General features: G+C 68.8%; 53 protein-coding genes (2 of these 53 only partly in view). 28 read left to right on the plus strand and 25 right to left on the minus strand.

The features are described 5' to 3' along the window. The 4 genes from AB0L70_RS04915 to AB0L70_RS04930 form a co-directional block, all read right to left on the minus strand. A protein-coding gene (locus tag AB0L70_RS04915; RefSeq protein WP_363680090.1) for an LppX_LprAFG lipoprotein crosses the window boundary here: on the minus strand, positions 1–464 show its 5' portion. It extends 247 nt beyond the left edge of the window; only the first 464 of its 711 coding nucleotides appear in the window; its start codon is at positions 462–464; its stop codon lies beyond the left edge, outside the window. Between the two features lie 4 nt (positions 465–468). Beyond that, a complete protein-coding gene (locus AB0L70_RS04920) occupies positions 469–2,919 on the minus strand; it encodes a DNA topoisomerase IV subunit A (protein WP_363680092.1) in 2,451 nt (816 codons plus the stop codon). Between the two features lie 145 nt (positions 2,920–3,064). After that, a complete protein-coding gene (locus tag AB0L70_RS04925; protein WP_363680094.1) occupies positions 3,065–4,999 on the minus strand; it encodes an FtsX-like permease family protein in 1,935 nt (644 codons plus the stop codon). Next, positions 4,999–5,778: an ABC transporter ATP-binding protein gene (locus tag AB0L70_RS04930; protein ID WP_363680096.1), complete on the minus strand. Its 780-nt coding sequence runs from the start codon at positions 5,776–5,778 to the stop codon at positions 4,999–5,001. The genes AB0L70_RS04925 and AB0L70_RS04930 overlap by 1 nt, the downstream gene beginning before the upstream one ends. Before the next feature lie 110 nt (positions 5,779–5,888). Here AB0L70_RS04930 and AB0L70_RS04935 point away from each other — a divergent pair, with 110 nt between their 5' ends. The 4 genes from AB0L70_RS04935 to AB0L70_RS04950 are packed head-to-tail and all read left to right on the plus strand — an operon-like array spanning position 5,889 to position 8,682. Continuing rightward, positions 5,889–7,193, plus strand: a complete 1,305-nt coding sequence (locus AB0L70_RS04935; RefSeq protein WP_363680098.1) for a sensor domain-containing protein — start codon at positions 5,889–5,891, stop codon at positions 7,191–7,193. Beyond that, positions 7,175–7,828: a response regulator transcription factor gene (locus tag AB0L70_RS04940; RefSeq protein WP_363680100.1), complete on the plus strand. Its 654-nt coding sequence runs from the start codon at positions 7,175–7,177 to the stop codon at positions 7,826–7,828. The genes AB0L70_RS04935 and AB0L70_RS04940 overlap by 19 nt, the downstream gene beginning before the upstream one ends. Before the next feature lie 14 nt (positions 7,829–7,842). After that, a complete protein-coding gene (locus AB0L70_RS04945; protein ID WP_363680102.1) occupies positions 7,843–8,250 on the plus strand; it encodes a CoA-binding protein in 408 nt (135 codons plus the stop codon). Positions 8,251–8,259: 9 nt separating this feature from the next. Beyond that, positions 8,260–8,682 carry a TIGR03667 family PPOX class F420-dependent oxidoreductase gene (locus AB0L70_RS04950; RefSeq protein ID WP_363680104.1) on the plus strand — a complete coding sequence of 141 codons (423 nt, stop codon included), beginning with the start codon at positions 8,260–8,262 and terminating at the stop codon, positions 8,680–8,682. Positions 8,683–8,691: 9 nt separating this feature from the next. Here AB0L70_RS04950 and AB0L70_RS04955 read toward each other — a convergent pair whose 3' ends face one another. The 3 genes from AB0L70_RS04955 to AB0L70_RS04965 are packed head-to-tail and all read right to left on the minus strand — an operon-like array spanning position 8,692 to position 11,425. Then, positions 8,692–8,940 (minus strand): DUF2630 family protein, encoded by a 249-nt coding sequence (locus tag AB0L70_RS04955; RefSeq protein ID WP_363680106.1) that lies wholly within the window; start codon positions 8,938–8,940, stop codon positions 8,692–8,694. Next, positions 8,937–9,704: an ABC transporter permease gene (locus AB0L70_RS04960; protein ID WP_363680108.1), complete on the minus strand. Its 768-nt coding sequence runs from the start codon at positions 9,702–9,704 to the stop codon at positions 8,937–8,939. The genes AB0L70_RS04955 and AB0L70_RS04960 overlap by 4 nt, the downstream gene beginning before the upstream one ends. Beyond that, a complete protein-coding gene (locus tag AB0L70_RS04965) occupies positions 9,704–11,425 on the minus strand; it encodes an AMP-binding protein (RefSeq protein WP_363680110.1) in 1,722 nt (573 codons plus the stop codon). Before AB0L70_RS04965 ends, AB0L70_RS04960 begins: the two co-directional genes overlap by 1 nt. A gap of 83 nt (positions 11,426–11,508) precedes the next feature. On the opposite strand from AB0L70_RS04965, the gene AB0L70_RS04970 reads away from it, so the two are divergent. Next, a complete protein-coding gene (locus tag AB0L70_RS04970) occupies positions 11,509–11,928 on the plus strand; it encodes an MmpS family transport accessory protein (RefSeq protein WP_363680112.1) in 420 nt (139 codons plus the stop codon). Positions 11,929–11,931: 3 nt separating this feature from the next. Here the strand turns inward: AB0L70_RS04970 and AB0L70_RS04975 are convergent, their stop codons facing one another. Continuing rightward, the gene (locus tag AB0L70_RS04975; protein ID WP_363680114.1) at positions 11,932–12,987 is read right to left on the minus strand and encodes an SLC13 family permease; all 1,056 of its coding nucleotides are present in this window, start codon (positions 12,985–12,987) and stop codon (positions 11,932–11,934) included. A 35-nt stretch (positions 12,988–13,022) separates the two neighbouring features. On the opposite strand from AB0L70_RS04975, the gene AB0L70_RS04980 reads away from it, so the two are divergent. Further along, complete coding sequence (locus tag AB0L70_RS04980) at positions 13,023–15,740, plus strand: GNAT family N-acetyltransferase (protein ID WP_363680116.1); 2,718 nt, start codon at positions 13,023–13,025, stop codon at positions 15,738–15,740. On the opposite strand, the gene AB0L70_RS04985 is transcribed toward AB0L70_RS04980, so the two are convergent. Continuing rightward, entirely contained in the window at positions 15,733–16,239 is a 507-nt protein-coding gene (locus AB0L70_RS04985; RefSeq protein ID WP_363680118.1) for a DUF2087 domain-containing protein, read from the minus strand. The two genes, AB0L70_RS04980 and AB0L70_RS04985, sit on opposite strands and share 8 nt — an antisense overlap. A 51-nt stretch (positions 16,240–16,290) precedes the next feature. Between AB0L70_RS04985 and AB0L70_RS04990 the strand changes: the two genes are divergently transcribed. The 5 genes from AB0L70_RS04990 (at position 16,291) to AB0L70_RS05010 (ending at position 21,601) form a co-directional block, all read left to right on the plus strand. Beyond that, complete coding sequence (locus AB0L70_RS04990; protein ID WP_363680120.1) at positions 16,291–17,346, plus strand: P1 family peptidase; 1,056 nt, start codon at positions 16,291–16,293, stop codon at positions 17,344–17,346. Between the two features lie 108 nt (positions 17,347–17,454). Beyond that, positions 17,455–18,156: an ABC transporter ATP-binding protein gene (locus AB0L70_RS04995; RefSeq protein ID WP_363680122.1), complete on the plus strand. Its 702-nt coding sequence runs from the start codon at positions 17,455–17,457 to the stop codon at positions 18,154–18,156. Further along, a complete protein-coding gene (locus AB0L70_RS05000) occupies positions 18,153–19,802 on the plus strand; it encodes an FtsX-like permease family protein (protein ID WP_363680124.1) in 1,650 nt (549 codons plus the stop codon). The genes AB0L70_RS04995 and AB0L70_RS05000 overlap by 4 nt, the downstream gene beginning before the upstream one ends. Positions 19,803–19,860: 58 nt before the next feature. Further along, entirely contained in the window at positions 19,861–20,472 is a 612-nt protein-coding gene (locus AB0L70_RS05005; protein WP_363680126.1) for a DUF5998 family protein, read from the plus strand. Between the two features lie 4 nt (positions 20,473–20,476). Beyond that, positions 20,477–21,601, plus strand: a complete 1,125-nt coding sequence (locus tag AB0L70_RS05010; RefSeq protein WP_363680128.1) for a nucleotide pyrophosphatase/phosphodiesterase family protein — start codon at positions 20,477–20,479, stop codon at positions 21,599–21,601. Here AB0L70_RS05010 and AB0L70_RS05015 read toward each other — a convergent pair. After that, entirely contained in the window at positions 21,598–23,241 is a 1,644-nt protein-coding gene (locus AB0L70_RS05015) for a S8 family serine peptidase (RefSeq protein ID WP_363680130.1), read from the minus strand. The two genes, AB0L70_RS05010 and AB0L70_RS05015, sit on opposite strands and share 4 nt — an antisense overlap. A gap of 99 nt (positions 23,242–23,340) precedes the next feature. Here AB0L70_RS05015 and AB0L70_RS05020 point away from each other — a divergent pair, with 99 nt between their 5' ends. Together AB0L70_RS05020 and AB0L70_RS05025 are read left to right on the plus strand one after the other, a co-directional pair. Next, positions 23,341–23,994 (plus strand): thymidine kinase, encoded by a 654-nt coding sequence (locus AB0L70_RS05020; protein WP_363680132.1) that lies wholly within the window; start codon positions 23,341–23,343, stop codon positions 23,992–23,994. Continuing rightward, positions 23,991–24,818, plus strand: a complete 828-nt coding sequence (locus AB0L70_RS05025) for a sulfurtransferase (protein WP_363680134.1) — start codon at positions 23,991–23,993, stop codon at positions 24,816–24,818. Before AB0L70_RS05020 ends, AB0L70_RS05025 begins: the two co-directional genes overlap by 4 nt. Here the strand turns inward: AB0L70_RS05025 and AB0L70_RS05030 are convergent. Next, positions 24,815–25,759, minus strand: coding sequence for a zinc-binding alcohol dehydrogenase family protein (locus AB0L70_RS05030; RefSeq protein ID WP_363680136.1), 945 nt, complete (start codon positions 25,757–25,759; stop codon positions 24,815–24,817). The genes AB0L70_RS05025 and AB0L70_RS05030 overlap by 4 nt on opposite strands. Before the next feature lie 83 nt (positions 25,760–25,842). Here AB0L70_RS05030 and AB0L70_RS05035 point away from each other — a divergent pair, with 83 nt between their 5' ends. Continuing rightward, positions 25,843–26,241, plus strand: a complete 399-nt coding sequence (locus AB0L70_RS05035) for a MarR family transcriptional regulator (protein WP_363680138.1) — start codon at positions 25,843–25,845, stop codon at positions 26,239–26,241. Between the two features lie 80 nt (positions 26,242–26,321). Further along, positions 26,322–27,374, plus strand: a complete 1,053-nt coding sequence (locus AB0L70_RS05040; RefSeq protein ID WP_363680140.1) for a DUF4185 domain-containing protein — start codon at positions 26,322–26,324, stop codon at positions 27,372–27,374. Here the strand turns inward: AB0L70_RS05040 and AB0L70_RS05045 are convergent. The 4 genes from AB0L70_RS05045 to AB0L70_RS05060 form a co-directional block, all read right to left on the minus strand. Beyond that, complete coding sequence (locus AB0L70_RS05045) at positions 27,291–28,325, minus strand: RNA polymerase subunit sigma-70 (protein ID WP_363680142.1); 1,035 nt, start codon at positions 28,323–28,325, stop codon at positions 27,291–27,293. The two genes, AB0L70_RS05040 and AB0L70_RS05045, sit on opposite strands and share 84 nt — an antisense overlap. Before the next feature lie 22 nt (positions 28,326–28,347). Continuing rightward, positions 28,348–29,322 carry a zinc-binding dehydrogenase gene (locus AB0L70_RS05050; RefSeq protein WP_363680144.1) on the minus strand — a complete coding sequence of 325 codons (975 nt, stop codon included), beginning with the start codon at positions 29,320–29,322 and terminating at the stop codon, positions 28,348–28,350. Between the two features lie 72 nt (positions 29,323–29,394). Then, positions 29,395–29,871: a GNAT family N-acetyltransferase gene (locus AB0L70_RS05055; protein ID WP_363680146.1), complete on the minus strand. Its 477-nt coding sequence runs from the start codon at positions 29,869–29,871 to the stop codon at positions 29,395–29,397. A gap of 41 nt (positions 29,872–29,912) precedes the next feature. Continuing rightward, the gene (locus tag AB0L70_RS05060; protein WP_363680148.1) at positions 29,913–30,257 is read right to left on the minus strand and encodes a VOC family protein; all 345 of its coding nucleotides are present in this window, start codon (positions 30,255–30,257) and stop codon (positions 29,913–29,915) included. Positions 30,258–30,351: 94 nt separating this feature from the next. On the opposite strand from AB0L70_RS05060, the gene AB0L70_RS05065 reads away from it, so the two are divergent. Genes AB0L70_RS05065 through AB0L70_RS05095 form a run of 7 tightly spaced genes read left to right on the plus strand, consistent with a single transcriptional unit; the run spans position 30,352 to position 37,577 of the window. Then, positions 30,352–31,746 (plus strand): extracellular solute-binding protein, encoded by a 1,395-nt coding sequence (locus AB0L70_RS05065; protein WP_363680151.1) that lies wholly within the window; start codon positions 30,352–30,354, stop codon positions 31,744–31,746. A 4-nt stretch (positions 31,747–31,750) separates the two neighbouring features. Continuing rightward, entirely contained in the window at positions 31,751–32,692 is a 942-nt protein-coding gene (locus AB0L70_RS05070; protein ID WP_363680153.1) for a sugar ABC transporter permease, read from the plus strand. Continuing rightward, positions 32,689–33,570, plus strand: coding sequence for a carbohydrate ABC transporter permease (locus AB0L70_RS05075; protein ID WP_363680155.1), 882 nt, complete (start codon positions 32,689–32,691; stop codon positions 33,568–33,570). The genes AB0L70_RS05070 and AB0L70_RS05075 overlap by 4 nt, the downstream gene beginning before the upstream one ends. Further along, the gene (locus AB0L70_RS05080) at positions 33,567–34,442 is read left to right on the plus strand and encodes an NAD(P)-dependent oxidoreductase (protein ID WP_363680157.1); all 876 of its coding nucleotides are present in this window, start codon (positions 33,567–33,569) and stop codon (positions 34,440–34,442) included. The genes AB0L70_RS05075 and AB0L70_RS05080 overlap by 4 nt, the downstream gene beginning before the upstream one ends. A 4-nt stretch (positions 34,443–34,446) precedes the next feature. Then, the gene (locus AB0L70_RS05085; protein ID WP_363680159.1) at positions 34,447–35,700 is read left to right on the plus strand and encodes an enolase C-terminal domain-like protein; all 1,254 of its coding nucleotides are present in this window, start codon (positions 34,447–34,449) and stop codon (positions 35,698–35,700) included. A 57-nt stretch (positions 35,701–35,757) separates the two neighbouring features. Then, positions 35,758–37,023 carry an ROK family transcriptional regulator gene (locus AB0L70_RS05090; RefSeq protein ID WP_363680161.1) on the plus strand — a complete coding sequence of 422 codons (1,266 nt, stop codon included), beginning with the start codon at positions 35,758–35,760 and terminating at the stop codon, positions 37,021–37,023. Beyond that, the gene (locus AB0L70_RS05095) at positions 37,020–37,577 is read left to right on the plus strand and encodes a GNAT family protein (RefSeq protein ID WP_363680163.1); all 558 of its coding nucleotides are present in this window, start codon (positions 37,020–37,022) and stop codon (positions 37,575–37,577) included. Before AB0L70_RS05090 ends, AB0L70_RS05095 begins: the two co-directional genes overlap by 4 nt. A gap of 18 nt (positions 37,578–37,595) precedes the next feature. Here AB0L70_RS05095 and AB0L70_RS05100 read toward each other — a convergent pair whose 3' ends face one another. The 3 genes from AB0L70_RS05100 to AB0L70_RS05110 form a co-directional block, all read right to left on the minus strand. Then, positions 37,596–38,687: a Gfo/Idh/MocA family oxidoreductase gene (locus AB0L70_RS05100; RefSeq protein WP_363680165.1), complete on the minus strand. Its 1,092-nt coding sequence runs from the start codon at positions 38,685–38,687 to the stop codon at positions 37,596–37,598. A 34-nt stretch (positions 38,688–38,721) separates the two neighbouring features. Beyond that, positions 38,722–42,540, minus strand: a complete 3,819-nt coding sequence (locus AB0L70_RS05105) for a glycosyl hydrolase family 28-related protein (protein ID WP_363680167.1) — start codon at positions 42,538–42,540, stop codon at positions 38,722–38,724. Positions 42,541–42,619: 79 nt separating this feature from the next. Further along, positions 42,620–43,981 carry an MDR family MFS transporter gene (locus tag AB0L70_RS05110; RefSeq protein WP_363680169.1) on the minus strand — a complete coding sequence of 454 codons (1,362 nt, stop codon included), beginning with the start codon at positions 43,979–43,981 and terminating at the stop codon, positions 42,620–42,622. Between the two features lie 95 nt (positions 43,982–44,076). On the opposite strand from AB0L70_RS05110, the gene AB0L70_RS05115 reads away from it, so the two are divergent. Beyond that, positions 44,077–44,646, plus strand: a complete 570-nt coding sequence (locus tag AB0L70_RS05115; protein WP_363680171.1) for a TetR/AcrR family transcriptional regulator — start codon at positions 44,077–44,079, stop codon at positions 44,644–44,646. 85 nt (positions 44,647–44,731) lie between these two features. On the opposite strand, the gene AB0L70_RS05120 is transcribed toward AB0L70_RS05115, so the two are convergent. Then, a complete protein-coding gene (locus tag AB0L70_RS05120; RefSeq protein ID WP_363680173.1) occupies positions 44,732–45,547 on the minus strand; it encodes an NAD(P)H-binding protein in 816 nt (271 codons plus the stop codon). A gap of 52 nt (positions 45,548–45,599) precedes the next feature. Between AB0L70_RS05120 and AB0L70_RS05125 the strand changes: the two genes are divergently transcribed. Next, on the plus strand, positions 45,600–46,001 hold the full coding sequence (locus AB0L70_RS05125; RefSeq protein ID WP_363680175.1) for a helix-turn-helix domain-containing protein: 402 nt from the start codon (positions 45,600–45,602) through the stop codon (positions 45,999–46,001). On the opposite strand, the gene AB0L70_RS05130 is transcribed toward AB0L70_RS05125, so the two are convergent. The 4 genes from AB0L70_RS05130 to pepN form a co-directional block, all read right to left on the minus strand. Further along, positions 45,998–46,402: a hypothetical protein gene (locus AB0L70_RS05130; protein WP_363680177.1), complete on the minus strand. Its 405-nt coding sequence runs from the start codon at positions 46,400–46,402 to the stop codon at positions 45,998–46,000. The genes AB0L70_RS05125 and AB0L70_RS05130 overlap by 4 nt on opposite strands. 184 nt (positions 46,403–46,586) lie before the next feature. Further along, entirely contained in the window at positions 46,587–47,021 is a 435-nt protein-coding gene (locus AB0L70_RS05135; protein WP_363680179.1) for a YdeI/OmpD-associated family protein, read from the minus strand. A gap of 79 nt (positions 47,022–47,100) precedes the next feature. After that, the gene (gene sepH / locus AB0L70_RS05140; protein WP_363680181.1) at positions 47,101–48,429 is read right to left on the minus strand and encodes a septation protein SepH; all 1,329 of its coding nucleotides are present in this window, start codon (positions 48,427–48,429) and stop codon (positions 47,101–47,103) included. A 199-nt stretch (positions 48,430–48,628) separates the two neighbouring features. Then, positions 48,629–51,085 (minus strand): aminopeptidase N, encoded by a 2,457-nt coding sequence (pepN, locus tag AB0L70_RS05145; RefSeq protein WP_363680183.1) that lies wholly within the window; start codon positions 51,083–51,085, stop codon positions 48,629–48,631. Between the two features lie 76 nt (positions 51,086–51,161). Between pepN and AB0L70_RS05150 the strand changes: the two genes are divergently transcribed. The 3 genes from AB0L70_RS05150 (at position 51,162) to AB0L70_RS05160 (ending at position 53,603) form a co-directional block, all read left to right on the plus strand. Continuing rightward, positions 51,162–52,106, plus strand: coding sequence for an aldo/keto reductase (locus AB0L70_RS05150; RefSeq protein ID WP_363680185.1), 945 nt, complete (start codon positions 51,162–51,164; stop codon positions 52,104–52,106). Then, complete coding sequence (locus AB0L70_RS05155) at positions 52,103–52,864, plus strand: peroxide stress protein YaaA (protein ID WP_363680187.1); 762 nt, start codon at positions 52,103–52,105, stop codon at positions 52,862–52,864. Before AB0L70_RS05150 ends, AB0L70_RS05155 begins: the two co-directional genes overlap by 4 nt. A gap of 109 nt (positions 52,865–52,973) precedes the next feature. Then, positions 52,974–53,603 carry an HNH endonuclease family protein gene (locus AB0L70_RS05160; RefSeq protein ID WP_363680189.1) on the plus strand — a complete coding sequence of 210 codons (630 nt, stop codon included), beginning with the start codon at positions 52,974–52,976 and terminating at the stop codon, positions 53,601–53,603. A 1-nt stretch (position 53,604) separates the two neighbouring features. On the opposite strand, the gene AB0L70_RS05165 is transcribed toward AB0L70_RS05160, so the two are convergent. Beyond that, on the minus strand, positions 53,605–54,552 hold the full coding sequence (locus tag AB0L70_RS05165; RefSeq protein WP_363680191.1) for a helix-turn-helix transcriptional regulator: 948 nt from the start codon (positions 54,550–54,552) through the stop codon (positions 53,605–53,607). Between the two features lie 266 nt (positions 54,553–54,818). Between AB0L70_RS05165 and AB0L70_RS05170 the strand changes: the two genes are divergently transcribed. Continuing rightward, on the plus strand, positions 54,819–56,234 hold the full coding sequence (locus AB0L70_RS05170; RefSeq protein ID WP_363680193.1) for an APC family permease: 1,416 nt from the start codon (positions 54,819–54,821) through the stop codon (positions 56,232–56,234). Here the strand turns inward: AB0L70_RS05170 and AB0L70_RS05175 are convergent. Continuing rightward, on the minus strand, positions 56,176–56,671 hold the end of the coding sequence (locus AB0L70_RS05175) for a Cmx/CmrA family chloramphenicol efflux MFS transporter (protein ID WP_363680195.1). It continues 704 nt past the right edge of the window; 496 of the gene's 1,200 nt are visible here — the last part of the coding sequence; the start codon falls outside the window, past its right edge — the gene reads right to left on this strand; its stop codon occupies positions 56,176–56,178. The two genes, AB0L70_RS05170 and AB0L70_RS05175, sit on opposite strands and share 59 nt — an antisense overlap.

Consider the following 56,671-nt stretch of genomic DNA (forward strand, 5'->3'; position numbering starts at 1 on the left):
TTCACCTTCGGATCCTTCAGCGTCGGCAGGACCGCAGTGACGCCCTTCTCGGGGTCGAGCAGGACGGCCGGGTCGGGCGCGCCGAGACCAGCCAGCTGGGACGGCGACAGCTCGATGAAGGCCGGTGCAAAGGACAGCTTCGCGTAGACCTTGCTCCCGACCGCCACCACCTCGGCGTCGATCGGCGCACCGGCCGCGCGCACGGTCAGCTTGCCCTTGAACGCGGGCGCGTGCGTCGCGACGCCGTCGCCACTCGCGAGCGTCTGCGCGTTGTCCGGCAGATCCCGCCCGGCCAGCACGATGTGCACGCTGGCCGCTTCGTCGATCGCCTTCTTCGCGTCGGTGAGCAGCGCGACGGCGTTGTCACCGGTCTGACCGTCGCCGCCCCCGGAGTCCTTCTTCTTGTCGCTGCAACCCGCCAGCGCCACCACAAGGACCGCGCTGAGCGCGAGCAGTCTCTTCACGGGGTCAGCCTGCCAGATCGGGAGCGCAGGCAGCGATCGGCTGAGCCACCGGTACGCCGGAACCGTCACGCCGCGGGTCCAGCGGCGGCAGCTCGACCGGCGCGCCACTCGAAGCACTCGCCCGCACCGGCGCCGACCCGGCGAACCCGAGCAGCAGCCCGTCCTCACCCTTCAGCAACCGCTGGCAGCGCACACCGCCCGTGCCGCGGCCCTTGCCCGGGTACTCGCTGAACGGCGTCACCTTCACCGCCCCGACCTCGGTCCCCGGCAGTGCCGACGACGAGCCGGCGATCGTCACGACCGACGCGTCCCGGTTGGTGTCGACCGCACCGAAGAACACGACCTTCGCCTTAGCGGCCAACCGGACACCGGCCATACCGCCCGCGGTCCGGCCCTGCGGCCGCACCGCGGAGGCCGGGAAGTGCAGCAGTTGCGCGTCCGACGTGATGAAGCACAGCGCCTCTTCGCCGGTCGTGAGCTCCACCGCGCCGATCACCTCGTCGCCGTCCTTGAGCCCGATGATCTCCCACGAGTCGCGGTTGCTCAGGTGGTCCGGTACGACGCGCTTCACCACGCCACCCGTCGTACCTAGGGCAACGCCGACCGAGTCGGGATCCATCGTGGTCAGCGCGATCGCCTTCTCACCGGACTCCAGCGAGACGAACTCCGCGATCGGCGCGCCACCCTGGAGGTTCGGCGCGTTCGCGGTCGTCGGTACGGCGGGCAGGTCGAGCGAGTCGAGCCGGATCAGCCGCCCGGTGCTCGTGATCAGGCCGTACTGACCGCGGGCCGTGCTCTTCACCGCCGACACGATCGCGTCGTGCTTGGCCCGGGTGTCGCCGGTGCCGAACGGCTCCACACCGTTGGTCCGGGCGAGCAGGCCGGTCGAGCTCATCAGGATCCAGCACGGGTCGTCACTGACCTCGAGCGGCACGGCCGCGGTCTTGGTCGCGCCGGACGACTCCAGCAGCACCGTGCGCCGCGGGGTGCCGTAGGTCTTGGCCATCTCCGCCAGTTCGTCGGAGACGTTCTTCTTCAGCAGCGCCTCGTCCTCGAGGATCGCGGTCAGCCGCTCGATCTCGCGCTCGAGCTCACCCTTCTCGGTCTCCAGCTCGAGCTTGGAGAACTTGGTCAGCCGGCGCAGCGGCATGTCCAGGATGTAGTTCGTCTGCACCTCGGTGAGGTCGTAGATGTCCATCAGCCGGGTCCGCGCCGCGGCCGCGTCGTCACTGGACCGGATGATCTGGATGACCTCGTCGATGTCCAGGATCGCGACCAGCAGGCCGTCGACGATATGCAGCCGGTCCTGCGCCTTCTTCCGGCGGAACTCGCTGCGCCGGCGGACCACGTCGTACCGGTGGCCGAGGTAGACCTCGAGGAGTTCCTTCAGGCCGAGGGTGCGCGGCTGGCCGTCGACGAGGCAGACCGCGTTCACGTGGAAGGCGTCCTCGAGCGGGGTGAGCTTGTAGAGCTGCTCCAGCAGCGCCTCGGGGACGAAGCCGTTCTTGACCTCGATCACCAGCTGGGTGCCGTGCGTACGGTCCGTGAGGTCCTTGACGTCGGCGATGCCCTGCAGCTTCTTGGCCTGGACCAGGGTCTTGATCTTCTCGATCACCTTCTCCGGGCCGACCGTGTACGGCAGCTCGGTGACCACGATGCCCTTGCGGCGTGGGGTGACGTTCTCGATCCGGGCGGTGGCGCGCATCTTGAAGCTGCCGCGGCCGGTGGCGTACGCGTCCTTGATGCCGTCCAGCCCGACGATCTTGCCGCCGGTCGGCAGATCCGGACCGGGGATGAACCGCATCAGGTCGTCCAGGTCGGCACCCGGGGTCTTGATCAGGTGCCGCAGTGCCTGGATCACCTCGACCAGGTTGTGCGGTGCCATGTTGGTGGCCATACCGACCGCGATGCCGGCGGCACCGTTGACGAGCAGGTTCGGGAAGGCGGCCGGGAGGACCGACGGCTCCTGCTCCTGGCCGTCGTAGTTCGGCCGGAAGTCGACGACGTTCTCGTCCAGGCCGGCCGTCATCGCCACTGCCGAGGGGGCCATCCGGCACTCGGTGTACCGCATCGCGGCGGGACCGTCGTCGAGGGAGCCGAAGTTCCCGTGGCCGTCGATCAGCGGCAGCCGCATGGACCAGGGCTGCTCGATCCGGACCAGGGCGTCGTAGATCGCACCGTCGCCGTGCGGGTGGTACTTACCCATGACCTCACCGACGACGCGGGCGCTCTTCACGTGTCCGCGGTCGGGGCGGATGTTGTTCTCCGCCATCGAGAACAGGATCCGGCGCTGGACCGGTTTCAGCCCGTCCCGCGCGTCCGGCAGCGCCCGGGCGTAGATCACCGAGTACGCGTACTCCAGGTAGCTGGTACGCATCTCGTCGGAGACATCGACGTCGAGGATGCGCTCCTCGAAGTCCTCGGGTTCTGCGGTGGTGCTGGAACGGCGTGCCATGCGGGTCTACGAACTCCTCGATCAAACCGGTACGAGCGCCGCGACGGTCCGGCGCCGTGCCCATTGTCCCTGGTGAACGGCGGATTCTCCGGCCGCGACCCGCCCTCCCACTGCTCGATCCGTCCGATACCGGTCTACTCCACCTCTACTCGACCGCTGCGGACGGCTGCGACCGGCGCAGGATGTACGTCGTCGGGGCCAGAGCGGACCCTACCGCCAGGATCAGACAGACCGCTCCGATCCCCAGCAGGATGCTCCACGGGACGGTCACCGGTACGTCGGCCACCCCGGACGTCATCGCGTGCCGGATCAGGACCCCGACCGTCACGGTGATCGCCGTACCCAGGGTGAGCGCGACGGCGCCGACCAGCGAGGACTCCCACAGCACCATCCGGCGGATCTGCGCCGGGGTCGCCCCGAGCAGCCGCGAGGTCACGAACTCGTGCCGCCGCTGCAGGCTGCCCATCAGGAGCGTGTTGGCGATCGCGATCGCGCTGTACAGCGCAGCGGGTCCCAGCAGCAGGATCAGGCCTAGCTGGTTGCCTTTCCGTACGCCGTCCGCCTGCTCAGCCTCCCACACCGGCGCCAGGACCGCGTGGTCGATCTTGCTGACCAGACCGGCCGGGTCCACGCCGTCGGCCGGCAGGACGAACATCCGGTCCGGCTTGGCGGTCGGCGCGTGCTTGCGGGCCAGGTCGAGCGGGACCAGCAGCGACGGGTTGACGCCGAAGGCGTCCGGGACGATCGCGACGATCCGGAGCTTGGCAGCGGTCCGGTCGAGGAACGTCACCGGCAGCTCGTCGCCGACCTTGTAGTGCTCGAACCCCGCCATCTCTTTGCCAACGGCAACAGTGTTCCCGGTCAGCTGGGCGAGGTCGCCGGACAGCGGGGTGAGCGCCCGGGTCCGGACCGCGATCGCCGGGTCGATCCCCTCGACGTCTTCGAGTTCGGCATCGTCGCGGCTGATCCGGACTGTCTGCAGCGGGATGCCGGCGTCGACCGCGGCCACTCCTGGGGCAGTCACGGGATCTGAACCGGTGACGACGATCGGGGCGCGGACGGCATCGCGAATCGAGGCGCTCGCGCTGTCGGCAGCGAAGCTGAGGCTGAGCACCATCGACCCCGCGATCGCGCAGATCGACAGGATCGGTGCCGCGAGCGATGCGCTGCGCCGGGGTGCGGCGACCACGTTGCTGCGGGCGAGCCGCCCGGACACCTGGGTCCAGGCGACCAGCGGCAGTGCCCAGAGCCGGCCGATCAACGGCACCACAAGCGGCGCGAGCAGGGTCAGCCCGATCACCATCACCATCGGCGTGAACATGGCCAGCGGTACGACGCCTTCGCCGGTCGACGGCCGGATCAGCGACAGCATCGCGATCGACCCGGCCATGAACAGCACCCCGAACACGACCCGCACCGGCCCGATCCGCGGTGGCTCCAACGACGCTTCCCGCAGCGCGTCGACAGCGCCGATCCGGCCCGCTCGCCGCGCGGCCGATCGTGCTCCCAGCATCGCGACCACCAGCCCGGCCGCAATCGCGATCGACAACGGCACCCAGGGCGAGGCCGTCTCCAGCTTCACCGGCGCAAGTTCCGTGTACGACGCCTTCCGCAGCAGCAACGGGGTGGCGAGTTGAGCCAGGATCGCGCCGGTGATGGACGCGGCCAGCGCGACCACCAGGGCCTCGCCGAGGACCATCCGACGGATCTGGCGGGGTGTCGCGCCGATCAGCCGGAGCAGCCCGAGTTCGCGGCGGCGGGCCGCGACGGCGAAGGCGAAGGTACTGGCGATGACGAAGATCGTGATGAAGCCGCTGATCGTCCCGACCAGGCTGAGCACGGTTTGCAGCCCGGTCACGTCCGCGTCGGAGGTGTGCACGTTCACGCGCCGCGGATCGGCGCCGTCGCCGCCCAAGGTCATCACGCTGATGACCGACGCGGCCGGACCGTGGTACGCGACGGTTGCAGCAGTCGCGGTGGCGGCGAGTCCGAGCAGGAACACGCCCACCGCGAGCGCGACGAAGGAACCGGCGTACAAGGATCTGTGCCGGCTGACGGTCTGTCGGCTGAGGAAGAACATCATCCCTCCAGGTCGCTCATGGCGGCGGCGATCTGGGCCGGCGTACCGCGGTCGAGGTGACCCGCGATGAGGCCGTCGGACAGGAACAGCACGCGTTCGGCGTACCCGGCGGCGACCGGGTCGTGGGTCACCATCACCACGGTCTGCCCGGCCCGATCGGTTGCCTCCCGCAACAGCCCGAGGATCTGCCGGCTGGTCCCGCTGTCCAGCGCACCGGTCGGCTCGTCGGCGAAGAACACCGATGGACGGGTGATCAGAGCCCGTGCGATCGCGACCCGCTGCTGCTGGCCGCCGGACAGCTCGGCCGGCCGCCGTTTGGCCTTGCCCTCCAGGCCCACTTGGTCGAGCACCCGCTGTACGTCGCCCCGCCGCGGCCGGCGACCGGTCAGCCGCAGCGGCAGCGCCACGTTGTCGTACACGGTCAGCGAGGGCAGCAGGTTGTAGGCCTGGAAGACGAATCCCATCTCGGCCCGGCGCAGCTTGGTGAGTGCGACCTCGTTGAGGCCGCTGAGGCTGACCCCACCCAGTACGACGTTGCCGGTGGTCGGCTGGTCGAGTCCGGCCGCGCACTGCAGCAGCGTGGACTTGCCGGAGCCGGACGGTCCCATCACGGCCGTGAACGAACCGCGGGCGAAGTGGTAGGTCACACCACGCAGGGCGTCGACCGCTCCGGCCTTGGAGCGGTACGTCTTGGTGATCCCGTCCAGCAGCAGGGCGGGAGCTTGAGCTGGTGCGGCAGCCGGCTGGGTCGGCCCAAGATTTTGCGCAGTAGCGGTCATGGTTCCAAGCCAACCGGCGTACGGCGTTCTGCACCCTGGCTCAGGGAGGAGACCTGGAGTAGCGCGCACGCTACCGTCCCGCGGGCAGTCGCGGACCTAGGGTTGACCGGGTGGAGACAACCGCGACGACCTGCCCTGTGCCGTCCGGACCGAGGACGGTCTGGGCCGCACTGGCGTCGCCGCGGTACGTCATCTCGTCCTGGCCGTGGCGGAGCTACGCCTACCTGTTCACGTCGATCCCGGTCGGCGTTCTGACCATCGCCGTACTGATCGCGGCCGCGGCGGTCAGTGCCGTCCTCAGCCCGATCCTGATCGGCGTCCTGATGCTGATGGCCTTCCCGCTGATCGGGGCCTCGGTCGGCCGGATCGAGCGATGGCGGGCCGGGCTGGTGCTGGTCGACGGTATCCCCAGCCCGCACGCGAAGTTGCCGGCCACGCTGTCGGTGCGGGAGAAGCTGAAGTTCCGGCGCCGCGAGCAGGCCTCGGTTCGAGCCCTCGGGTACAGCTTCGTGCTCGGGGTCTTCGTCTGGCTGATCAGTGCCGCGTTCGCGGGGATCTGCGCCGCGACCCTCGGCATCACCCTGGCGGCCCCGGTGATCGCGGACACCGAGGAGATGGGCATGGGCCCATGGGTCCTGGACAGCGCGCGGGAAGGGCTCATCTTCCTGGTCGCCTTCGGGCCACCGTTCTTCGTGGTCAGCTCGTACCTGATCGGCGTGATCGCGGCCGCCGAGGCCTCGCTGGCGAAGGCGATGCTGGGTCCCCGGCAGGAGGAGCTGCAGCGCAACGTCGCCGAGTTGCGCCGCTCCCGGCTCGACCTGGTCGATGCGTTCGAGACCGAGCGGGCACGGATCGAGCGGCACCTGCACGACGGTGTCCAGCAGCGACTCGTCGGGCTGACCATGACGCTCGGTTTGGCCGAACTCGACCTGCCCGAGGGGGAGGGCCGGAGGCTGGTGGTGAAGGCCCACTCCGAGGCGGAGGCGGCGTTGGCCGATCTGCGGGCGGCGGTGCGCGGGATCCACCCGCGGGTCCTGGTCGACCATGGGCTCGAGGCCGCCGTACGGGAGGTCGCCGACCGGATGCCGTTGCCGGTGACTGTGCAGATGTCGTTGCCGGAGCGGTTGCCGGCGCCGATCGAGGCAGCGGCGTACTTCGTCGTCAGTGAGGCGCTCGCGAACGTCGCCAAGCACGCGCAGGCGTCCACGTGTGAGGTGACCGGGTGGATCGACCGCGAGCAGCTCGTCATCGGGATCACCGATGACGGCGTCGGTGGGGCGACGCTGGGCGCGGGGAGTGGACTCACCGGGCTGGTGACCCGATTGGACGCGTTGGGAGGCACACTCGTCATCGACAGCCCACCTGGTGGGCCGACTCGATTGAGGATGGAGTGCCCGTGCCGACTCGGCGACTGAGCATCGTGCTGGCCGAAGACTCGCTGCTGTTGCGGGAGGGCTTGGCGAGCATTCTGGACCGGGCCGGGCACGAAGTGCGCGACGCGGTTGGTGACGGGGACGCGCTGCTGGCCGTCGTACGCAAGGAGCCGCCGGATGTCGTCATCACCGACGTACGGATGCCGCCGGGGCACAGTGACGAGGGTCTGCGGGCTGCCGCTGCGATCCGGGCCGAGCTGCCGTCGATCGGGATCCTCGTGCTCTCGCAGTACGTCGCCGACGCCTATCTGTCCACGTTGCTCGAGACAACGACCGGCGGGATCGGGTACCTGCTGAAGGATCGGGTCGGGCACGTCGCGGAGTTCCTCGAGTCGTTGGACCGGGTCGCGGACGGCGGGACGGTGGTTGATCCCGAGGTGGTCCGGCAGTTGCTCGCGCGGCGGCGGAACGACGGGCCGCTCGCGGCTCTCACGCCGCGTGAGCTGGAGGTGCTCGCGCTGATGGCGGAGGGGCGGGTGAACGCGTCGATCGCAGAGCAGTTGGTGGTGAGTGAGGCCGCCGTACGCAAGCACGTCGGGAACATCTTCGCGAAGCTGCAGCTGGACGACGGGCTGGATCGGCGCGTGTCCGCAGTGCTCACGTATTTGCGTGGCTGAGAGAGGATCAAGGCATGGACGCTGACATCCGGAAGATCCTTGCGGACTGCGAGACCTGGGCAGTGGTCGGGCTGTCGAACAACACCAGCCGGGCCGCGTACGGCGTGGCCCGCTTCCTGCAGTCCCACGGCAAGCGGATCGTGCCGGTGCACCCCTCGGCAGAGACGGTCCACGGCGAGCAGGGGTACGCGACGCTCGCGGACATCCCGTTCCCGGTCGACTGCGTCGACGTGTTCGTCCGCTCCGAACTAGCCGGCGACATCGCGGACCAGGCGGTTGGAATCAACGCCAAGGCCGTGTGGTTCCAACTCGATGTAGTCGACCAAGACGCCTACACCCGCACGACGGCGGCAGGCCTCACCATGGTGATGGATCACTGCCCTGCGATCGAGTGGGGGCGTCTCGGACCGTCCTCGAACTGAAGGGCCCCGATGTTCACGATCGATACCTCCACCGATTTCGGCAAGCGGATCGCGCGACAGCTCGATGACGAGGCAGTGGTCTGGCTGACCACAGTCGCCGCGTCGGGTACGCCGGCTCCGACACCGGTCTGGTTCCTCTGGCACGACGACGAGGTCCTGATCAGCAGCCAGCCGGAGACGGCCAAGCTACGCAATATCGCCGGCCATCCGCAGGTGACGGTGAACTTCAATGCGACGCACACCGGGGGAGACGTCGGCGTCATCGCCGGTACGGCGGCCATCGACGACGCCCCGATCTCCGGGGCGGCGCTGGCGGCGTACAACGCCAAGTACGGCGACGCCATCGCCGGGCTCGGGATGACCACGGACCAGTTCCACGCTTCGTATTCGGTCCTGATCCGGATCACCCCGGAGAAACTGCGCGGTTTCTAGCCCCTGGAGCTAGCCGAGGTAGCCCTCGACGGTGTCGGCGGAACGGGCCGCGGCGTTGTCCGGGTTCTCGCCGTACTCACGCTTGGCGCGGCGCTGGCGGAGCAGGTCCCAGCACTGGTCCAGCTCGACCTCGAGCGCCTTCAGGCGGGCGTGCTCGTCGGTGTCGTTGATCTCGCCGGATGCGTGCTTGGTGCGGAGCTCGTGCTCCTCGGCGACCAACTCGTCGATCCGGCTGAGGAGGGTCTTGTCATCGGTCATGAGGAAACCGTACGCCCGTCGGGCAGCGGTGCTCGGGCCAGCAACTCGGTGATGGTGAGAATGGCGAGTGTCTCGGCGGCGACCAGGCCGATCAGGACGACCAGTTGGAGCGCGGCCGCGGCGGTCGGTGACGCCCCGCCGAGGACCATGCCGACGAACGCGCCGGGCAGCGTGACCAGTCCGACCGTGCGGGTCTGGTCGAGGGCCGGCAGCAGCGCGTCGCCGGCCACCGGTCCGACCGCCAGTTTGAACGCGTCGGGCTGCAGCAGCCCGATCGACAGGCCCGCCTCGAACTCGCCGAACCGGGTGCCGTACTCGCTGAGGGCCCGGCGGCCGGCCAGCGTCGTGGCGGTCATCGTGCCGCCGACGATGATGCCGCCCATCGGCAGGATGCTGCCCGGGTTCCGTGGGACCACCCCGGGCAGGATGAGCAACGCCAGGATGGTGAAGGCGCCGATCCCGATCGCGGCGGCGCAGTAGAGCCACTGCCGCGGGACGACGGCGGTCTGGCGGAGCCGGCGTGTGCTGGTGACCGTCGCGACGCCGAACATCAGCAGGACGAAGGCGATCGCCCCGATCGTGTGCTGCAGTGCGAAGCCGACCACCACGCCGACCGCTGCCAGCTGGACGACGGCCCGGAGAGCCGCGGTGACGATGCCCTTGTCGTGGTGCAGCCCGGCGTACCGCGAGCCCACGACGCCGACCGCGACCAGCAGCGGCAGTACGACGACAGCGGCGAGGCCGAGCCCGGTGTCGAGCGACATCACCCTTCCTTGAAGTCGGCCTCGTCGTAGGCGTGCTCCGACCGGGAGCCGCTGTCCACCTTCGTGGCCTCGTCCGCGCGCAGCTCGACCCGGCGGATCTTCCCGGAGATCGTCTTCGGCAGGTCGGCGAACTCGATCCGCCGGATCCGCTTGAACGGCGCCAGGTGCTCCCGGCAGAACTGCAGGATCTCCTGCGCCAGTTCACGCGACGGCTCGTGCCCGGCGGCCAGTACGACGTACGCCTTCGGCACCGCGAGCCGGACCGGATCGGGCGACGGTACGACGGCTGCCTCGGCGACCGCGGGATGCTCGATCAGCACCGACTCCAGCTCGAACGGCGAGATCCGGTAGTCACTCGCCTTGAACACGTCGTCGGACCGGCCGACGTAGGTGATGTAGCCATCCGCGTCCCGGCTGGCGACGTCGCCGGTGTGGTAGAAACCGCCGCGCATGACCTCCGCGGTCAGCTCCTCGGCGTCGCGGTAGCCGCGCATCAGCGGGACCGGCGCGGGCGCGAGCTCGATGCTGATCTCGCCGTCGTCGCCGATCTCGTCGGTGCTCGGGTCGATCAGCGCGATCGTGTACCCGGGCAGCGGCCGGCCCATCGATCCCAGCTTGACCGGCTGGCCCGGCGGGTTGCCGATCTGCGCGGTCGTCTCGGTCTGCCCGTACCCGTCCCGGATGGTGATGTCCCAGGCGTTCCGGACCTGCTCGATCACCTCGGGGTTGAGCGGCTCACCGGCCGAGATGCACTCCCGGATCCGCACCTTCACCGCGGACAGATCGGCCTGGATCAGCATCCGCCACACCGTCGGCGGCGCGCAGAACGTGGTCACGCCGTACGTCTGCAGGACCTGCAGCATCTTCTCGGCGTCGAAGCGCGCGTAGTTGTAGAGGAAGACGGTCGCGCCGGCGTTCCACGGTGCGAAGACGTTGCTCCACGAGTGCTTGGCCCAGCCGGGAGACGAGACGTTCAGGTGGACGTCGCCGGGCTGCAGGCCGATCCAATACATGGTCGACAGGTGGCCGACCGGGTAGCTGACCTGCGTGTGTTCGACCAGTTTGGGCTGGCTCGTCGTACCCGAGGTGAAGTAGAGCAGGAGCGAGTCGTCCGCGGCCGTGTCCACCTCCGGGACGGCGCCCTCGTAGATGGCCGAGTCTGCGTAGTTGAGCCATCCCTCGACGACCGTGCCGACCGCCACGCGGATGCAGTCGTCTGCGATCCCGGCGTACCGATCGGCTTCCGCGCTGGTGGTGACGACCGCGCGGACGTTGCCGCGGGCGATCCGGTCGGCCAGGTCGGCGTCGGTGAGCAGGGTGGTCGCGGGGATCATCACCGCGCCGGCCCGGATGCAACCGAGCATGGTCTCCCACAGCTCGATCTGGTTGCCCAGCACGATCAGCACCCGGTCGCCCGGTAGCAGCCCGGCCTCGGTGAGCCAGCCGGCGACCTGACGGGACCGCTCGCCCATTTCGGCGTACGTGCGTGAGTTGACCTCGCCGTCGGCCTCGACGATCGTCAGCGCGGCGACCTCCGGCTGTTCGACCGCCAGCGCGTCGAACCAGTCCCGGGCCCAGTTGAACCGCTCGAACGCGGGCCAGGTGAAGTCCCGGTACGCCGTCTCGTAGTCGTCGCGATACGCGATCAGGAAGTCCCGCGCCGCCCGGAACTCCCGCGTGACCTCGGACGTGCTCTGCTCGGTGCTGTCCGGTGAACTCATGACCGCACTATTGCCCAACCACTACCGATCGGTAAACCGTGCCACTCGCAACGGCTGACCTCGACGCACGGTAGATGTTTGGCATGACTGTCGTCCCACCACCGCAGCGCCCCCGGCGGCTGTCGCGGGTAGCCCTGATCGTGATCATCGGCTTCGGTGTCCTGTCGCTGCTCGTGGTCGTCGGGATCGTCGGCCTGCTGGTCTGGCTGAACCACCGCTTCGAGCGGAACGTCGCCTACGAGGTCAGCGGAACGGTGCAGTCCGTGACGATCAACTATCGCAGCGACGACCAGGACCAGACGGAACGGCGGGTCGAGAACGTCAGTCTGCCGTGGGCGGCCGGATTCCATACGAAGTTCATGACTGCCAACGCCAGGGTCATCGCCGCCGCGAATGCCGGCGATCAGGGCACCTTGACCTGCACGCTGAAGATCGACGGCCAGGTGGTGGCCACCCAGACCTCGAAGGACGGGGCGGTCGTCTGTGTAGAGCCCGACCGGTAGGACTCAGCCGAGGCTCAGGGCGAACACCGCTCCGGTGACGACGAGCGGCGTGAGGATCAGGCCGCGCCACAGGAACGACCACCAGGAGATGTCGACCCGGGCAGCGTCACAGCGGGACCGCCACAGCAGGGTCGCAAGCGATCCCCAGAGCGTCAGCAGGCAGCCGCAGTTCACGCCGATCAGCAGGGCCATCATCCGGTGCGCGTCGCTCGAGGCGACCGGCTCCATCGCCAGGTACGCCGGCAGATTGTCGACCAGGTTCGCTCCGACCGCCCCGGTCACGCTCAACCGCAGCTCCGAGGAGGTCCCGGCGACCCGGCGGAGCAAGTTCTCCAGTCCGTGGTCGGTGAGGAACCCGACGATGGCGAACAACACCGCCACCCCGATCACCAGCTTCGCCGGGATCAGGCCCCACCGGAGCGCACTCCGCCGCCGGACCGCGAACAGTACGACGAGCACGAGCGCGCCCACGCTGGCCGGCCACGCCACCTCGATCCCGGACACGAACGCAGGTCCGATCAGCAGGCAGACCGCAGTCGCACCCCAGAACAGCACCTTGTCGTCCACATGCGGTGTCTCGGGTACGACGTACGTCCGCCGCAGGTCCCGGTGGAACAGGACGGCCAGCACGATGACTGTGATCAGGACCGCGGCAATTGCCGGTCGCCAGCTCACCGCGAGGTAGCTCGCGTCCAACTGGCGGAACTGATGCAGCGCCAGCAGGTTCGTGAGGTTGGACACCGGGAGCAGCAAGGACGCCGTCCCGGCCAGCCAGACGGTCGTGAACGCGAAAAGTTTCGGGGGTACGTCGAGTTGCCGGGCCATCGCGAGTACGACCGGAGTCAGCAGCACGGCGCAGGTGTCCAGGGACAGCACGATCGTCAGCCCGGTCGCGAGCACGACGACGAGCAGCCAGAGCCGCCAGACCCGGCCACGGGCGAGATGTGCGGCCTCCCGGGCCGCCACCTCGAACACCTTGGCCTTGTCGGCCAGTTCGGCGATGACGGTCACCGCGATCAGGAACACCAGCACAGGCGCGATCCGCGCGACCAAATTCACGACCTCCGAGACGACTGTTTGAGTACGCTTGCCGGGTGACCGGAGGCCCCATGACACCGCCGGACCAGTATGACCCGCACCAGCCGGACGGTTACCCCGCTGAGTACGAGGCCGATGTCGTCCTGCGGGACGGCGCGACCGCGCACCTGCGCCCGATCACGCCCGCCGACGCGGACCTACTGGTCGCGTTCTACGCGCGGGTCTCCGAGCAGTCGAAGTACTACCGGTTCTTCGCCCCGTACCCACAACTGTCCGACCGGGACGTGGCGAGATTCACGCAGGTCGACTATCACGACCGGCTGGCGCTGATCGTCACCGTCGGTGACGAGATGATCGGCGTCGGGCGGTACGAGCGGACCGGCCGCCGGACGGCGGAGGTCGCGTTCCTGATCGAGGACGCCCACCAGGGCCGCGGCCTCGGGCAGCTGTTCCTGGAGCACCTGGCCCAGGCGGCCCGGGAGAACGGCATCGGCCGGTTCGTCGCCGAGGTGCTGCCGGACAACCGCAAGATGATCACGGTCTTCACCGAGGCCGGCTACAAGGTCGCCCGCGAGTTCGAGGACGGCGTGATCGTGGTCGAGTTCGACATCGCGCCGACCGACACGTCGTTCGGGGTGATGCAGGCCCGCGAGCAGCGGTCCGAGGCGCTGTCGATCGCGCGGCTGCTGACCCCGTCGAGCGTCGCGGTGATCGGGGCGAGCCGGCGCGAGGGCACGATCGGGAACGCACTGCTCCGCAACCTCCGCGACGGTGGCTTCCCGGGCCGCCTGTACGCCGTCAACTCCGACACGACGGCGGATCAGCTCGAGGGAGTTCCGGCGTACCCGACGATCCGTGAGGTGGACGACACGGTCGACCTGGCCGTGGTCGCCGTCCGCGCGGAGATGGTGGCGGACGTGGTCCTGGACTGCGCGGCCAAGGGGGTGCGTGGGCTGGTCGTGGTCTCGAGTGGGTTCGCCGAGATCGGGGACGAGGGGCGGAAGCGGCAGCGGTACCTGGTCGGGCTCGCGCGGTCCTACGGGATGCGGGTGATCGGCCCGAACGCGCTCGGGGTGATCAACACGGCCGCGGGTGTGTCGCTGAACGCGACGCTGTCCCCGCTGATGCCGAGCAAGGGCCGGGTCGCGTTCTTCTGCCAGTCGGGCGCACTCGGCGTGCCGATCCTGGCCGACATGGTCGGCCGTGGCCTGGGCCTGTCGAGCTTCGTGTCGGCCGGGAACCGGGCGGATGTGTCAGGCAACGACCTGATGCAGTTCTGGTACTCGGACGAGGCGACCGAGGTCGTGCTGCTGTACCTGGAGTCGTTGGGTAACCCGCGCAAGTTCAGCCGGGTCTCCCGGCGGCTGGCCCGCCGCAAGCCGGTGGTCGCGCTGAAGTCCGGCCGGACCACCCAAGGTGTGCCGGTCGGTCAGATGATCCGGCGCAGCCAGTTGCCGTCAGCAACCGTCGAGTCGCTGTTCCGGCAGAGCGGGCTGATCGGGGTGGACACGACCGGCGAGCTGTTCGACGTCGCTCAGCTGCTCGCGCACCAGCCACTGCCGAAGGGACGACGGGTCGCGGTCGTCAGCAACTCCGACGCGCTGACCCTGCTCGCGCTGGACACGATGGCCGGGTGCGGGCTGGACACTGCGGGGGAGCCGCGGAACCTCAGCGCCGACGCGACCGCGTCCGACTTCGGAGCGGCCCTGTCCGAGGTGTTCGCCGACGACCGCGTCCACTCGATCGTGGTGATCTACACGCCACCGGTGCAGTCGAACGGCGCCGAGGTGGCCCAGGTGCTGGCCGCGGCGGCCGCGGGTTCGGAGAAGCCGGTGGTCTCGACGTTCCTCGCCTCCCGGAGCGTGCCCGCGGAGCTGCAGGTGCCGGATGCCGATGGGGGAGCGGCGCGTGGATCGATCCCGTCGTTCCTGAACCCGCAGTACGCCGTCGGCGCGTTGGCAAAGGCGACGCAGTACGCCGAGTGGCGTCGGCGCTCGGACAGCCGGATCCCCGACCTGCCGGATATCGACACGGCCGGCGGCGAGGACTTCGTCGCGGAGTTCCTGCAGCGGCACCCGCAAGGCGCCGATCTGGATGACGCCGATCGGCTCCGCCTGCTGAGCTTCTACGGGATCCCGGTGCTGCCGGCGTTCCCCGTGCTGACCGCGGACGAGGCGGTCGCGCGGGCCGCGGACCTCGGCTTCGAGGTGATCCTGAAGGCGACCGCCGAGCAGTGGCGGATGCGGCCGGACCTGGCCGACATCTGGCGGCACATCCACGACGAGGAGGACATGCGCGCGGCCTGGGCGGAGATGACGCAGACCTTCGGGGTCGCGTCGGACCCGGCGCGGGCGCAGTTCGTCGTACAGAAGATGGCGCCGCCCGGGGTGCCGGTGGTGGTGTCGGCGTTGGAGGACGTGTCGTTCGGGCCGGTGGTGACCTTCGGGTTGTCCGGGGTCGCGACCGACCTGCTGGGCGACCGCTCGTACCGGATGCCGCCGTTGACCACGCGCGACGCCGCGGAGATGGTCCGCGAGGTCCGTGCGGCGCCGTTGCTGTACGGCTACCGCGGTTCGGATCCGGTGGACATCTCCGCGATCGAGGACCTGCTGCACCGCGTGTCCCGGCTGACGCTCGACCTGGAGGAGGTCGTGCGGCTGGACCTGCGCTCGGTCCTGGTCGCAGCGCAGGGCGCCACGGTCCTCGACACCAGCATCCGGATCGCCCCGAACGAGAAGCCCCGCCAGGACGCACCGGCCCGCCGCCTCACCTGACGTAGATGCTGTCCGTCCGGCTCAACAGGCCTGCCTCGACCAGCTGACGGCGGAGCGCCGCGTGGTCGTCGTGCCATCGGTTGAGGATCTCGTTGACCTCGGACTCCGGGTAGCTGCGACCGGGCTCGAAGCCGGTCACCAGGTATTCCAGGATGATCTGGAACTTGGCCGGAACGGTCGGGAAATGTGTCAGCCGGCCGTCGCGGATGAACGACCTGAGGACGTTGTCGCGAGCCGGATCAGGATCGAGCGGGACCCGCTCGGGACGGTGTTCACGGACTGCGTCCTTGAACGCTGCCTCGTCGGCGTGCAGTCCTTCGCGGCCGGCGTTGATCAGTCCACCCTTGGTCAGCCGTTGGAGGGCCTTCACCACCACGGGCGCGGGAAGTCCGGTGCTGCCGGCAACCTGCTCAGGAGTGGAGGCGCCGAGAACGACGGCGGAGTACGTCCGCAGCCTCGACGGTTCGGCCAGCAGACCACAGAGCTGATCGGCGTTCATGCCTTCCACGCTAATGTCGCAGGCAACCGGATTTTGCGAGGGAGACTGAGGATGCAGCCTGGTCCGCACAACGCGATCACCGACGTTCCCGGCGTACTGGTCGGGCAGGTCGAGCGCGTCGATGCGCCGTACCTGACCGGTACCACGGTCGTCCACATCCCCACCACCGCCGTGGCCGGTGTCGATGCTCGCGGTGGTGCGCCAGGCACCCGGGAGACCGATCTGCTCGCGCCGGTGAACTCGAATCCCGGCGTGAACGCGATCGTGCTGACCGGCGGCAGCGCGTACGGGCTGGACACGGCCGGCAGCGTGATGCACTGGCTCGAGGAACGCAGTGAGGGCGTGCGGGTCGGGCAGGGCGAGAAGGACGTGGTCCCGATCGTGCCGACCGCCGTACTGTTCGACCTCGGTCGCGGCGGTGATTTCAAGGCACGGCCGGAACCGTCCTGGGGTGCGGACGCGATCGCGGCCGCCTCCGACGGCCCAGTTGCCTTAGGCAACCATGGTGCCGGCGCGGGAGCTCGGGCGCGCTCGCTGAAGGGTGGGGTCGGCTCGGCCAGCGTCCGCCTCGACGACGGTACGACGGTTGGCGCGCTGGTGATCGTGAATGCGGCCGGCTCGGCGGTCGACGCGGACGGCAATCTGTACGGCGCTCGCTACGGCCTGGGGGAGGAGTTCGCGCACCTGCGTACACCCACGGAGGCGCCGCCGACGGCTGCACCTGGACGCAACCTGATCCCCGGTCCCTCGATGAACACTGTGATCGCTGTCGTGGCGACCGACGTACCGTTGGACAAGGCGGCGACGAAGCGGATGGCGATGATCGCGCATGACGGGCTGGCCCGGGCGATCGATCCGATCCACACCCTGGTCGACGGTGACAGCATCTTCGCGCTGTCCACCAAGGTCGCGAACGACGACCGGCCGCGGCTGAGCGTCACCGACCCGACCGCGCTCGCGCAGCTCGAAGGTGTCTACGCCGCAGGAGCCCGCTCACTGACTCGCGCGATCGTGTACGCGATGCTGGCGGCGGAGTCGGTCGAGACTCCGGCCGGCGCGATTCCGAGCTACCGCGACGCCTATCCGTCGGCCTTCCGGACCGACTGAGGTACGACCCCAGTCGTACGCGCGTCGTCCGAAGGGAGCCGGAAGACGACGGCAAGACCGGTCCGCGGTCCGACGATCTCGGCCGGGGATCACGGAAGGCTCTGCGGTATGAGCTTCCAGAGTCCCCAACCACAGGTCGTCCTGAGCGGTCACGGCCTGGTCAAGTACTACGGCGACGTCGTCGGCCTGGCCGGTGTGGATGTCGCAGTCCGGTCCGGTGAGGCGCTCGCGGTCATGGGCCCGAGCGGCAACGGCAAGACCACCCTGCTGCACGTCCTGGCCGGCATCCTCACGCCGGACCAGGGCGAGGTGTGGCTGGGCGGTGAACGCGTCGACCAGCTGAACGACGCCGCCCGGACGGTGCTGCGCCGGCGTCGGCTCGGCTTCGTCTTCCAGGACAACCAACTGCTCGCCGAGCTGCCCGCTGACGAGAACGTGGCACTGCCGCTGATGGTCGATGGGTTGAGCCGTCGCGATGCGATCGGCCGGGCCAGGGCGATGCTGGCGCAGGTCGGGCTGTCGGCCGAGGCCGGACGTCGTCCGGGTGAGCTGTCCGGTGGCCAGGCGCAGCGCGTCGCCATCGCGCGCGCTCTGGTCGGCGAGCCGCAGGCGGTCTTCGCTGATGAACCGACCGGCGCTCTCGACGCGACCACCGGCTCGCAGGTGATCGATCTGCTCGTCGGTGCGGCCACGCATCGCGGTGCAGCGGTGGTCGTCGTCACTCACGACAACGCCGTCGCGGCGCGTTGCCACCGGGTCCTGCAGATTGTCGACGGTCGCGTCAGCGAGTCGATGGGTGCCGGCCGATGAACCCGATGACAGACCTCGGCCTGCGGTTCGTCCGCCGCCCAGGTCCAGGCGGACGGGCTGCCAACCTTGCCGCCCTCGGCGCGACCGCAGTCGTCGCGCTGCTGGTCACCTTCCTGATCGCCGGCTCCCTCGGTCTGGCGCACCGCTCCGACCGGATCGGCTGGCGCAGCGCCGACCGTGCCGACCCGTCAACCGCCATCGGCGCGATCGACCAGTCCGACGACCAGAAGGTCGACGGTCACCCGATGATCAGCCTCGACCTCGCCACGCTCCATCCCAACGAACTCCCGCCCCCACCCGGCCTCGACCACACTCCCAAGCCGGGCGAGGTCTTCGTCTCGCCGGAACTCGCCAAGCACTGGTCCAGCCTCGGCAAGCAGTACGGCGTGGAGAAACCGACCGGTGTGATCAGCTCCAAGGGGTTGTCGTCGCCGGAGGAGTTCATCGTCATCCGTGGCGTCGACTCGATCAGCTCCGACAAGCATCCGCAGTACGTGAGCAGCTGGAACGAGGACGTATGGGACAGCCGGATGGTCGGCCTGCTCTTCGCAGTGGCCTTCGGCATCACGCTCGTACTGTTCCCGATCCTCAGTCTGGTTGGTCAGGCCGCGGGTGTCGCCGCGAAGCGTCGTGAGCACCGGCTGGCCGCACTCCGGCTTGCCGGGGCGACCAGGTTGCAGGTGCTCTGGCTGAGTGCCGTGGAACAGGCCGTGCTCGGTCTGGCCGGTGCGGTCATCGGTCTGGTCGGTTACACGGTGCTGAGTCCGCTGATCGCGCGCATCCCTTTGGGTGGCGGGCGCTGGTACGTCTCCGACATCACCGCGAGCTGGTGGAACGTTCTCGTCGTACTCGCGGCCGTGCCGGTGCTGTCGGTCATCAGCGCGCTGATCGGGCTCGGTCGGGTCAGCATCACGCCGCTGGGCGTCGTACGCGGTCAGACCCGGAAGGCGACCAGTGCGGTGCGGCTGGGGCTGTTGGTGATCGGTCCGCTCGTTCTGGCGTACTACGGGATGCAGGCGGCGCTCCTTCCGCTGCTGATCGGGGTGGGGTTCGCGGCGCTCGCCGTACGGGTGATCGGGCCGTGGGCGGTGCAGGTGATCGGCAAGACGATGGCGAACCTGGCCAACGGGCCGGTGGCGTTGCTGGCGGGACGGCGGCTGATCGACGACCCGAAGGGCGCGTTCCGTCCGGTGGCGGCACTGGTGCTGAGCGGGTTCGTCACCGGGTTCATCTCGGTGTTCATGCCGTCCGGTGAGGACGACCCGACGTTCCACGACCTGCGCATCGGTGTGGCGCTCCTGATGGCTCTGGTGTTCCTGACCGTGGCCGCGTCGACTGCCGCAGGTGCAGTCGGTACGGCGCTGGACCAGGCCGCTCCCGCCCGTGCGTTGCGGCGGTCCGGGGTGCCGTTGCGAGTGATCGAGCGGTCCGCTCGGCTCGCGGCCGTCGTACCCGTGCTGGGCGTCGGACTGCCCGTCGTCGGGTTCGGTGCGCTCTGCGGGCTCGCGCTGAGTGGCGGAAAGGTCATCACGGAAGGCAATTCCGGCGTACTGCTGCTGGTTGGCCAGGTCGTCGTCGGACTCGTGCTGGTCGCGGTGGCGGGGACCGCGGGTGCTCCGGTGCTGCGGAAGGCGAGTGCGAACTGATCGGGGGTTGTCCACAAGGCGGAATCGGCGCCGGTTCGGTCCGTGCAAGGATTAGGCCATGCGTGACCTGAATGCTCCGGAACTCGCGGATGCGTCCGCTGCCCTGCGCGAGGCGATCGACCGGTGCGGCTACTACCCCGACGTCGTGACGGATTCCCTGGCGGTGGCGATCGCGGGCGAACCGATTCGCGCGTTCATGCTGCAGCACGAGCCGACGTTCGACCGCGACGAAGTGCGGCGGCACATCACGATCCTGGCGCTGACCCCGAGCCGGCTGATCGTCGGGCACACCGACGAACACGCCGCCGACGAACTGATCCGCGCGCCGTACGCGTCGACCTCGACCGAGGCGATCCCGCTCGCCCGGATCAACGCGGTGGTGGTGAACCGGGTGGTTCCCAACCCGGCCGGCTATGCCTCCGGCAAGTCCGACCCGGCGGTGGCCGGTGGTGGCGAGGTCGTGCTGACGATCGGCTGGGGAATGGTGAACCGGATCGACCTCGAGCCGGCCGTCTGCGCCGATCCGAACTGCGAGGCCGACCACGGGTACACCGGTTCGGTCGCGGCCGACGACATCTCGCTGCGGATCAGCGCGGCCGCGGACGGACCGGCCGGGATCCAGCAGGTGCTCGAGTTCGCGAAGGCTCTCTCGTTCGCGACCAGTAGGTAACGCCATGATCGTCCCGGTCTCGCCGCAGTACGGCGGTGGATCGCTCGCCGACGTACTCCCGTCGGTTGCCGGCGCACTGTCCGTCCCCGGCGAGCAGAACGGCCTCGGCCTCCCTCCGGCTCCGCGGTACGCCGTACTCCTGCTGGACGGGCTCGGGTGGAACCTGCTGCAGCGGCACGCGGATGCGGCGCCGTACCTGTCGTCGCTGGTCCCAGCGGGGCGCAGTCTGACGGCCGGCGTACCGTCCACGACCGCGGTGAGCCTGACCAGTCTCGGGACCGGATTGCCGCCGGGCGCGCACGGCATCGTCGGATACACCTCGATCGTGCCGGAGACCGGTGCGTTGCTGAATGCGCTGCAGTGGGACGCGCCGGTCGACCCGCGTCGCTGGCAGCCGCACCCGACCGTCTTCGACCGGATCGCCGCCAGCGGGGTTGCCACCCGCAACGTGAGCAAGTCGCGGTTCGAGTCGTCGGGTCTGACCACGGCGGCGTTCCGGGGGAGCAAGCACCGCGGCGCGGACACCGTCGAGGACAGGCTGGATGCGACCCGGTTCGCGAGTCGTGAAGGCAGCTCGTCGCTCGTGTACGTGTACGACTCCCAGCTCGACTACACCGGTCATGTGCAGGGTTGTGAGTCGTGGCAGTGGCGCAAGGAGTTGGGGACGATCGATGCGTTCGCAGCGCAGGTACGGTCCGCTTTGCCGCGGGACGCCGTACTGGTTGTGGTTGCGGACCACGGGATGGTCGACGTCGCGGCGGAGAACCGGGTCGACCTGGACGCCGAGCCCGATCTCACCGCGGGACTACGACTCGTCGGCGGTGAGTCGCGGTTCCGGCACTTGTACTGCGTTGATGGGGCCGAGGCCGACGTACTGGCGACGTACCGGGAGCGGCTGGGGGACAAGGCCCTTGTGCTGAGCCGGGACGACGCGGTTGCGCGTGGATGGTTCGGTGCGGTCGAGGACCGGGTCGCACCGCGGATCGGTGACGTCGTGGTGGCTGCGCTGGGGCCGGTCGCGCTGGTCGCCAGTCGTCGGTCGCCGGACGAGGCCGGGCTGATCGGTCAGCACGGCTCACTCACCGACGACGAGATGGCGATCCCGTTGCTCGTCGACGCGGGGAGCTAGAAGCTCCAGACGTCCCAGAAGAAGGTGGTCTGGGCGGTCTTGGCTTCACCGTCGCGGGCGGTCACGGTCACCTTGTAGCGCCCGGAACCCGGGGTGAGGACACCGGTGATCCAGCCGCGCTCGGGGTTGATCTCGAGCCCGGGCGGCAGACCGGCCGCGGTGTAGCTGATGTCGCCGGTCCCGCCGGTTCCCTTCAGCAGCAACGGAATCGCCGGGGCACCGCCGAACCCGAGCTGCTCGCCCGGCTCGGTGATCGTGATCGCGCCTTGCGGCTGCGCGGACGCCGCACCGACGGCCTCGGCCGCATCGACCATGCCCTCGCCGTAGTACGCGTTCTTGGCGGCCGCCCCAGTGCACTGACCGGACGCGCCGGCCGGACAAGCCAGGTCGTTCGCCTGCTGTGCGAGGCGGGCTCTGACCTGCTCGGGGTTCAGCTTGGGGTCCACGCTCCGCAGCAGGGCTGCCACCCCGGCGACGTGGGGCGAGGCCATCGACGTACCTTCGAGCAGCTTGTAACCGCCGCCCGGGACGGTCGAGTAGACGTCCTCACCGGGGGCAGCCAGGCTGATCTTGCCGTCGCCGAAGTTCGAGAACCCGGACTTGGTGCTGGTCGTGCCGACCGAGGCGACCACGACCACGTTCGGCAGCTCGGTCGGCAGGCTGATGCAGTCGTTGGTGACGGTCCGCTGCGCCGGGGCCGAGTCGTTCGGGCTGTCGATGTCGTCGGTCTTCTCGGCCAGGTTGTAGTCCTCGTTGCCGGCCGCGGCGACGTTCACCACGCCCTTGGAGTCCGAGTAGCCGACGGCCCGGCGTACCGCCTCGGCGATCGCGTCCTGGTCCGGGTCCGACGGGCAGAGGAACAGCCACGGGTCGACGTAGTAGCTGTTGTTGGTGACCGAGACACCCTTGTCGGCGGCGAACATGAACGCGCAGACCGTGTTCTCCGGGAAGAACAGCTGGCTGCCGGGCTCGGCGACCCGGATCGAGGACACCTTCACGCCGGGGGCGACCCCGATCATGCCGATGCCGTTCTTGGCCGCGGCGATCGTGCCGGCCACGTGCGTACCGTGCTCGCCGACCGGGCGCCACGCGCCGGGGCGCGGGTCGACCTTGCCGTAGGCGCAGGAGGCGGACTTGGTGGTGTCGAAGTTCGCCTTGAGGTCCGGGTGCTGGTCGTCCACCCCGGTGTCGAGCACGCCGACCGTGACGTTCTTCGAACCCGGGTTCTTCTCCCAGACCCGGTCCGCGCCGATCAGGGTCATATCGCCGCGGTCCGTCTCGGGCGAGGTGGTGGCCGACTCCGGGACAGCCGCCGGCAGGGCCGGGTTGGCCGCGTCCGCGGGTAGGTCCGACGTTCGGGTGGCGCCGGCCTTCTGAACCCCGTCGACGCCGCGGAGCTTGGTGGCGAAATCGGCGGCGGTCGAATGCGCCACGATCACGCCGATCGCGTCGTACGTGGCGTAGACGGTGCCGCCGTTCGAGGTGATCGCGCCGGTGACCTTGGCGGTCTGGTGCGGTTCGGTGATGACGAAGTACGCACGGAGTCCGGCCTCCGCCCGTACCGGCGTCGCTGTAGCCGGCAGGGTGGACGTGGCGGCTGTCAGCACAGCCGCGAGAAGGAGAACCAGAGCTTTGCGCACGATCCATTCAAACCGGCTTGGGGCTCAGAACCAAAGCCCCACCCTCCAGACACACCCCGAAGTGCAACCCGGCCGACTGACTTGGCAGGATGTGCGCCCGTGGCTGAGCTGCTCTACTTCACCGGGACCATGGACTGCGGAAAGTCGACGCTGGCGCTGCAGATGGATCACAACCACAAGGCGCGCGGACGGCTCGGGCGGATCTTCACCAGCCACGACCGGGCGGGGGAGTCGGTGCTGTCGTCCCGGCTCGGCCTGGCCGCCGAGGCGGTCGAGGTGCGCCCCGACTTCGACTTCTGGGACTACGTCGTCGGTGAGCTGACGGCCGGTGGGCGGATCGACTATGTGGTCTGTGACGAGGCGCAGTTCTACAGCCCGTTGCAGGTCGAGCAGCTGGCGCGACTGGCCGACGAGCTGCAGATCGACGTGTTCTGCTTCGGCATCCTGACCGACTTCCGGGCGACCTTGTTCCCGGGGTCGGCGCGGCTGGTGGAGCTCGCGGACCGGATGGAGCTGCTCCAGGTCGAGGCGCTGTGCTGGTGTGGCGAACGGGCCACCCACAACGCCCGTACGATCGGTGGGGAGATGGTGACCGAGGGCGAGCAGCTGGTGGTGGGCGACATGGTGACGCTGGACCACGAGGTCTCGTACGAGGTGCTCTGCCGGCGCCATCACCGCCGCCGCCTCACCCAGGCCCGCGCCCGCGCCACCCTGTCACCCGAGGTACTGCCGTTCGGAGGAGCCGCATCATGAATCCCCTGATCACCGTCGACGAACTCCGCGCCCTCTCCGAGCCCCCGGTCCTCATCGACGTCACCTGGAACCTGGCCGGCCCACCCGGCCGCGAGGCGTACGCCGCCGGCCACCTCCCCGGCGCCCACTTCGTAGACCTGGACACCGAACTGGCCGGTCCGCCCGGCCCCGGCCGCCACCCCTTGCCCGACGCAACCGTAGTAACCGCCGCCCTCCACCGAGCCGGCGTAACCGCACCCGACACCCCAGTGGTCGTCTACGACGCCGCCAACTCCACGGCAGCCGCAAGAGCCTGGTGGACCTTCCGCTACTTCGGCCTAACCAACGTCCAAGTCCTCAACGGCGGCCAAGCCGCCTGGACAACCACCGGCGGCGAACTAACTACCTCTGTCCCCACCGCCAGCGACGTCTCCGGCGGGTTTACTGCGACCCCCGGCCACCTACCGCTCCTGGACGCAGACGGAGCGGCGGAGGTAGCAGCGACCGGCGTACTGCTCGACGCGCGAGCCCCGGAGAGATTTGCCGGCGACGTAGAACCGATGGACCCAGTGGCCGGCCACATCCCCGGCGCGACCAACGCCCCCACCACCGAAAACGTCACCCAAGACGGCCACTTCCTCCCCGCCGCCGACCTCCGCGAACGCTTCGAGAAACTCGGCGTCACCCCCGACACCCAGGTAGGCGTCTACTGCGGCTCCGGCGTAACCGCCGCCCACGAAGCCTTGGCCCTCGAGGTAGCCAACCTCCCAGCCACCGTCTACATCGGATCCTGGTCCGAGTGGATCACCGACCCGTCCCGCCCAGTAGCCACCGGCAACGACTAAACCGTCAGCACCACCCGCTCACCAGGAGCGGCCACCGCACTCCAAGCATCCTCGACCTCAGCCAACGGACGCGGCCGGGGATTCACAGTGAAGGTGCCCGAGCTGATGAGCCTGGCCAACTCCGGGAGCTCGGCAACGATGTCGGCGGGCGAGACTGAGCCTTGCCCACTGCCGACCAGGGTCAGCGCAGCCGCTCTGAGCAGATAGGACGGAAGCGTGAGCTCACGCGCGGCCACCGACCCGATCTGCACCCAGGTCAGCGGTTCGGCCCGATCCGTCCGAGCGGTGAGCAGCGCAGGCATGACCTGCTCGCTCGGCGACCCCCAGAGATAGTCGAGGACCACGTCGACATCAGCGGCCGCCTTGGCCAGTCCATCAGTATCCGAGAGCTCGACGACCTCATCCGCCCCCAAAGCGGCCAGTAGTTCAAGACGCTCTGGGTCGCGCCCAGTCCCGACGACTCGACCAGCTCCCAACTGTCGAGCGACCTGTACGGCGAGTTGCCCAGCGTTCCCCGTAGCACCAAGAATCAGCACCGACCCACCCGGCTGGAACCGCACCCGCTCCCGCAATGCGATCCACGACGACATCGCCGGATTCATCGCCGCCGCAACCGCCACCGGGTCCGTCCCGACGGGAAGCACCACCGACCGCCGCCGATCGACAACGGCGTACTCGGCCATCGTGCCCACCCCGTCGTCGGGGGCAACGAAGTACACCAGCTCGCCCTCGGCCGTCCGCCCGACACCATCGATCCCAGGAATCATCGGCAGCTCACCCTTGGACGTGTAGTGGCTCCCGTTGGCCGCCGATCGGACCCGGGGATGCAGCCCGGCCGCAACCACCTCGACGAGGACCTCGTGGCCCCCGGCAACAGTCGGGGTAGGGAACTGCTGATAGCGCGGCGGCTCGGCGAACGACCTCACAACGGCGGCATACATGACATCTCCCGGAAATAGTTTGTCTCACGTACTACCTCCCGAAGGTAGTTTGTCTCACGTACTACGTCAACTACACTGCAGCTGTGAACACGGTCGATGCCCTCGTGCAGCTGTCCTTCCAGATCCAGCGCGTGCTCGCGTCGGTCGGCGCCGAGTACGACCTGTCGATCATCCAGATCAGACTGCTCGGCATCCTTCGCGACCGGCAGCCGGGGATGCTCGAGCTCGGCAATCACCTCGGCCTCGACAAGTCGTCGATCACTGGTCTCGTCTCCCGCGCGGAGAAGCGTGGACTGGTCGAACGGACCCCGTCGCCGCACGACGGCCGCGGCGTACTCGTCGCCCTGACGCCGGCCGGCCGTCGCCTGGCCGAGCGCGGTGAAGCCGACATTGCCCGCCGGATCACCGAGCTGACCAAGCGCCTGAACGCGACCCAGCGTAAGCAGTTCACCCAGCTCGCGAGCGTCGTCGTACACGGCTGACGAAAGGGTTGACTTCGGTTCAGGCCTGCGGGATGGTGGCTGAGCAATCGATTTCCCATCCGCCCCCTGGGAGTTTCTCGATGAAGCGATCCACCTTCCTGCGCGCCGCAGTCGGCGCCGGCGTGCTGGCCGCCGTCCCCGGTCGTGCTTTCGCCGGCAGCCAAGCCATCGTCACGAACAAGGTCGCCGACCTCACCGGCCCCGGCCTGACCGACCGCTTCCGGATGGCGGCCACCGACCTCGGCATTCCAGTGCGTACGCCGGACGGCCGCCTGCTGTTCGTCTTCGGCGACACCTTCGAACAGGCGACCGTCGGTGGCGGCTGGTGGCGTTCACCGGTCGCACTCTGGTCGACCACGACGGACCTGAACAGCGGCGTGACGTGGTCCGGCGCGGTCGGGGGAGCGGCGGCCCAGCAACTGTGGGAGTACGAGCACGACAACCCGGTCTTCTCGACCGTGCTGCCGTCGGACGTGATCACGATCGGCGGGTCGATGTACCTGCACGTGATGGTCAACAAGGGCCTCGGCAACGTGGTCTGGACCGAGATCTGGCGCTCGGACAACTCGGGCGCGACCTGGTACCACACCGGTGCGAAGTTCGACCCCAACCTCGACGGCGGCCTGTTCCAGCTGCTCACCTGGGGCGCGGGCAACGACGGCTACGTGTACGTCTACTCGACCGGCTTCCAGCGCAACAAGCCGATCATCCTCAAGCGGGTCCGGAACGACCAGATCGCGAACCCGGCGGCGTACGAACCGTGGGGATTCCGCGACGGCGTCTGGGCCTGGGGCAATCCGGCCACCCCGATCCTGACCGGCAGCTTCGGCGAGATGAGCCTGCGGCCGCTCGGCGGGAAGTGGGTCCTGACCTGGTTCAACGCCGGTGACTACCGGATCGACGGCATCATCATGGACACGCCGACGTCCAACCTCTACACGGCGTACCGGCAGACGCTGATCTACGGCGGCGCCTGGGGTTCCGAGGACGGCAACCACGTCGCCCAGTTGTACGGCGGCTACGTCATCCCCGGGTCCACCCTCAGCGACCTACACCTGTCCGTCAGCCAATGGAACACCGACGTCGGCTGGCCGTACCGCGTCATGCAGTTCCGCGTTCGCGGCTTCGGCTAACACCTCCGGGAAGCCGAACGCCCCGACCAACGCAGGATCGTGGAACTTCACCACGGCAGACACACCGGTGGCGGTGGCCGCGAGTACGACGGCGCCGTCAGCTCGGAGTAGGCCGTCGCCCGAGCGGTGGTAGACGACGGCGGCCGGCTGACCGTTGGCGCTGATCGGGATCATCCGCCAATCGCCAGGCGTGCCCAAGACGTACGCGTCGAGCACGTGGATGCAGGTCATCCGGCCCGACTGCCAGTCGCGGAACGGGGTCGCCTCCAACGTGGCATCCGCGCGCAGCACCTGCTCCAACAGACTCGCATCGGAGCGTTCGAAGGCCGCGATGTAGCCGTCGAGTAGTGCTCGCGCCCGCTCGTCGGTCGGCTCGAGCAGCTCCTCCGGCTCCAGCTCGCCCAGCCGAGCCCGCGCTCGTTGCAGTCCGCTCTTGACCGCCGCAGTGGTGGTGCCGAGGATCTCCGCGGTCTCGGCCGCGGAGAAGGCCAGCACCTCTCGCAGGATCAGGATCGCGCGTTGGCGGGCGGGCAGATGTTGCAGGCTTGCGATCAGCGCGAGCCGCACCGACTCCCGCGCGATCACCACCGCGGCCGGGTCGTCGGCGGGCGGCGCGATCCATTGGTCCGGCAGCGGCTCCAGCCACGCCACCTCGCCCGGCGGGACGAAGGTCGGCGCGCGGTCAGGTCCGTCGTACGGGCCGGTCAGACCTGACGGCAGCATCCGGATCCGGCGGGGCTCCAACGCGCGCAGGCAGACGTTGGTCGCGATCTTGTACAGCCAGGACCGGACCGACGCCCGGCCCTCGAATCCGGCGTACGACCGCCACGCTCGCAGGTAGGTCTCCTGCACGAGGTCCTCCGCGTCGTGCGCCGAGCCGACCATGCGGTAGCAGTGCGCCAGCAACTCCCGGCGGTACGGCGCGGTCTCGGCCGCGAACGGCGAGGTCATGCGGAGAGCCTAACCATCGGCATCAGGGCAGGATGGCCAGCTTGCCGACGGTGGCCCTGGCTTCCAGCTCGGCGAGGGCCTTCGGTCCGTCGGCCAGTTCGTACGTCGTAGGCCGACTGGGCCGCAGTACGCCGGCGCCGATGAGCGCGAACAGTTCGCCCATGATCTCGCCGAAGAGCTGCGGCGCGGACTGGATCAGTACGCCGAGGTTGAAGCCGATGAGGTGGAGCTGGTGCCTGTACACCAGGTCCCAGTTGGTGATCGCGGCGTCGCCACCGGGCACGCCGTACACGACGACCCTGCCGGTGACGCGCTTCGCTGCGGCCAGGCTTGCGTCGAAGGTGGCGCCACCGGCCGACTCCAGCACCAGGTCGGCGCCGTCGGTCAACCGCAGGACCTCAGCGGCGAGGTCGGGGGAGTGCGAGTCGAGGACCTGGTCGGCGCCCAGTGCCAGCACCGTCTCGTGCTTGCGCGGGGCGGCGGTGGCGATGACGGTCGCGCCGTAGTGCTTGGCCATGGTCACCGCGGCCTGGCCGGTCGCGCCCGCGGCCGCGTGGATGAGCACGGTCTGTCCCGAGGTGAGGCCGCCCAGCGGCCGGAGGGCGGCCAACGCGGTGGGCCAGTTCACGAGCAGACCCAGTGCCTGCTCTTCAGTCCAACCGGCCGGCACCGGCACGGCCGCGGGCAGCACCACGTACTCAGCGAAGGCTCCGTCGCCGACACCGACGACCCGGTCGCCCACCTGTGGGCTCGTGACCGCCTCACCCACCGCGACGACCTCTCCAGCGGCCTCGAAACCAGCCAGGTACGGCGGCTGTGGTCCGTCCCGGAACGTGCCGTGGGCCTTGGAGATGTCGGCGTAGTTGACGCCCGCCGCCGTCACCCGGGCGAGGACCTCACCCGGGCCGGGGCTCGGCACGGGCGCGTCGGTGATCAACTGCATGTCCTGCGGACCGTTCAGGGAAGTCTGCTGCAGCGCGGCCATGGTCGTGCTCATCGGTGCCAGCCTTTCGGATCGGCGTACGTGCTCTCTCAGCAGGTAGATCCGGGCCGGCACCGAAAGGAATCGCTAGAGCGCGAGCACCATCGTGTCCGAGGTCCCGCTGACCCCGACCTTCTCAAACCCGAGCGACCGATAAAGCCCAGCCGCCGGATTCCCCGGGTCCACGCTGAGCGCCAACCGCTGGTACGACGCCTGCCGCGCAGAGGCAGTCAGCTCCGTCAACAGCGCACGGGCGATCCCACGCCGCCGGAACGCCGCGGCCACTCCGAGAGTCAGCTCCGGCACGTCGTCCGCGACGTACCCGTATCCGGGCCGCTCGGCAGTGAGCAACCGCGCCCACGTGGCACCCGCCGGTACGCCGTCCACCTCCGCGATCACCCCGATATCGCCGGCAAGCGGCCAACCGCCGATGTATCGCCAGGCGTGGTCGTCGGAGCGCAGCTTGTCGAGGCTGAACCAGGGGGTGCCCTCCCAGTTACACGCCTCCAGCAACATCTCGGTCAGGAACGTGAAGTCGTCGGCGGTCGCCGGCCGGAGCAGCATGCCCGTCATCCTTGCGCGCCGACGACCACCGATCCACCGGATTACTGCGGCCCGGCCACCCCGATCAGGTTGCCCTCTGGGTCGGTGAACTGCCCGACGACCAGCTTCCCCGGTACGCCGTCCGGCCCAAGAACCCGCCGGCCGCCGAGCGCCTCCGCCTGGGCCAATGCGGCCTCCACATCGTCGACACCGACGTAGAACAGTGCCTTCGGCTGGAGGCTCGGGCCGCCGCCGACCCCACCGTTGAGCCCCGCGACGCCCACGAACCCGTACGACCCCGGCTCGGAGACCTGTTCGGACACGGTGTCGCCAAGCTCGAAACTCCAGTCCGAGCGCATCGACAACCGGGAGCGAAAGCGCTCCAGCGAATGTTCTCCGTTAGGCATTGAATAAGTAACACGCTTGGTTTAACTTACTCGGGACCTGGCCGGTGGGTGGCTCAGAGCACACCGGCGGCATCCGGAAACCTGAGGAGTTCCGATGACGAGAGTGAACAGGTGGGGCCGTGTCACGGCCCTCGGGGCGGCTGGACTGCTGCTCGCGGCGGCCGCCGGATGCGCGGACGGTACGACGCCGTCGTCGTCGTCCGGCGCCGGCAGCGAGATCGACCAGAACGCGCCGGTGACCATCACGATCGGGGACCGTCCGACCCCCGACAAGCCGAACGACATCAAGGCGTTCGACCAGAAGATCAAGGACTTCACCGCGAAGAACCCGAACATCACGGTGAAGTCGACCGAGACCAAGTGGGAGGCACAGACCTTCCAGGCCCAGGTGGCCGGCGGCACGCTGCCGACGGTGATGAACATCAGCTTCACCGAGCCGGCCAACATGATCCCGAACAAGCAGCTGCCGGACATCACCGACGAGCTGAAGCTGGTCGACCTGACCAAGGATCTGAACCCGAACGTCCTCAAGATCGTCCAGGACGCGAACGGCCGGATCTACGGCGTACCGATCGATGTCTTCTCGGTCGGCATCGCCTACAACCGGGCGCTGTTCAAGCAGGCCGGGCTGGACCCGGACAAGCCGCCGACGAGCTGGGATGAGGTCCGCCAGTACGCCAAGCAGATCTCCGACAAGACGGGCAAGGCCGGCTACGCGCAGCTGACCACGAACAACACCGGTGGCTGGATGCTGACCACGATGACGTACAGCATGGGCGGCACGGTCGAGAGCGCGGACGGCAAGAAGAGCACGTTCAACGACGCGCCGACCAAGAAGGCACTGCAGCTGCTCAAGGACATGCGCTGGACCGACAACTCGATGGGCAGCCGGTTCCTCTACAACCAGGAGGAGGTCCGCCAGGACTTCGCGGCCGGCAAGATCGGCATGGTCCTGCAGGCACCGGACGCCTACGACATGAGCGTGAAGAACTTCGCGATGAAGCCGGCGGACTTCGGTGAGGGCGCGCTGCCGCAGGACGGCGGTCCGCACGGCACGCTGACCGGCGGTTCGCTGAAGATGATCAGCCCGAAGGCGACCAAGAACGAGGTCGTGGCCGCGCTGAAGTGGATCAAGTTCGACCAGTTCGACAAGTACACGACCGAGGCCGTCGCAGTCGCCGACGCCAAGACCACGATCGCCGACAAGGGCTTCGTCGGCCGTCCCGGCATCAGCCCGCTGAGCCAGGAGACCTACGACCAGTTCAACAAGTGGCGTGAGCCGTACGTGAACGTCCCGGTGAAGCAGTTTCAGGGCTACATCGACTCGACCACGTCGCTGAAGCTGCTGCCCGAGCCGTCGAACAAGGGCCAGGAGGTCTACTCGCTGCTCGACCCGGTGGTCCAGCAGGTGCTGACGAAGAAGGATGCGAACATCGACAAGCTACTGAGCGACACGGCCTCGAAGATCGACGCCCGCCTGGCCCGGTAGCCCCATGTTCCAGCTACGTACGCCGAAAGCCGGCGCGCCGGCGCAGAGCCGGAGCGGTGCCAGGTCCGTCGCGACCTGGTACCGCTCCGGCGGGCTCAGCAGCATCTTCTTCGCCCTGCCCCTGGTGCTGATCTTCCTGTACTTCTCCTGGGGCCCGATCGTGCGCGGTCTGGTGCTCAGCCTGCAGAAGAACAACCTCGTCGCCCCGGCCGAGTGGGTCGGGATGTCGAACTTCAGCTATGTGCTGACCGATCCGCAGCTCCCGCAGGCAGCGCTGAACACGCTGTACTTCTGCCTGCTGGCCCTGATCTTCGGCTTCCCCGTGCCGTTGTTCCTGGCCGTCTTCATCAGCGAGCTGCGCAAGACCGGCTGGCTCTACAACGTGCTCTCCTACCTGCCGGCCGTCGTACCCCCGGTGGCCGCGATCCTGCTGTGGACGTTCTTCTACGACCCGAGCGGGGCGGGCGTGTTCAACTCGATCCTCGGCTGGTTCGGGCTCGGGCCGTTCGCCTGGCTGAACTCACAGACCCTGGCGATGCCGGCCATCGTGCTCGAGGCGACCTGGGCCGGCGCGGGCGCCACGTCGATCATCTACCTGGCGGCGCTGACCGGAGTACGCACGGAGTTGTACGAGGCGGCCGAGCTGGACGGCGCCGGGATCTGGAGCCGGGTCTGGCACGTCACGCTCCCGCAGATCCGCGGAATCATCCTGATCATGATGCTGCTGCAGCTGATCGGGACATTCCAGGTCTTCACGGAGCCGTTCCTGTTCACCGGTGGCGGTCCGAACAACGCCACCACGACGATCCTGCTCCTGATCTACCGGTACGCGTTCATCAACGGGGACTTCGGTGCCGCGACCGCGCTCAGCGTGCTGCTCGCCGGGGTGCTGTGCGTGCTGTCGGTCGTCTACCACTTCGTCACTCGCCGCTGGAGTACGACATGACTCACGAACGCGGAATCATCTCGACCGCCGACCGGCAGCGCGGCGTGGTCCGCTTCGGCCTGCCGGCGATCCAGGTGCTGCTCTTCATCGGTGTCCTGATCGCCGGCGTCGGACCACTGCTCTGGCTGCTCAAATCCGGTGTCTCCACCAGCCAGGACATCCTCAGCGGCCCGATGCAGCTGTGGCCGTCCGGCATCCAGTTGAAGAACATCCCGGACGCCTGGAACCGCGTCCAGATCGGCGCCTACCTCGGCAACACCGCGTTCATCGCGATCGGCTCGATGATCTCGACGCTGTTCGTCTGTACGACGGGTGCGTTCGTCCTGAGCATCCTGCGGCCGAAGTGGGGACCGATCGTCACCGGGGCCGTCCTCGCGACCCTGTTCCTGCCCGGTGTCATCTCGCTGGTCCCGCTGTACATGACCATCCTGAAGATGCCGCTGCTCGGGATCAGCCTGCAGAACACGTTCTGGGCGGTCTGGCTGCCGCAGGCGGCCGGCGCGTTCAACGTGCTGGTGATGAAGCGGTACTTCGACTCCATCCCGCGCGAGCTGATCGAGGCGGCCCGGATCGACGGAGCGAGCAACCTGCGGCTGTTCACGGCGCTGATCCTGCCGTTGTCGAAGCCGATCGTCGGCGTGGTCGCGCTGCTGACCGTGATCGGTTCGTGGAAGGACTACCTCTGGCCGCTGCTCGTGCTGCCCGACCCGAAACTGCAGCCGATCTCGGTCGCCCTGCCCCGGGTGGCCAAAACCACAGAGATCTCACTGCAGATGAGCGCCCTCTTCCTGGCGGTTCTGATACCTGTGGTGTTGTTCCTGGTGTTCCAGAAGCAATTTCTGAGAGGTGTGGGGATGGCCGGAGGTATCAAGGAGTGAGTGCACTCGCTGGCCGGCGGGTGCTGGTGACGGGGGCGGCCGGGCGGATCGGCCTGGCCACGGTCGAGCGTCTGAACGAGCTCGGGGCCGTGGTGACGGCGCTGACCAACATCGAGCATCCGGATCTGAAGGCCGACCGCATCGTGATCGGCGATACCCGGTCCGAGGCCGACGTCGCCCGGGCGCTCGAGGACGCCGAGTATGTCGTACACCTCGCGGCACTGGCCCACCCGTCGGCGGGTACGCCGTACGACGTCTTCTCGATCAATGTGGTGTCGACGTTCAACGTGCTCGCCCAGGCGGGCGCGCTGGGCATCGATCGCGCGGTGATCGCGAGCAGCATCAATGCGACCGGGGTCCCGTTCAACCCGCACGAGATCACCCCGCCCGCGTTCCCGTGGGATGAGCAGGCGCCCGTCGATATAGCCGACCCGTACTCGCTGTCGAAGCAGACCGACGAGAACACGGCCCGGATGGCGTGGCGCCGGTGGGGGATCGATGTGGCCGCCTTCCGGTTCCCGCACGTCAACTCGTCCGACGTGCTGGAGCGGATGGCCGATCACGCCCGGAGGAAGCCGGCCGGCGGGCTGCGGGAGGCCTGGAGCTATCTGGACACCCGGGATGCGGCGTACGCGATCGAGCTCGGACTGACCGCTCCGGTCTCGGGCGCTCAGGTCTTCTTCGTTGCCGCCGGCACCACCATCGCGCCGTACGAGACCGAGGCGCTGCTCGACACGTTCGCTCCGGACGTGCCGCGGTCACGGCGGTTCGCCGGCCGTGAGGTACCGATCGATCTGACCGCCGCCAGGACTGTGCTCGGCTTCGAGGCCCAGCACGAACTCGACCTACCGACTCTTGATTTGGAGCACTGACCACATGCCCTCCACGTTCGACCAGCCCTGGCCCGTACGCGACGACGTGCGGATCCGCGAGGTGAAGGCGATCGTCACCGCACCCCAAGGCATCCCGCTCGTGGTGGTGAAGATCGAGACCTCCGAACCCGGCCTGTACGGGCTCGGGTGTGCGACGTTCACCCAGCGGTGGAAGGCGGTCCAGACGTTCGTCGACGAACACCTGGCCCGGCTGCTCGTCGGCCGCTACCCGGGTGACATCGGCGACCTGACCCGGCTGGCCGGATACTCCGGCTACTGGCGGGGTGGGCCGGTGACGAACAACGCGATCTCCGGGATCGACCAGGCGCTGTGGGACATCGCCGGCAAGCGCGCCGGGATGCCGGTCTACGAGCTGCTCGGCGGCAAGGTCCGCGCGGCCGCGGACACCTACATCCACGCCAGCGGCCGGACCATCGAGGAGACGATCGACCACGCGCAGAAGCTGATCGCGCAGGGTTGGCGCCACATCCGCCTGCAGATGTCGACACCGGGTGGCGGCGGGTACGGCGCTCCCCGGGTGCCGACGCTGTACCCGGACTCGCCGTACTACAACGGCTGGTCCGCGCGGGACTACCTGCGCACGACGCCGGAGCTGTTCGCGGAGGCCCGGCAAGCGCTGCCGGACAACATCGAACTGCTGCACGACGTGCACTCCAGGCTCACGCCGAAGGAGGCCGTGCTCCTGGCCCGATCGCTCGAGCAGCACCGGCTGTTCTTCCTGGAGGACGTGCTGGCGCCCGAGTTGTGGGACCGGCTGCCGGAAGTGCGGGCGGCGTCGCCGGTGCCGCTGGCGGTCGGCGAGCTGACCACGTCGTTCGGTGACGCGGTCCGGCTGATCCGGGACGGCGGCGTCGACTTCATTCGGTCGCACGTTTCCGATATCGGCGGCCTGACGCCGGCCCGGAAGCTGGCCGATCTGGCCGAGATCTCCGGCGTACGCACGGCTTGGCACGGCCCGGGTGACACCTCGCCGATCGGTGCGGCCGCGAATGTCGCGCTCGATGTCAGTTCGGTTGCCTTTGGCATCCAAGAGGGTCACCTGTACAACGAGGCGACGTACGAGGTGTTCCCCGGCACGCTCCGGATCGAGGACGGCTGGCTGCGGCCGAACGAGGCTCCGGGCTGGGGGATCGACGTCGACCTGGAGGCGGCCGCCCGTTATCCGGCGCAACTGTCCGGACACGACGAGTGGGCGGCCGGCGTACGGCGCATCGACGGAGCCCTCGAAGCGCCGTGATCGGGGGTGCCGGGCAGTACGATCGCGGCTAATCGGGGAACGGACGGGGAGGTGGCAATGAGCGACTCGGGTGAGCAACTGGCATCACTGCGGCAAGCGGGAGCGAACCAGTACGACCTGGGCTCGTTCAACGAGGCCGTGATCATCGAGACGATCCGGCTGGCCGGCATCATCAGCCGCACCGAGATCTCCCGCCGGACCGGTCTGACCCAGCAGTCGGTGTCGCGGATCCTGCGCATCCTCCTCCAGCAAGGACTGCTCGTGGAGGAGGCGCAGGAGCGCGCCGAACGGCTCGGCAAACCGCGTACGCCGGTCCGGCTGCGCTCGAAGGCGGCGCACGCCGTCGGCATCCACATCGACCCCGAACTGCTGACGGTCGCGGTGGTCGACCTCGACGGCACGATCGTGCGCCGGGAGACCGTCGACCTGGCCGACGATCTCGAGGCGAACAAGCTGGTCGACCTGACCGCCGCGACCGTGACGGCGGCGCTCAGCATCAGCCAGATCGACCTGGACTCGATGCTCGGTGTCGGCGTCGCCGTACCTGGACCGATCGACGCGGATGGGTCCCTGCTCGCCCTCCCGTTGCAGCCTGCCTGGCGCGGCCTGAAGATCCGCCAGTTGCTGCAGCAGAAGCTCAACCACCCGGTCCTGGTCGAGAAAGACGGTACGGCGGCCGCGATCGGCGAACGCTGGATCGGGCGCTCGGCCCGGGCCCGCGACTTCGCCTACCTCTACCTCGGTACGGGCGTCGGCAGTGGCCTGATCCTGAACGGGTCGATCTATCGCGGCGGTACGGCGAACGCCGGTGAGTTCGGCCAGATCGCGGCGCTCCGGATGGGGGAGTGGGACGGCGAGAACGGGCCGCGGATGGTGCCCGAGTGCAACCCGACCGCCTCGCTACCCGTGATCGCGGCGGAGTTCGGGTACGTCGAGACCGACGCCGGCGCGACGGATGAGGCCAAGCGGTACAAGGCGGTCTGCAAGGCTTCCGCCGATGGTGACGAGGCGGCGGTGAAGGCGGTCACCCAGGTCGCGCGGGTGGTCGGGCAGGGGGCGGTCGGGCTGGTCGACCTGCTGGATATCGACCTCGTGGTGCTGGGCGGACCGGCGTACGGGAAGGAGATCTCGGAGATCTTCCTGACCGAGATCCGCCGCGCGGTGAACGCGCATCCGGTCGCTCGGGAGACCCGGCCGGTGGTGGTCGAGGAGTCGATGCTGCAGACCGATGCGGCCGCGGTCGGGGCGGCGTCGACGATCTTCCATGACGCGTTCACACCGCGCGTGTCGGGGTCCAGTCAGGCACGTAGACTCCCGAAGTGATTTCTCCCCGCTCGCTGACGCCTGAAGTTCAGCTTCGTATCGCGACCCTTGATGACGCTGCCGCTCTGGCCGAGGCCTATCAGCGCAGCTGGGACCACTTGTCTCCGTGGGAACCGGTCCGGCCGGACAACTGGTTCACGGCGGCCGCGCAGCAGGAGAAGCTGGCCGGGACGCTCGAGCGGTACAAGAACGGGCTGGTTGTGCCGTGGTTGCTGGTCGAGGGTGATCGGGTGGTCGGTGCGATCACGCTGAACGACCTCGTGCCCGGCGCCTTCCGGAACGCAGACGTCGGCTACTGGCTCGCCGCTGACGCGGTCGGTCGTGGACTGATGACGCGCGCGGTCGAGACGGTCGCGGAGATCGCCGACCAGGAGCTCAAGCTGCACCGGCTGGCCGCCAGCACCGTGACCACCAACGCGGCTTCCCAGGCGGTTCTCCAGCGCACCGGCTTCATCCAGTACGGCTTCGCGCCCACCTACCTGCACACCGGCGGAGCCTGGCAGGACTGCAACCTCTACCAACGCATCCTGAACGACAGAGCCCCCGGCGCGTAGCCGGGGGCTCTGAACGGACTAGTTGGGTGGGAGGCCGACGCCTCGGGAGACCTCTACGTCGTCGTAGCGGCCCTCCAGGACGTCTTGGAACTTGACCGGGCGTTGGAGGGTCGAGGCGATGTAGACGGCGCGGACCGTTGCGAGCGCCTCGATGGCGTCCTGGACGGTGATTGCCGGCGGGCGGCCCTCGGCGATCGCGGTCAGGATGTCGTCGTACTGCGCGGTGTGCTGACCGGGCTCGCCGACGTCGATCGAGGCCTCGTCCTTTACTCCGTCCACGTTCAGGCGGCTGAGCAGGTCGTCCTCGACCTCGGCGCCGCCCTCGGTCCCGTGCACGGACACCCGCGTCCGCCCACCCGGGAACGCCGCCGTCGTCGCGTGCAGCGTGCCGACCGCGCCCGACTCGAACGTGAGCGTCGCGACCACAGTGTCCTCGACCTCGATCGAGTGGTGTGCAGCCCGCAGAGCCTGCGCCTGGATGCTCACCGGCCGGCCCATGAACCACAGCATCAGGTCGACCGTGTGCACGCCCTGGTTCATCAGCGCGCCGCCGCCGTCCAGCGCCCACGTCCCACGCCAGCCCGCCATCGCGTAGTACTCGTCGCTGCGCCACCAGGCAACCGTCGCGACGCACGACGTGAGCTGACCGAATCGGCCGGCGTCGATCGCCTGCTTGACCACCGCGCTGCCCGCGTCGAACCGGTGCTGACTGATCACCGAGCAGACCAGGCCGTGGCTCGCCGCCCGGCTGGCCGCCGCGCCGAGCCGGCGGCCGAGGTTCAGGTCGACATCGAGCGGCTTCTCGATCACGACGTGCTTCTTCTCGTTCAGCGCCTGCTCGGCCAGCCCCGCATGCGTCCCGCTCGGGGTGCAGATCGCGACCACGGTGACGTCCGACCCACTCACCGCCGCGGCCAGGTCGGCGTACAGCTTCGGCTCCGGCTGGCCCGCCTCCTTCAGCCGCGCCGCCAGCGCTTCCGCGGCGCCGGCGTCGATGTCGACGAGGGCGGTCACGGTCGCGTCCGGCCGTGCCGCGATGGTGTCCGCGTGAGTGCGGCCGATGATGCCGCAACCCACGATCGCGACCTGGTGCTGTTGTGCGTCAGCCATCTCGCTCCTACTCGGCAGTGCTGCTATCGGATAGTCACTTCGGGGTGAAGTTCGCGGTCAGAACCTGATCCGTGCTGACAGTAAAGGTGTACGACGCCTCGGTCGAGACCACCGTCCCATCCACGGTCCAGTTCTGGAAAACGCTATCCGATGTTGGCGCTGCCGTCACTGTGACTTGCGCGCCAACCTCGTACGTGCCGGGCTCGGACTCGTTCCCGGCGATCCTCACCGCGCCCGATCCACTGGCCTGGACCTTCACGCTGCGCTGGACGACGTTGATCACCATCACGTTGTGCAGCGTCGCCGGACCGGTGAGCGTGGCGCCGTTGTACCGGGCCAGGTTGGTCGCCTCGACGTCACCGCTGGTCACCGCGACGGTGTGACCGTCTGTGCCGAGGTTGTCGGTGCCCAGGTTGAACGCGTCCACCTGGCCGGAGTTCACCACGAGCCCGTCGTGGAAGCCGTACGCGAACACGTTCAGCAACGTCAGCCCGCGAGCACCGTCGACGGTGACGATCTTCGCGGTCTTGCGCATGTACTTGTCGATCACGAGCTCGAAGATGCTGCCCTCGTTCATCCAGTACGGCTGCTGGTAGCCGACCCGGGTGACCGCGTTCCCGTTCGACAGCACCCCCTCGATCCGTCCATTGCGGCCTGAGCCGATCGCTATGGCGTGATCGAAGAACGCGCCGGCGACCTTGCGGACCACGACGTCGTCACCGCTGAGGTCGATGCCGTCCCAGGCGTTCGGGAAGCCGGCGTTGATGACGTAGTTCCCGCCGGCGTGACCCCGGATCGCGTACGGATAAGGCAAGACACCCTCAGGCCGGCCCGGGTTGTTCTCCGAGTAGAAGACCCGCAGTCCACGCACACCCGCCCGGTTCTGCAAGGTGATGAGCGCCGTCTGGGTGTCCTTCTCGAAGGCCTGCAGCACCGTCCCGCCACTCGCCCCACCTTGGTCGCGGTTCGGTACGGCGGACGCCCCGCGCAACTCGACCTTCGCCGGGACGCTCAGGTGGGTGCTGACCCGGTACCACCCCGCGGGCAGGTAGACGATCCCGCCACCGTTCCGGCCGGCCTTGTCCAGCGCCTTCTGGATACCGCGCGTCGCGTCCGCAGCCGGGAGGTACCCGACCCCGTGCGGCGCATCGACCACGCTGAGCTTCTGCACAGGCTTCGGCAGCGGCTTCTGCGCGTACGTCGGTGCCGTCCCGGACATCCGGTGGACGATCCCGGCCTGCGGACCGTCGACCTCGGTGCCGGTCACCTTCACATAGCCACGGGAGTTGTTCCGGATCGCGGCGTCGGTGCCCTCGACGTGACCACCGGCCAGGGTGAGACCCCACCGGTCGTCGCTGACGTCGACCAGGAGGCCGGTCGTGGTCCGGCGGATGTCGGGCTGCAGGAAGCTGCCGGTGAACTGAGCCCGCTGGCCGGCCACCACATGGATCCCGACCGCGTAGTCGGACAGCGTGATCTGGTGGAACTGGTCCCACTCGAGGTCGCCGAGGACCAACCCGGTCCCGTGCGCGCGAGTCCAGGCGTCCAGCGCCGTACGGGCCGGCGGGTGGTAGGCGCGTGGGGCGGACGACCAGTAGGCGTTGCTGAAGACAACGTTCTCCCAGGTGCCGACGTCCGCGCCGTTGTAGGCACGCGCGCCTTCGAACAGCGCCGTACCGCGGATGTTGCGGATCGTCGTCGACTCGTGCACCTGGCCCGAGCTGGGCGCGTTGCCGTGGTCGTTGGGCATCGTGCTGACGCCGATCCCGCGGTACGAGTTGAGCATGGTGACGTCGGAGACGGTCGACATCATGTAGTTCTCGTTGCCGATCCAGGCGCCGCCGGGGATCTCGAACGTGTAGTTGTACGGGACCGGGTTCGTCGGGTTCTGGTTCGGGTAGTACGTCGTGACGCCGAGGACGCCCGCACTTCCGCCGATCCGGAACAGGCTCGGGCCGTCGTCGCCGGGGGCCAGGTCCGCGACAACCACCGTGCCGTAGTTCGGCGCCTGCCCGTGATCACCGCGCAGGGTGCAGAACGCGTGCACCTCGATCGTGTCGGTTACCTTGTACGTGCCGGCGGGCAGCCAGACCGTGCCACCGCCCGCGTCCTGGCAGGCGTAGATGGCCTGCTGGATCGCCTTGGTGGAATCACGCCGGCCGCTGCGATCCGCGCCGTACTGGGTGGCGTCGAAGTCGGCGACCACGCCGTCCTCGGTCGGATTGACCGTGTTCACCAGGTGGGGCTTCGGCGTGACGACCGGGGACTGCCGGAGCTCGAGCTCCTTGACGATGAAGGCGTCGGCACCGGTCATCGCGACCCGGACGTACCGCGCCTTCGTGGTGGCGAAACGGGTCTTGCTGACCTGGTTGCCGCCGGGCGAGCCGATGCGGCCGACCGCGATGAACTTCTTGCCGTCGTTCGAGACCTGCACGGTGTAGTCGGGGGAGTAGGCCTGCGCCCATTCGACGCGGACGTCATTGACCGGTCGAGGTTTGCCGAGGTCGAGCTGCAACCAGGAGTCACCCGGGCCGCTGGTCCACGCGGTCTCGTGGTCGCGGTCATTGACGCTCGCGGCTCCGGTCCCGCTGCTCGCGGTCGCCGCACCGGTCGGCGCGAAGTTGGTGTCGACCACCTTGGCCGTGAACGCGTCGAGCTCGGCCTGCAGCTTCTGCAGCGCCGCCTTCACCTGTACGTCGGTGACCCCGGGCGTCGCCGCGACCGCACGGGCGTCGTCGATGGCCGCGCGGAAGGTCGCCCGGCTGCCGACCGGGAACTGCCCGTCGCGGGTACCTTCGCGGGCCGCCTTCTCCGTCCGCGCAGCTTGGTCGATCAGGTCGACGAGACCCTCGGTGACGTCGAGCGTGGTTGCGACCTTGGCGACGCGGACGGCCGCGACCTTGAGGTCGACAGCGCCGTCACCGTTGTGGATCCGGAAGTCGGAGCCGTTCGAGCGGTTCGTCAGGACCGCGTCCGGCAGCGCGAAGGTGTACGTCTTCCACGTCTTGGTGTCGCCGTACCGGACGACTTCGGAGTTCTTGAACATCTCCGGGATCGTCTGGCCTGGGGAGTCGTAGTGCAGCCCGAACTGGCCGTTGCCCTCGTCGAAGTAGTCGACGCTGATCAGCACCAGGTTCCGGTTGTCGTAGAGGTAGGTGTCCGCGACGTTCAGGTAGAAGAAGTTGGTGCCCGGCGCGGGCGCGGCGTGGTCGGTCTGCCAGTACGCGCGACCGTCCTGTACGCCGGTGACGAGATTCTCGGCCCGGTCTCCCGCGCGTGGGGTGATGCCGGACTGGATCGGCGAGGCCCCGAGTTGCACCGAGGCACCTGCCGTACTGATCCGGAGGCCGGCGACAGTGATGTCGGCGCTTCCGAACAGCCGGACATCGGCGTCTCCGAGCCGGTTCGTGAACCCGATGTCGGTGAGCTCGAAGGTGCCGGTCTTCCACTGGCCGGTGTTGGTCAGCTGGACGTCCGTAGCATCCGCCTGCGGGTTGCTCGCGGCGTCGTACTGGAGCTCGAGCGTGCCGGCGCCGGCGTCGAGATAGGTCACCGTCACCAGGACGTCGTCGGTGCCGATCTCGTCGACGTAGTCCCGATCGACGTCGAACTCCAGGTAGCCGGTGCCGGCCGCCTGGTCGGTCTGCCAGTAGGTCTTGCCGTCGGCGGTCCCGGTCCGGAGCCCGGCGGGATCGTCGCCGGCGGCGGGCTTGATGCCGAGCGTGGTCGGCGTAGGCCCCAGGTCGGTGCCGACCCCGCTCGGATACATCGTGGCGGCGTGCGCCGCGGGAACGGCGATCACGCTGGTGAGTAGGACAGCGGGGAGGACCCGCGCGAGCAAGCGTCTGGACATGCTGAAACCCCCAGGTGGCGGACCGGAAGGACATGCGAGAGCTGGTGCGCGGATAAGTTAAACCAAGCGTGTTACTTATTCAAGAGCCCAACCTCCGGGGCAGCAAAACTGCCGGCACGGCCGCGATCACAGTGAAGGCGATCGCCCAGACGAAGGTGTGCGCGAAGGCGGCCGCGGACCCATGACCGAGCAGTTGACTCTGCAGAATCACCGCCAGGGTCGCGGCTCCGAAGGCACCGCCGAGCTGCTGCATGATCCGGGTCGCGCTACTGGCGTGGGAGATCTGCGACGGCTCGAGATCCCGGAAGGCACCGACCATCACGGCCAGGTTGACCGCACTGAGTCCGGCGCCGCGGATGACCAGGGCGATTGCCAGCAGGGTGTACGACGTACCCGTGAAAGCGAAGGGGATGGTCCCGAGCGTGGTGAGCGCGATCCCGGCGAGGACGATCGGTCGCGGTCCGAAGCGGTCGCTGAGTCCGCCGGCCACGCGGGCGATCAGGCTCCCGATGCCTTGCGGGATGAGGAGCAGACCGGCCGCGGTCACGGTCTCGCCGCGGGCCTGCTGATAGAAGAGCGGGAGCAGCAGCATCGCGCCGTACAGGCCGAAGCCGGTCAGGAAGAGGAGAGACGTCGACGCGGCGAAGGAGCGGGTGCGGAAGAGCGTGAGGTCGATCAGCGGGCTCTTCCGAAGCGCGAAGGCGAGCAGCAGGAGTAGGCCGGCAATGATCGGGACGAGGACGGTCACGTGGCCGAAGCCGCCGTGCTCGCCGACCTGGGTGAGGCCGTAGATGATGCTGGCCAGGGCGGGGGAGACGAGGAGCAATCCGGGTACGTCGAGAGCTGCGTTCGTCGGTTCGGGATCGGGCTTGAGGACGCGGACGGCGAGGACGATCGCGACGACGCAGATCGGCACGTTGACGTAGAAGATCCAGCGCCAGCTCAGATGGCCGACCAGGACGCCGCCGATGACCGGACCGAGGATCGGCCCGATCAGCGCGGGCAGGGTGATGACGGACATCAGCCGGCCGATGCGTTCCCGACCGGCGGCGCGGAGCAGGAGGGTCTGCAGGATCGGCAGCATCAGGCCGCCGCCGAGTCCCTGGATCACCCGGAAGGCGATCAGCGAACCGATGTTCCACGCGATCCCGCAGAGCATCGACCCGGTCAGGAACAGCGCGAGTGCGACGATCCACATCCGTTTCGCGCCGAACCGGTCCGCCGACCAACCGGTGACGGGGATCGCGATCGCCAGCGCCAGCAGGTACGCCGTACTCACCCATTGGACCGTGGACACCGACGCGTGCAGCTCGATGCCGAGGGTGTGGATCGCGACCGTCACGATCGTGCTGTCGAGCAGTGGAGCGAGGGCGCCGACCACGAGAACGGCGGCGAGTTTGAGGACCGCGCGATCCAGGCGGTCGGGTGTAGTGGTGGTCATCCGAGAGTCTCCTTAGAGACGATGCGTCTCTTACGGTTTTCAGAGTAGACTCGGATCGTTAAGAGACGCAAGGTCTCTTGATCGGAAGGTGAGCGATGGAGCAGACGCAGCGCCGGCGCGGTGCCGAGTTGGAGGCCGTGCTGCTCGACGCCGCCTGGGACGAGTTGATGGAGTCCGGCTACACGCGGTTCACGATGGAGGCGGTCGCGGCCCGGGCGCACACCGGCAAGCAGGTGCTGTACCGGCGGTGGAAGAACCGGGCCGAGCTGGTGATCTCGGCGATGCGGCATCGGAACGGGTCGATCATCGAAGACATCCCCGACACCGGGAACCTGCGCGACGACGTGCTCGCGATCCTGCAGCGGATGGCGGACCGGTTCGAGTCTGTCGGTCCCGAGGTCGTTCACGGGCTGCTCGCCGAGGCGCCGGACCTGGACCCGGAGGTCTACAGCCGGATGACCGGCGTGATGGAGACCATCGTCCAGCGGGCGGCGGCCCGCGGTGAGATCCCGACCGGAGATGTTCCCGAGCGGGTCCTCACCGCGCCGACCAACCTCCTCCGCCACGAGATGCTGCTGGCCCGCGAGCCGGTCGCCGCCTCGACCCTCACCTCACTGGTCGACGACGTCTTCCTCCCACTGGTCCGGACGTCAGCCCCTCACTAACCCGCTCGCACCGGTCGATGATGAGCGCAAGTGCGCTCGGAGACTGTGCTTCTGCAGGGGTTGGTGAGTGCCGGAGGTCCGGCCTTCACCGGAAGGCGGTGAGGTTTCGGGCGACCCAGTCGGCGAACGTCTGCGGCTGCTTGCCGAGCACCTGTTCGACGTCGGGGCTCACCTGCTGCTCGGCGGGTGAGGGCGTGCCGAGGGCGCCGAGGGTGGCCTCGACGACTGGCTCGGGCATGTAGGTCAGCATCCGGGTGCGCGCCTCGTCGCGGGTGAGCTCGTCGAACCGCACCGGCTCGCCGAGGACCTCACCGATCACCGCGGCCTGCTGACGCGGCGAGATCGCCGCGGGTCCGGTGAGCGTGTAGATGTTGCCGGCATGGTCCGAGCGCAGAGCCGCAGCGGCAACCGCGGCGATGTCTTCCGGATCGACGGCCGGTAGAGCGACGTCGGCGAACGGCGCTGCCATCGACCGTTGGGTGCGGATGGACTCGGCCCACTGGAAGGCATTGCTGGCGAAGTTGCCGGGACGCAGCATCGTCCAGCCGACGCCGGACTGCGTCACCGCATCCTCGATGTCTGACGGATGCCGCTGCGTACCGACACCCTGGGACGACAGCAGGACGACTCGCTCGACCCCGGCGGCGGTGACGACCTCCATCACCTCCTTCATATTGCCGTCGGCCAGGAACTCGGCGGCTGTGAGCAGGAAGACGGCGTCGGCGCCCTCGAGGGTCGGCTGGAGAGTTGATGGTTCGGACAGGTTGGCCTGGACATGCCGTACGCCGGTCGGCATGTCAGCGGGCCGGCGGGATACCGCCGTGACGGCTTCGCCGGCGTCGGCGAGTACTTGGACGAGTGGGCGGCCTACGTTTCCGGTTGCTCCGGTGATCACGATCATGCGGACGACGCTAGTTGCCGTGGGATAGTAGGTACCTAGAGGAAAGTATTGGATGAGAGGCACCTTTGTGATGGAGCGCACAGCGGCGGCGGACCCGGTGCAGGCCTGTCCGATCGCGCCGGTCGTCGATCTGGTCTTCAGCCGGTGGACGACGCCGATCCTGTGGACGCTGAACGAGTACGGGCGCCAACGGTTCGTCGAGCTGCAGCGGCGGATCGGCGTGATCACACCCAAGGTGCTCACCCAGCGGCTACGACAGTTGGAGCGGGACGGGCTGGTCGTTCGGACCTACTACGCGGAGGTCCCGCCACGCGTCGAGTACGAGATCAGTGAGCTCGGCCAGAGCCTGGCGCCACTGTTCCACTCACTCGCCGACTGGTCACCGAACCTGGCCAAGGTCGAAGAAGCCCGCGAGCACTTCGACACCCACGAACCGGCGCACCGCAGGCCCTAGGCGACGCCGACCAGTTCTCGCGCCGGCGTTTCCAGCAGCTCGAAGAAGTACGTCGCCGCGTCCTCGAGGCGGAGCAGTCCCGCCTCGTGACCCTGCCACCCGAAGAGCAGCTCACCGTCGATCGTGCGCTCGTCGACCGGTACAGCGTACGCGCTGAGCGTGACCCTGGTCGGGCCGGACTGCGGGTGGTGGTCACCGCAACCGCACTCGGCCGGGATGGTGATCGCGGTGAGCGCCTCGGGGGAGTAGTGCCGCAGCCGGAGCGTGGTGCCCTGGGCCGTGAATCGCACGATCGTTGCGTCAGGCAACTGAACGAGCAGCTCGACCGGGACGGCGTACGAACCGGGGAGCAGCCGGAGGCCACGGGACGCGAGCAGAGCGGCGAAAGCCGGGAGATTCATACCAAGTTCCTGTGTGTGCTGTGTCGGCGGGCGGGCCACGAAAAGGGACAGGGCCTCGTGCGCCGGAGAGGGCGCGCGTCAGCGACGACAGCAACAACACAGCATCTGCATGCCGAAGATCATGGCAGAGCTCCCGCACTCTGCCAACTACGGTCCGCTATCTGGGACGCATGTCCATGATCCGTCAGGAACGCAGGGTGCTGATGGCCTTCTCGATCCGCCGTTGGCGGGTTTCGGGCTTCTTCGCGGTCTCGATCGCGCGCACATGCTCGCGCTTGTGACTGAACGCGAGCCGGTCGTAGGCGGCGCGGGCGACCGGGTCGTCGTCGAGGGCCTGGGCGAAGTCCGGTGGCTCGACGACGACGCGCGGCTCGGTGTCGAGCTCCAGCTCGACCTCGACCTCCATACCGGCCTCGACGCCCGCGGCCTCCCGGTTGGCCCTGCTGAGACCGAGGAGGTGACGGCCACGCATGATCGCGACGCGACTCTTCCAGGAATGCCCGTTGACCGTGATCGTCACCGGCGGCCGCGCACCCCCGCCAAGCGTTTCCATCACTTCAGCCGGCACTTCGAGCCCTCGCATGGGCTCGGGTGGCTCGACGAGGGTGCGAAACTTCATCAGGTCCTCCTGACCGGTCGATGTGGGGTCATAGTGGATGACGGCCCGATCCGGAGGAATGTGACAGGTCCGCGATGGGTCAGTCGGCCTTCTTGCCGAACATGATCTCGTCCCAGCTCGGGACGCTCGCGCGCTTCGAACCCCGGCGAGCCGGCTTCTTCTTGGGCTCGGTGGTCTCTTCGGTCGCGGCCTGCTCGGCGGCTGCGGCCGGCGCTTCGGCAGCAGGCTGCTCAGGCTTCGGTTCAGGCTCGGGCTCGGGCTTGGCCGAGGGAGCCGGGTCAGCAGGCGAAGGAGTTGGCTTGGCCACCGGGCGCTCGGCCGGGGCGCGGGACTCGGGCGCCTGACGAACAGGTGCAGGACCACGGTCGGGCGAAGCACGGCGCTCGGTGACCGTGTTCTCGGCCGCGGCCGCCGGCTCCTCCGGCGGCGCGAACTCGACCGGCGGGGTCGGGCGCTCGACTGCACGGACGGAGGGGCGCAGCGCGGGTGGCTGCTCGATCGGTACGTCGATCAGCGTTGGCTCGTCGTCCGGGTTCGGCACGGAGTGCACGCGCCGCGGACCACGCTCGGCATCGCGACCACCGAAGGCCTCCCGACCTGCGTCGCGCACGGACTCGCGCGGCGTCTCCCGGGCGGCGGGCTGGTTGCGACGCGGCAGGCTGACCGTGTCCTCGAAGCCGGCCTCGTAACTGTCGGCGCCATGGTCGGGTGCGATGGTCGGGTCGATGTCGGCGACAGCGGACAGCCGCCGTTCGCCCGGCTGGTGCGTGGGCTGAACCGGTGGCGCCAGTACCTGCGCCTGCTCGCCGACCAGCCAGCGAGCCTCGTCGTCGTCGGGGACCGCGTAACGACCGGGAGCGTCGTACGCGAACATCGCGATCTTCTCGTCCTTCTGCTCCGCCTCGGGATCGGCGCTGTCCTCGGACTCGACGAAGTAGGAGACGCGGACCGCCCAGCGGCCGTCCTCGCGTCGCCAGGCGTCCCACTCGGCCGAGGCCGGGTCGACCTGGCGGGTGCGCAGTCGCTCGGTCACCCAGGCGCCGAGGTTGCGGGTCGGCGCGTCCGCACCACCACGCCGTCGGACGGAGGCGCGCTGGGCGAGGCTGGCGATGTGGTCCCGCTCGGCGAGGACCGGGCCGGCGAACGCCATCACGCGTTCCATCGGCATCTGGGCGACGGCTGCGACCGCCTCGGGACTTTCGCCGGCGCGGATACGAGCCTGGATGTCTCGTGGGCGCAGCGCGCTCTCCATTTGAATCTCCAGCTGGCCGAGTCGGGCACGGTCGCCGCGGAGGGCCGCACGCAACCGGTCGTCGACCGGAACGGCGAACTCCTCACCCGTCTCTGCCAGCACCAGGATGAGTTGCTTTCCATCCTGGCTCAGACCGACGAGCCTCGCCTCGCGCATTGCCTTTGTTCTCCTGTGCGGTTCTAGACAGTCTCTCCCGGACGCTGGGCCTGACCAAGACCGGCGCGCCGTGCCGCCCGGTCATTGTGGAGGTTACGTCACGAAATCACATCTTGCCTGGTCATCAGGGTCCTCCTGATCACATCAGTCACAGTAGTCACAACACGGTGTGATCGCGACCGGATCCGTCCCGGCTACGTCAGTTGCTGTACGCCGAACGCACCGCAAGAGCACGTTTGAGGTCGTCGACGTTGTCCCCGACCGACCGCCGGATGCCGGCCGCGATCGATTCGTCGGCAACCAGATCGGCGGCCTGTGCGACGACCCGCTGGTCGATGGCGGACCGGGGGAACGCGAGCCGCGCGCTGTTCGCGACGACCCAGCCCGACCGGAGCTTCTCGGTGCCCGCAATCTCGGCGAAGAACCGGTCGACGTACGGCGCGGTGAGCTCGAGCTGACTCGCGTGCCAGAACCCTTCACACGCGGCGTACAACTCGTAGTTCGCGATATCTGCGTCGGTCATGATCTGCGTCCACGCACGTTCCTTGGCGGCCACGGTCGGCAGCGCGGCCCGGCAGCGGGTCGCGTGCACGACGCCCTCCGACGAGGTGTCCCGCTCGAGCTCGGCGTCGATCTCCGAATCACCGATGGCACCGATCCGGGCGAGCTGCAGCAGCACCGTCCACCGCAGGTCCGCGTCCATTGCGAGACCCTCGGGTACGCCGTCGCCCGCGAGCCAGCCCTTGAGCCGGTCGGTGTCGTTGCTGAATCGCGTGTACCCGCGGGCCGCGGCGAGCTGCACGCTGGACCCGGGCGTCGCGGTCTCCAGCCGGGCGGCGACGGCGTCGGCCGCCTGAGCCCGGTACGGCTCGTAGGGCAGGTAGTTGCCGAGCAGATGCGTGTTGACCCAATTGACCATGGTGCCGACGCCGATGTCGCTGTTCTCGGTCGGCAGCAGCGCGAGGACGACGTCGAGCCCGAGCTTCGGGTCGAGCTCGGCGTCGGCGATCGCGTCCCGGAGGCTGTTCAGTACGACGGCCCGCGTCACGCCGCTCGCGATCTTCGGCAGCACGGTCGGCAGGTTCGCCAGGCTCTGCTCGTCCAGCCGGACCTTGGCCCAGCTGTCGTCACCCGCGTCCGGGATCACCACGGCGACCGACGGGTCGAGCTCGACGTCCACATCGTCCGCGTCCAGCAGTACGTCGACCGACGTACCGTGACCGTCCGCGTCGTACCCGCCGACGGTCAGCTTGTGCGGTCGTGAAGCCGGGTAGGCGGCCGGCGCGACCCGGCGCAGCTTGATGCCGGTCTCGGTGCGGACGGCGGAGATCGTGTCCAGGCCCGGCGTACGCAGCCAGTTCTGCGCCCAGTCGTCCAGGCCGACCGCACCGGCCTCGGTCCACTTCTCGACCAGGTCCGCGAAGGTGGCGTTGCCGAACTCGTGGGCCGCGATGTGCGCGTTCACGCCGGCCAGGAAGACGTCGTCACCGAGGTAGGCGGCGAGCTGCTTGAGCACCGCGGCGCCCTTCGCGTACGAGATGCCGTCGAAGTCGCCCAGCGACGCGAGCGCGTCCTTGACCGCGTCGGCGGCGATCGGGTGCGTCGACGAACGCTGGTCGGCCTGCAGTCCCCACCACTTGCGGATGTAGGCGAAGTCGATCCAGTTGTCGGTGTACCGGGTCGCGTCGGTCGACACCCGGTGCGCCATGTACTCGGCGAACGACTCGTTCAGCCAGAGGTCGTTCCACCACTTCATCGTCACGGTGTCGCCGAACCACTGGTGCGCCATCTCGTGCACGACCGTCCGGGCCCGGGAACTGCGTTCGCCGTCGGTCACCGCGGACCGGAACACCATCGGGTCGCGGAACGTCACGCAGCCCGGGTTCTCCATCGCGCCGGCGTTGAACTCGGGCACGAACGCCTGGTGGTACTCACCGAACGGGTACCGGTAGCCGAACATCCGGTGGTACTCGTCGAAGGACTGCTTGGTGACCTCGAAGATGTCCGCGGCCTCGCGGTCGAGCGCGTCCTTCAGCGACTGCCGCGACACCACGCTGAGCGGGATCCCGTCGTGGGAGTCGGTGATCTGGTGGTACGGGCCGGCCACCACGGTGACGAAGTACGTCGACAGTGGCTTCGTCTCGGCCAGCTCCCAGCGGCCGGGGGAGACCTGGGTGGCGGCGCCGTTGCCGAGCACCAGCCACTCCTCGGGTGCGGTCACCTTCATCCGGTACGGCGCTTTGAGGTCGGGCTGGTCGAAGCACGCGAAGATCCGGGGCGCTGCGTCGAGGAAGGACATCGCGTAGGTGTAGGCGAGTCCGTCGGCGGCGTCGACCGCGCGGTGCAGACCTTCACCGTCGTGGGAGTAGAGCATCGTCGCGACCACGACCAGCTCGTTCTCCGGCTGCAGGTCGGTCAGCTCGAGCCGGCCGTCGTTCAATCCGGCCACGTCGACCGCCGTACCGTTCAGCGTCACCGAGCTCAGCTCGTCGGGCTTCACGTCCAGCCAGGTCGTCGGGCTCGAGGCCGTGAACCTGATCGTGGTGCTGGATCCGAACGTGCGCTCGCCTTGGGTGAGGTCGAGATCGACGTCGTACGACTGGACGGAAAGGGCGGCGGCCCGAGTACGGGCGCCGTCGACGGTAAGACTCGGCATGCTCGCCACTCTATGCGCTGACAGGCGGTGTCGCGCTGCCCGCGGGGGACGGAGCGGCACGGCTTAGTCTGGGCACATGAGCGAGATGGAGTATCGGCAGTTGGGTGACTCGGGGCTTGCGGTCAGCGTGGTTGGGCTGGGGTGTAACAACTTCGGCGGGCGGCTGGACGCGACCCGGACGGACGCGGTGGTGAACGCTGCCGTCGACGCGGGGATCACGCTGTTCGACACCGCGGACGTGTATCGCGGTGACCACGGCTTCAGCGAGGAGCTGCTCGGCAAGGCACTCGGGAGCCGCCGCGACGAGGTGGTGATCGCGACCAAGTTCGGCGGTGACATGCACGGCACGAACGGGCCGGACTGGGGCGTCCGCGGCTCGCGCCGGTACATCCGCAAGGCGGTCGAATCGAGCCTGCAGCGGCTCGGGACCGACTGGATCGACCTCTACCAGCTGCACGTCCCGGACCCGGTCACCCCGATCGAGGAGACCTTGTCGGCCCTGTCCGAGTTGGTTGCCGAGGGCAAGGTCCGCTATTTGGGCAGCTCGCAGTTCGCCGGCTGGCAGGTGGTCGACGCCGAGTGGACCGCCCGGTCGAACGGTCTCGAGCACTTCATCAGCGCGCAGAACCGGTACTCGCTGCTCGACCGCGAAGCCGAGGACGAACTGGTCCCGGCGTGCGAGCACCTCGGTATCGGCATCCTGCCGTTCTTCCCGCTCTCTTCCGGCCTGCTCACCGGCAAGTACAAGCGCGGTGCGGCCGCGCCCGAGGGCACCCGCCTCGCGGGCCAACCGGACCGGCTCGCCCGGGCCGACTTCGACAAGATCGAGGCCCTGGAGACGTTCGCGGCCGAGCGGGACCTGACCATGATCGACGTCGCGATCGGCGGCCTCGCCGCGCAGCCCGCGGTCGCCTCGGTGATCGCCGGCGCCACCACCCCCGAGCAGATCGCCCAGAACGTCGCCGCCGGCACCTGGGACCCCACGATCGAAGACCTCGCCGCCCTGGACGAACTCACGTGACCCTGATCCTCCTCCCACCATCCGAAGGCAAGACCGGTCGTACGCGTGGTCGCGCCGTCGACTTCGCGGGGTTGTCGTTTCCGGAGCTCAACCCGGTGCGCGAGCAGGTGCTCGAGACGCTTGCGAAGGTCTCGGCTTCTTCGGATGCGTACGGCGTACTCGGCGTCGGCGCGTCGCTGCAGCACGAGGTGGACCGAAACATCCGCTGGCGGACCGAGCCGGCCGTCCCGGTCTCGGAGCTGTACTCCGGCGTCCTTTACGACGCCCTCGGCTACACGACCCTGTCCGCAGGCAGCAAGCGCCGCGCAGGCAACCGCCTGCTGGTGGTGTCCGCCGCCTGGGGCGCACTACGTCCGGCCGACCGAGTCCCGCCGTACCGGCTCTCGATGGGTACGACGCTCCCCGGCCACGGACCGCTGGCGGGAGTATGGCGTGAGCCGCTGAGCGCAGTGTTGGCAGACGGCGAGGGCGTGATCGTCGACTGCCGTTCGTCCACCTACGTCGCCGCCTGGCGGCCGGCCGGCGTCCAAGCGGCCAAGTGGGTCTCGGTGAACGTGGTCCGCGAACGCGACGGCGTTCGTACGGTCGTCTCCCACATGGCCAAGCACACCCGCGGCCTGGTCGCCCGGCACATTCTGGAGTCCGGCAAGGACCCCGGTACGCCGAGAGCCCTGCACAAACTGGTGGCCGAACGCTGGAACACAGAACTCGAGCGGGCCGCTAGCGGATGGACGCTGACGGTCGTCGAGCACGACTGAGCGTTCACATTGCTTTCACCGGCGGGTGGTTTCTCACCGCGCGTGACCGGGAAAGGCTTGGGACAGCACGTCAGGGGGGACCCCGCCCCAACCCTCGGAGGCCTGACCCATGCGACGCACCATCACTGCTGCCCTCACGGCACTAGCCGCGATCGCAGCCTGGACCCTCAGCGCCAGTTCGGCGCTGGCCTACCCGCCGGACCCGCCCGCGGCCAGTACGGCGGCCACCCAACTGGCGAGCCTCACCGTGAAGACGGAAGGCTCGACGAGTGGCTACAGCCGCGACCTCTTCCCGCACTGGATCACCCAGTCCGGAAGCTGCGACACCCGTGAACAGGTGCTGAAGCGCGACGGCACCGGTGTCACCGTCGACAGCAGCTGCCAGCCGACGGCCGGCCGCTGGTACAGCGTGTACGACTCGACATACGTGGAGACGTCCTCGGGTGTCGACATCGACCACATCGTGCCGCTCGCCGAGGCGTGGAAGTCCGGTGCGAACGCCTGGACGACCGCACGCCGGCAGGAGTTCGCCAACAACCTCACCATCGCGCAGCTGATCGCGGTCTCCGCGTCGAGCAACCGGTCGAAGGGTGACAGCGACCCGTCCGAGTGGCAGCCGCCGAACGCGTCGGTGCACTGCATCTACGCACGCGAGTGGATCTGGGTGAAGTACACCTATGGCCTGTCGCTGCAGGCGGCTGAGAAGACGGCGTTGCAGCAGATGCTCGGCACCTGCTGAGTCATTCCTCCAGCAGATGGCGGCGCTGGGCGTGGATTCCGGCCTGGAACCGGGTCCGCGCACCCAGCGCCTCCATCAGCTCGGCCACCCGCCGCCCGACCGTCCGGCTGCTCAACCCGAGCTGCCGCGCGATCGCGTCGTCCTTGAACCCGGCGGCGAGCAACGTCATCAGCCGGGCATCGGTGGGATCGGCCTTGACCGGCGGCACGACCGGCACCGCCTGGTTCCACAACAGCGTGAACATCTCGATCAGCGCGTCGAGCAGCGCACACGGATGTACGACGAGCGCACTGTCGACCAGCTGATCCACCGACAGCGGCAGCAGCGCGATCCGGCGGTCGAACACGGCCAACTTCATCGGCACCCGCGGATGGACCCGGGACGTCTCCCCGGCGTCCGCCGCGCTGTACGCCTCGTCCACCCCGCCCGGAATGTTCAGCGAATCGGGGGAGTAGATGCCCTGGACAACCACGCCTTCGGTGAGCAGGCCACGGACCTTCGGGTCGGACTCGCCGGGCCGGGAGGCGTACGGCGGCCGGTCCAGCACGAGCAGCTGATCACGCGTACCGGCGAGCAACTGCGCGAACCGGGCCGCGATCGCCTCCTGGCCGACGATCACCTCGACCAGGTTCTCCGGCCGGTGCTGCTCCTGGGCGTGGACCTCGGACAGCAACACCCGGGCCTCCGCGCGGACACGGTCGAGCTCAGCACGTCGTACGGCGACCAACCCGTCGACGGCCACGTCCGGACGGGTCGGCAGCAGCCGCGGCGGATGGTCAGAGGTGGTGGTGAGCAGGCCGAGCGACTCCAGCCGGTCGACGGTCGCGGCGACCTCGCGCTCATCACGATCGAGGAGTTTGGCCAGCTCGGGGACGCCGCAGCCGGACGCCGTCAGCAGGGCGCGGTACGCCTCCTCGTCGGGTGGCTCCACCCCTACCGACTCCAGCACGCATCCTCCCCAGACCGGATTCTGGACAGGCTATCTCGTCCGCTGGACCAAGGTGGAGTCCTTTTCCGCCCGGTGGCGACTTCGCGACATGTCCGGGATACGTCAACGCGCCCCCTGGTGCGGATGACCTCAGGTTGGGGTATGCCTGACATGCCGGGCGCGCGCGGACCGGACAGGGGACGCCCGGTCAAGCCTCAACGCGCGCGCCCCGCCTCATCTGATGGGACCATGTCACCTACGTGACGCACCGATCCCAGGGAGGCACGATGAGTGAGAGCACTGCCGCCGCCGAAGCAGCCACCGGTGAGCGACCTGAACTCAAGCGGGTAATGGGACCAGGACTGCTGCTGCTGTTTGTCGTCGGCGACATCCTCGGCACCGGTGTCTACGCATTGACCGGCAAGGTGGCCGGTGAGGTCGGCGGAGCGGTCTGGCTGCCGTTCGTGTGCGCCTTCGTCGTCGCGATGCTGACCGCGACCAGCTACCTGGAGCTCGTCACGAAGTACCCGAAGGCCGGCGGCGCCGCGGTCTACACGCACAAGGCGTTCGGCGTGCACTTCCTGACCTTCCTGCTCACCTTCGCGGTGATGTGCTCCGGCCTGACCTCGGCCTCGAGCGCGTCGAAGGCGTTTGCGGCGAACTTCTTCTCCGCCGCCGACATCGACCCCGAGCGTGGGTCGCTGCTGATGATCACCGCCCTCGCGTTCATGACACTGATCGCGTTGGTCAACCTGCGCGGTGTCGGCGAGAGCGTCAAGGCGAACGTCGTCCTGACCCTGGTCGAGCTGAGCGGTCTGCTGATCGTCATCGGTATCGGCGCCTGGGCACTGCTCGGCGGCGACGGCGACACCTCCCGGCTGACCGAGTTCAACGTCCCGGACGGTGAGTCGCCGTTCGGCGCGGTCACCGCCGCGACCGCATTGGCGTTCTTCGCGATGGTCGGCTTCGAGGACTCGGTGAACATGGCCGAGGAGACCAAGGACCCGGTCAAGATCTTCCCGAAGATGATGCTGATCGGCCTGAGCGTCACCGGCGTCATCTACGTCCTGGTCGCGATCTCGGCGGTCGCACTGGTCTCACCCGAGGAGCTGAACAAGGGCGCCACGCCCCTGCTGAAGGTCGTGCAGGCCGGTGCGCCGGGCTTCCCGCTCGAGGTGTTCGCCTGGATCACCATGTTCGCGGTCGCGAACTCGGCGCTGATCAACATGCTGATGGCCAGCCGCCTGCTGTACGGGATGTCGCACGAGCGGGTGCTCCCCGGGCCGCTCGGCCGCGTGCTCCGCAAGCGGCGGACGCCGTACATCGCGATCCTGTTCACCACGCTGCTCGCGTTCGCACTGATCGGGTACGCCGATCTGGCCGCGCTCGGCGGGACGACGGCGTTCCTGCTGTTGTGCGTGTTCGCGATCGTGAACGTGGCGGTGTTGGTGTTGCGCCGGGACCGGGTCGAGCACAAGCACTTCCACGCGCCGACCGCGTTGCCAGTGATCGGCGTCGTACTGTGCGTCTACCTGGCCAGCCCGCTGTCCGGCCGGGCGTCGGGCGACTACAAGATCGCCGGCTGGCTGATGGTGGTCGGCGTCGTGCTGTGGGCGATCACGTGGGTGCTGAACAAGTACGTGTTCAAGCGGCACGCCGATTTCGACCCGTCGCATCTCGATCCGCAGGGTCCGGTGAACTGACCGGCAGGAACGCCGCGACCAGAACCGTCGCGAGGGCCGCGAGCCCGGTGGCGACCGCGATCCAGCCGAGTGCGGGGTAGTCCGCACCGGCGCCGAGCGCGAGCCCACCGAGCCACGGCCCGACGGTGATGCCGACGTTGAACGCGGAGAAGTTCGTTGCCGTCGCCAACGTCGGCGCGTCGCCGGCCAGGCTGAACACGCGGGCGTTGAGCGCCGGGTTGGTCGCGAAACCGAAACCCCCGAGCAGCGCGGCGATCGCAATCGCGGCCGCCGGAATCGACGCGGTGAACGCGAGTACGGCCGACAGCACGACCAGACCGGTGATCCCGGTGAAGAGGGTGTGGAACGGCAGCGCGTCCGCGAACCGGCCACCGATCGTGATGCCGATGAACGAGCCGAGGCCGTACAGCGCGAGTACGCCGGGGACCGCACCTGGC

This window comes from Kribbella sp. NPDC051952, from assembly GCF_040680855.1.
Classification (GTDB): domain Bacteria; phylum Actinomycetota; class Actinomycetes; order Propionibacteriales; family Kribbellaceae; genus Kribbella.

Coding starts and splice junctions, on each gene's coding strand:
- AB0L70_RS04920 (WP_363680092.1), bottom strand. CDS start 2,919: ATGGCACGCCGTTCCAGCACCACCGCAGAACCCGAGGACTTCGAGGAG.
- AB0L70_RS04925 (WP_363680094.1), bottom strand. CDS start 4,999: ATGTTCTTCCTCAGCCGACAGACCGTCAGCCGGCACAGATCCTTGTAC.
- AB0L70_RS04930 (WP_363680096.1), bottom strand. CDS start 5,778: ATGACCGCTACTGCGCAAAATCTTGGGCCGACCCAGCCGGCTGCCGCA.
- AB0L70_RS04945 (WP_363680102.1), top strand. CDS start 7,843: ATGGACGCTGACATCCGGAAGATCCTTGCGGACTGCGAGACCTGGGCA.
- AB0L70_RS04950 (WP_363680104.1), top strand. CDS start 8,260: ATGTTCACGATCGATACCTCCACCGATTTCGGCAAGCGGATCGCGCGA.
- AB0L70_RS04955 (WP_363680106.1), bottom strand. CDS start 8,940: ATGACCGATGACAAGACCCTCCTCAGCCGGATCGACGAGTTGGTCGCC.
- AB0L70_RS04960 (WP_363680108.1), bottom strand. CDS start 9,704: ATGTCGCTCGACACCGGGCTCGGCCTCGCCGCTGTCGTCGTACTGCCG.
- AB0L70_RS04965 (WP_363680110.1), bottom strand. CDS start 11,425: ATGAGTTCACCGGACAGCACCGAGCAGAGCACGTCCGAGGTCACGCGG.
- AB0L70_RS04970 (WP_363680112.1), top strand. CDS start 11,509: ATGACTGTCGTCCCACCACCGCAGCGCCCCCGGCGGCTGTCGCGGGTA.
- AB0L70_RS04985 (WP_363680118.1), bottom strand. CDS start 16,239: ATGAACGCCGATCAGCTCTGTGGTCTGCTGGCCGAACCGTCGAGGCTG.
- AB0L70_RS04990 (WP_363680120.1), top strand. CDS start 16,291: ATGCAGCCTGGTCCGCACAACGCGATCACCGACGTTCCCGGCGTACTG.
- AB0L70_RS04995 (WP_363680122.1), top strand. CDS start 17,455: ATGAGCTTCCAGAGTCCCCAACCACAGGTCGTCCTGAGCGGTCACGGC.
- AB0L70_RS05000 (WP_363680124.1), top strand. CDS start 18,153: ATGAACCCGATGACAGACCTCGGCCTGCGGTTCGTCCGCCGCCCAGGT.
- AB0L70_RS05005 (WP_363680126.1), top strand. CDS start 19,861: ATGCGTGACCTGAATGCTCCGGAACTCGCGGATGCGTCCGCTGCCCTG.
- AB0L70_RS05010 (WP_363680128.1), top strand. CDS start 20,477: ATGATCGTCCCGGTCTCGCCGCAGTACGGCGGTGGATCGCTCGCCGAC.
- AB0L70_RS05025 (WP_363680134.1), top strand. CDS start 23,991: ATGAATCCCCTGATCACCGTCGACGAACTCCGCGCCCTCTCCGAGCCC.
- AB0L70_RS05030 (WP_363680136.1), bottom strand. CDS start 25,759: ATGTATGCCGCCGTTGTGAGGTCGTTCGCCGAGCCGCCGCGCTATCAG.
- AB0L70_RS05040 (WP_363680140.1), top strand. CDS start 26,322: ATGAAGCGATCCACCTTCCTGCGCGCCGCAGTCGGCGCCGGCGTGCTG.
- AB0L70_RS05045 (WP_363680142.1), bottom strand. CDS start 28,325: ATGACCTCGCCGTTCGCGGCCGAGACCGCGCCGTACCGCCGGGAGTTG.
- AB0L70_RS05050 (WP_363680144.1), bottom strand. CDS start 29,322: ATGAGCACGACCATGGCCGCGCTGCAGCAGACTTCCCTGAACGGTCCG.
- AB0L70_RS05055 (WP_363680146.1), bottom strand. CDS start 29,871: ATGCTGCTCCGGCCGGCGACCGCCGACGACTTCACGTTCCTGACCGAG.
- AB0L70_RS05060 (WP_363680148.1), bottom strand. CDS start 30,257: ATGCCTAACGGAGAACATTCGCTGGAGCGCTTTCGCTCCCGGTTGTCG.
- AB0L70_RS05065 (WP_363680151.1), top strand. CDS start 30,352: ATGACGAGAGTGAACAGGTGGGGCCGTGTCACGGCCCTCGGGGCGGCT.
- AB0L70_RS05070 (WP_363680153.1), top strand. CDS start 31,751: ATGTTCCAGCTACGTACGCCGAAAGCCGGCGCGCCGGCGCAGAGCCGG.
- AB0L70_RS05075 (WP_363680155.1), top strand. CDS start 32,689: ATGACTCACGAACGCGGAATCATCTCGACCGCCGACCGGCAGCGCGGC.
- AB0L70_RS05085 (WP_363680159.1), top strand. CDS start 34,447: ATGCCCTCCACGTTCGACCAGCCCTGGCCCGTACGCGACGACGTGCGG.
- AB0L70_RS05090 (WP_363680161.1), top strand. CDS start 35,758: ATGAGCGACTCGGGTGAGCAACTGGCATCACTGCGGCAAGCGGGAGCG.
- AB0L70_RS05100 (WP_363680165.1), bottom strand. CDS start 38,687: ATGGCTGACGCACAACAGCACCAGGTCGCGATCGTGGGTTGCGGCATC.
- AB0L70_RS05105 (WP_363680167.1), bottom strand. CDS start 42,540: ATGTCCAGACGCTTGCTCGCGCGGGTCCTCCCCGCTGTCCTACTCACC.
- AB0L70_RS05110 (WP_363680169.1), bottom strand. CDS start 43,981: ATGACCACCACTACACCCGACCGCCTGGATCGCGCGGTCCTCAAACTC.
- AB0L70_RS05115 (WP_363680171.1), top strand. CDS start 44,077: ATGGAGCAGACGCAGCGCCGGCGCGGTGCCGAGTTGGAGGCCGTGCTG.
- AB0L70_RS05120 (WP_363680173.1), bottom strand. CDS start 45,547: ATGATCGTGATCACCGGAGCAACCGGAAACGTAGGCCGCCCACTCGTC.
- AB0L70_RS05125 (WP_363680175.1), top strand. CDS start 45,600: ATGAGAGGCACCTTTGTGATGGAGCGCACAGCGGCGGCGGACCCGGTG.
- AB0L70_RS05130 (WP_363680177.1), bottom strand. CDS start 46,402: ATGAATCTCCCGGCTTTCGCCGCTCTGCTCGCGTCCCGTGGCCTCCGG.
- AB0L70_RS05135 (WP_363680179.1), bottom strand. CDS start 47,021: ATGAAGTTTCGCACCCTCGTCGAGCCACCCGAGCCCATGCGAGGGCTC.
- sepH (WP_363680181.1), bottom strand. CDS start 48,429: ATGCGCGAGGCGAGGCTCGTCGGTCTGAGCCAGGATGGAAAGCAACTC.
- pepN (WP_363680183.1), bottom strand. CDS start 51,085: ATGCCGAGTCTTACCGTCGACGGCGCCCGTACTCGGGCCGCCGCCCTT.
- AB0L70_RS05150 (WP_363680185.1), top strand. CDS start 51,162: ATGAGCGAGATGGAGTATCGGCAGTTGGGTGACTCGGGGCTTGCGGTC.
- AB0L70_RS05160 (WP_363680189.1), top strand. CDS start 52,974: ATGCGACGCACCATCACTGCTGCCCTCACGGCACTAGCCGCGATCGCA.
- AB0L70_RS05170 (WP_363680193.1), top strand. CDS start 54,819: ATGAGTGAGAGCACTGCCGCCGCCGAAGCAGCCACCGGTGAGCGACCT.